Annotated in this window: 68 protein-coding genes and 1 other annotated feature (1 of these 69 running past the window's edge); of the genes, 47 read left to right on the forward strand and 21 right to left on the reverse strand. The window is 43.8% G+C overall.

Annotation, left to right across the window (positions count from 1 at the left end; genetic code table 11):
• Positions 1-29, forward strand: partial view of a hypothetical protein gene (locus BLS23_RS02010; RefSeq protein ID WP_089650856.1) — the 3' portion only. Its footprint begins 256 nt before the window's first position; only the last 29 of its 285 coding nucleotides appear in the window; its start codon lies off the left edge, out of view; it ends in the stop codon at positions 27-29.
• Here the strand turns inward: BLS23_RS02010 and BLS23_RS02015 are convergent.
• Positions 26-691 carry a potassium channel family protein gene (locus BLS23_RS02015; protein ID WP_089650857.1) on the reverse strand — a complete coding sequence of 222 codons (666 nt, stop codon included), beginning with the start codon at positions 689-691 and terminating at the stop codon, positions 26-28. The genes BLS23_RS02010 and BLS23_RS02015 overlap by 4 nt on opposite strands.
• Positions 692-707: 16 nt before the next feature.
• Complete coding sequence (locus tag BLS23_RS02020) at positions 708-2,075, reverse strand: TrkH family potassium uptake protein (protein ID WP_089650858.1); 1,368 nt, start codon at positions 2,073-2,075, stop codon at positions 708-710.
• A 178-nt stretch (positions 2,076-2,253) separates the two neighbouring features.
• On the opposite strand from BLS23_RS02020, the gene BLS23_RS02025 reads away from it, so the two are divergent.
• From BLS23_RS02025 to BLS23_RS02035, 3 genes are all read left to right on the forward strand, one after another.
• Positions 2,254-2,835, forward strand: coding sequence for a hypothetical protein (locus BLS23_RS02025; protein ID WP_089650859.1), 582 nt, complete (start codon positions 2,254-2,256; stop codon positions 2,833-2,835).
• Positions 2,836-2,838: 3 nt separating this feature from the next.
• Complete coding sequence (locus BLS23_RS02030) at positions 2,839-3,450, forward strand: hypothetical protein (RefSeq protein ID WP_089650860.1); 612 nt, start codon at positions 2,839-2,841, stop codon at positions 3,448-3,450.
• Positions 3,451-3,517: 67 nt separating this feature from the next.
• Positions 3,518-3,946 carry a VOC family protein gene (locus BLS23_RS02035; RefSeq protein ID WP_089650861.1) on the forward strand — a complete coding sequence of 143 codons (429 nt, stop codon included), beginning with the start codon at positions 3,518-3,520 and terminating at the stop codon, positions 3,944-3,946.
• Positions 3,947-4,003: 57 nt separating this feature from the next.
• On the opposite strand, the gene BLS23_RS02040 is transcribed toward BLS23_RS02035, so the two are convergent.
• A complete protein-coding gene (locus tag BLS23_RS02040) occupies positions 4,004-4,399 on the reverse strand; it encodes a hypothetical protein (protein ID WP_089650862.1) in 396 nt (131 codons plus the stop codon).
• A 123-nt stretch (positions 4,400-4,522) separates the two neighbouring features.
• On the opposite strand from BLS23_RS02040, the gene BLS23_RS21630 reads away from it, so the two are divergent.
• Together BLS23_RS21630 and BLS23_RS02045 are read left to right on the forward strand one after the other, a co-directional pair.
• Positions 4,523-4,675, forward strand: a complete 153-nt coding sequence (locus BLS23_RS21630) for a hypothetical protein (RefSeq protein WP_167355977.1) — start codon at positions 4,523-4,525, stop codon at positions 4,673-4,675.
• A 196-nt stretch (positions 4,676-4,871) separates the two neighbouring features.
• Positions 4,872-5,315 (forward strand): hypothetical protein, encoded by a 444-nt coding sequence (locus tag BLS23_RS02045; protein ID WP_089650863.1) that lies wholly within the window; start codon positions 4,872-4,874, stop codon positions 5,313-5,315.
• A 28-nt stretch (positions 5,316-5,343) separates the two neighbouring features.
• On the opposite strand, the gene BLS23_RS02050 is transcribed toward BLS23_RS02045, so the two are convergent.
• Both BLS23_RS02050 and BLS23_RS02055 read right to left on the reverse strand, forming a co-directional pair.
• Positions 5,344-6,756, reverse strand: coding sequence for a glycoside hydrolase family 18 protein (locus BLS23_RS02050; protein ID WP_089650864.1), 1,413 nt, complete (start codon positions 6,754-6,756; stop codon positions 5,344-5,346).
• 588 nt (positions 6,757-7,344) lie between these two features.
• Positions 7,345-8,247 (reverse strand): DMT family transporter, encoded by a 903-nt coding sequence (locus tag BLS23_RS02055; RefSeq protein ID WP_089650865.1) that lies wholly within the window; start codon positions 8,245-8,247, stop codon positions 7,345-7,347.
• Positions 8,248-8,839: 592 nt separating this feature from the next.
• Between BLS23_RS02055 and BLS23_RS02060 the strand changes: the two genes are divergently transcribed.
• The gene (locus BLS23_RS02060; protein ID WP_244157032.1) at positions 8,840-10,042 is read left to right on the forward strand and encodes an MFS transporter; all 1,203 of its coding nucleotides are present in this window, start codon (positions 8,840-8,842) and stop codon (positions 10,040-10,042) included.
• A 79-nt stretch (positions 10,043-10,121) separates the two neighbouring features.
• On the opposite strand, the gene arr is transcribed toward BLS23_RS02060, so the two are convergent.
• Positions 10,122-10,538 (reverse strand): NAD(+)--rifampin ADP-ribosyltransferase, encoded by a 417-nt coding sequence (gene arr / locus BLS23_RS02065; RefSeq protein ID WP_089650867.1) that lies wholly within the window; start codon positions 10,536-10,538, stop codon positions 10,122-10,124.
• A gap of 492 nt (positions 10,539-11,030) precedes the next feature.
• Positions 11,031-11,168 (reverse strand): hypothetical protein, encoded by a 138-nt coding sequence (locus BLS23_RS21635; RefSeq protein ID WP_167355978.1) that lies wholly within the window; start codon positions 11,166-11,168, stop codon positions 11,031-11,033.
• 155 nt (positions 11,169-11,323) lie between these two features.
• Between BLS23_RS21635 and BLS23_RS02075 the strand changes: the two genes are divergently transcribed.
• Positions 11,324-11,827: a GNAT family N-acetyltransferase gene (locus BLS23_RS02075; RefSeq protein ID WP_244157033.1), complete on the forward strand. Its 504-nt coding sequence runs from the start codon at positions 11,324-11,326 to the stop codon at positions 11,825-11,827.
• Positions 11,828-11,848: 21 nt separating this feature from the next.
• Positions 11,849-12,064: a hypothetical protein gene (locus tag BLS23_RS02080; RefSeq protein ID WP_089650870.1), complete on the forward strand. Its 216-nt coding sequence runs from the start codon at positions 11,849-11,851 to the stop codon at positions 12,062-12,064.
• Positions 12,065-12,098: 34 nt separating this feature from the next.
• Here BLS23_RS02080 and BLS23_RS02085 read toward each other — a convergent pair whose 3' ends face one another.
• Together BLS23_RS02085 and BLS23_RS02090 are read right to left on the reverse strand one after the other, a co-directional pair.
• Entirely contained in the window at positions 12,099-12,923 is an 825-nt protein-coding gene (locus BLS23_RS02085) for an alpha/beta fold hydrolase (protein WP_167355979.1), read from the reverse strand.
• Positions 12,924-13,016: 93 nt separating this feature from the next.
• Positions 13,017-13,895: an alpha/beta hydrolase gene (locus tag BLS23_RS02090; protein ID WP_089650872.1), complete on the reverse strand. Its 879-nt coding sequence runs from the start codon at positions 13,893-13,895 to the stop codon at positions 13,017-13,019.
• Between the two features lie 101 nt (positions 13,896-13,996).
• On the opposite strand from BLS23_RS02090, the gene BLS23_RS02095 reads away from it, so the two are divergent.
• The 4 genes from BLS23_RS02095 to BLS23_RS02110 all read left to right on the forward strand — a co-directional run bounded on the left by BLS23_RS02095 (position 13,997) and on the right by BLS23_RS02110 (position 17,324).
• Entirely contained in the window at positions 13,997-15,070 is a 1,074-nt protein-coding gene (locus BLS23_RS02095) for a glycosyltransferase family 2 protein (protein ID WP_089650873.1), read from the forward strand.
• The gene (locus BLS23_RS02100) at positions 15,070-15,516 is read left to right on the forward strand and encodes a glycosyl-4,4'-diaponeurosporenoate acyltransferase CrtO family protein (RefSeq protein ID WP_089650874.1); all 447 of its coding nucleotides are present in this window, start codon (positions 15,070-15,072) and stop codon (positions 15,514-15,516) included. The genes BLS23_RS02095 and BLS23_RS02100 overlap by 1 nt, the downstream gene beginning before the upstream one ends.
• A 158-nt stretch (positions 15,517-15,674) precedes the next feature.
• A complete protein-coding gene (locus BLS23_RS02105) occupies positions 15,675-16,541 on the forward strand; it encodes a DUF4097 family beta strand repeat-containing protein (protein WP_089650875.1) in 867 nt (288 codons plus the stop codon).
• Positions 16,542-16,775: 234 nt separating this feature from the next.
• The gene (locus tag BLS23_RS02110) at positions 16,776-17,324 is read left to right on the forward strand and encodes a 2'-5' RNA ligase family protein (RefSeq protein ID WP_089650876.1); all 549 of its coding nucleotides are present in this window, start codon (positions 16,776-16,778) and stop codon (positions 17,322-17,324) included.
• Between the two features lie 209 nt (positions 17,325-17,533).
• Here BLS23_RS02110 and BLS23_RS02115 read toward each other — a convergent pair whose 3' ends face one another.
• Complete coding sequence (locus tag BLS23_RS02115; RefSeq protein ID WP_167355980.1) at positions 17,534-17,977, reverse strand: PH domain-containing protein; 444 nt, start codon at positions 17,975-17,977, stop codon at positions 17,534-17,536.
• Positions 17,978-18,231: 254 nt separating this feature from the next.
• On the opposite strand from BLS23_RS02115, the gene BLS23_RS02120 reads away from it, so the two are divergent.
• The 5 genes from BLS23_RS02120 to BLS23_RS02140 all read left to right on the forward strand — a co-directional run bounded on the left by BLS23_RS02120 (position 18,232) and on the right by BLS23_RS02140 (position 22,369).
• Positions 18,232-18,909 carry a VOC family protein gene (locus BLS23_RS02120; RefSeq protein WP_089650878.1) on the forward strand — a complete coding sequence of 226 codons (678 nt, stop codon included), beginning with the start codon at positions 18,232-18,234 and terminating at the stop codon, positions 18,907-18,909.
• 17 nt (positions 18,910-18,926) lie between these two features.
• Positions 18,927-19,187: a hypothetical protein gene (locus tag BLS23_RS02125; RefSeq protein ID WP_089650879.1), complete on the forward strand. Its 261-nt coding sequence runs from the start codon at positions 18,927-18,929 to the stop codon at positions 19,185-19,187.
• Positions 19,188-19,201: 14 nt separating this feature from the next.
• Positions 19,202-19,669, forward strand: coding sequence for an NUDIX hydrolase (locus BLS23_RS02130; RefSeq protein WP_089650880.1), 468 nt, complete (start codon positions 19,202-19,204; stop codon positions 19,667-19,669).
• A 127-nt stretch (positions 19,670-19,796) separates the two neighbouring features.
• A complete protein-coding gene (dnaN, locus tag BLS23_RS02135; RefSeq protein ID WP_167355981.1) occupies positions 19,797-20,921 on the forward strand; it encodes a DNA polymerase III subunit beta in 1,125 nt (374 codons plus the stop codon).
• Between the two features lie 119 nt (positions 20,922-21,040).
• Positions 21,041-22,369: a TrkH family potassium uptake protein gene (locus BLS23_RS02140; RefSeq protein ID WP_089650882.1), complete on the forward strand. Its 1,329-nt coding sequence runs from the start codon at positions 21,041-21,043 to the stop codon at positions 22,367-22,369.
• 95 nt (positions 22,370-22,464) lie between these two features.
• Here BLS23_RS02140 and BLS23_RS02145 read toward each other — a convergent pair whose 3' ends face one another.
• Both BLS23_RS02145 and BLS23_RS02150 read right to left on the reverse strand, forming a co-directional pair.
• Positions 22,465-22,905: a hypothetical protein gene (locus BLS23_RS02145; RefSeq protein WP_089650883.1), complete on the reverse strand. Its 441-nt coding sequence runs from the start codon at positions 22,903-22,905 to the stop codon at positions 22,465-22,467.
• Positions 22,906-23,038: 133 nt separating this feature from the next.
• Positions 23,039-23,971, reverse strand: coding sequence for an oxidoreductase (locus tag BLS23_RS02150; RefSeq protein WP_089650884.1), 933 nt, complete (start codon positions 23,969-23,971; stop codon positions 23,039-23,041).
• 144 nt (positions 23,972-24,115) lie between these two features.
• Here BLS23_RS02150 and BLS23_RS02155 point away from each other — a divergent pair, with 144 nt between their 5' ends.
• From BLS23_RS02155 to BLS23_RS02170, 4 genes are all read left to right on the forward strand, one after another.
• Positions 24,116-24,655, forward strand: coding sequence for a sigma-70 family RNA polymerase sigma factor (locus tag BLS23_RS02155; RefSeq protein ID WP_089650885.1), 540 nt, complete (start codon positions 24,116-24,118; stop codon positions 24,653-24,655).
• Positions 24,648-25,685 carry a DUF4179 domain-containing protein gene (locus BLS23_RS02160; protein WP_089650886.1) on the forward strand — a complete coding sequence of 346 codons (1,038 nt, stop codon included), beginning with the start codon at positions 24,648-24,650 and terminating at the stop codon, positions 25,683-25,685. Before BLS23_RS02155 ends, BLS23_RS02160 begins: the two co-directional genes overlap by 8 nt.
• Before the next feature lie 111 nt (positions 25,686-25,796).
• Positions 25,797-25,991, forward strand: a complete 195-nt coding sequence (locus BLS23_RS02165; protein ID WP_089650887.1) for a hypothetical protein — start codon at positions 25,797-25,799, stop codon at positions 25,989-25,991.
• The gene (locus tag BLS23_RS02170) at positions 25,988-26,530 is read left to right on the forward strand and encodes a GNAT family N-acetyltransferase (RefSeq protein WP_089650888.1); all 543 of its coding nucleotides are present in this window, start codon (positions 25,988-25,990) and stop codon (positions 26,528-26,530) included. The genes BLS23_RS02165 and BLS23_RS02170 overlap by 4 nt, the downstream gene beginning before the upstream one ends.
• A gap of 34 nt (positions 26,531-26,564) precedes the next feature.
• On the opposite strand, the gene BLS23_RS02175 is transcribed toward BLS23_RS02170, so the two are convergent.
• Positions 26,565-26,990: an RDD family protein gene (locus BLS23_RS02175; protein ID WP_089650889.1), complete on the reverse strand. Its 426-nt coding sequence runs from the start codon at positions 26,988-26,990 to the stop codon at positions 26,565-26,567.
• Positions 26,991-27,122: 132 nt separating this feature from the next.
• Here BLS23_RS02175 and BLS23_RS02180 point away from each other — a divergent pair, with 132 nt between their 5' ends.
• The 6 genes from BLS23_RS02180 to BLS23_RS02205 all read left to right on the forward strand — a co-directional run bounded on the left by BLS23_RS02180 (position 27,123) and on the right by BLS23_RS02205 (position 31,568).
• On the forward strand, positions 27,123-27,350 hold the full coding sequence (locus BLS23_RS02180) for a hypothetical protein (protein WP_089650890.1): 228 nt from the start codon (positions 27,123-27,125) through the stop codon (positions 27,348-27,350).
• A gap of 413 nt (positions 27,351-27,763) precedes the next feature.
• Positions 27,764-28,333, forward strand: a complete 570-nt coding sequence (locus BLS23_RS02185; protein WP_089650891.1) for a muramidase family protein — start codon at positions 27,764-27,766, stop codon at positions 28,331-28,333.
• Positions 28,334-28,369: 36 nt separating this feature from the next.
• Positions 28,370-28,750: a hypothetical protein gene (locus tag BLS23_RS02190; protein WP_143015208.1), complete on the forward strand. Its 381-nt coding sequence runs from the start codon at positions 28,370-28,372 to the stop codon at positions 28,748-28,750.
• A 61-nt stretch (positions 28,751-28,811) separates the two neighbouring features.
• Positions 28,812-29,037 (forward strand) — a binding site (T-box leader).
• 44 nt (positions 29,038-29,081) lie between these two features.
• A complete protein-coding gene (gene tyrS, locus BLS23_RS02195; protein WP_244157036.1) occupies positions 29,082-30,323 on the forward strand; it encodes a tyrosine--tRNA ligase in 1,242 nt (413 codons plus the stop codon).
• 27 nt (positions 30,324-30,350) lie between these two features.
• Positions 30,351-30,971, forward strand: a complete 621-nt coding sequence (locus BLS23_RS02200; protein WP_143015209.1) for a nucleotidyltransferase domain-containing protein — start codon at positions 30,351-30,353, stop codon at positions 30,969-30,971.
• 126 nt (positions 30,972-31,097) lie between these two features.
• Positions 31,098-31,568, forward strand: a complete 471-nt coding sequence (locus BLS23_RS02205) for a tetratricopeptide repeat protein (RefSeq protein WP_167355982.1) — start codon at positions 31,098-31,100, stop codon at positions 31,566-31,568.
• A 10-nt stretch (positions 31,569-31,578) separates the two neighbouring features.
• On the opposite strand, the gene BLS23_RS02210 is transcribed toward BLS23_RS02205, so the two are convergent.
• The 3 genes from BLS23_RS02210 to BLS23_RS02220 all read right to left on the reverse strand — a co-directional run bounded on the left by BLS23_RS02210 (position 31,579) and on the right by BLS23_RS02220 (position 33,329).
• Positions 31,579-32,370 carry a cytochrome c oxidase assembly protein gene (locus BLS23_RS02210; RefSeq protein ID WP_089650896.1) on the reverse strand — a complete coding sequence of 264 codons (792 nt, stop codon included), beginning with the start codon at positions 32,368-32,370 and terminating at the stop codon, positions 31,579-31,581.
• Complete coding sequence (locus tag BLS23_RS02215; protein ID WP_089650897.1) at positions 32,363-32,842, reverse strand: DUF2243 domain-containing protein; 480 nt, start codon at positions 32,840-32,842, stop codon at positions 32,363-32,365. The genes BLS23_RS02210 and BLS23_RS02215 overlap by 8 nt, the downstream gene beginning before the upstream one ends.
• 109 nt (positions 32,843-32,951) lie before the next feature.
• Positions 32,952-33,329, reverse strand: coding sequence for a nuclear transport factor 2 family protein (locus BLS23_RS02220; protein ID WP_406945907.1), 378 nt, complete (start codon positions 33,327-33,329; stop codon positions 32,952-32,954).
• A 124-nt stretch (positions 33,330-33,453) separates the two neighbouring features.
• Here BLS23_RS02220 and BLS23_RS02225 point away from each other — a divergent pair, with 124 nt between their 5' ends.
• Positions 33,454-33,981 carry a nucleoside/nucleotide kinase family protein gene (locus tag BLS23_RS02225; RefSeq protein ID WP_089650899.1) on the forward strand — a complete coding sequence of 176 codons (528 nt, stop codon included), beginning with the start codon at positions 33,454-33,456 and terminating at the stop codon, positions 33,979-33,981.
• Here the strand turns inward: BLS23_RS02225 and BLS23_RS02230 are convergent.
• A complete protein-coding gene (locus tag BLS23_RS02230) occupies positions 33,953-34,591 on the reverse strand; it encodes a phosphatase PAP2 family protein (protein ID WP_089650900.1) in 639 nt (212 codons plus the stop codon). The two genes, BLS23_RS02225 and BLS23_RS02230, sit on opposite strands and share 29 nt — an antisense overlap.
• 73 nt (positions 34,592-34,664) lie before the next feature.
• Between BLS23_RS02230 and BLS23_RS21640 the strand changes: the two genes are divergently transcribed.
• The 6 genes from BLS23_RS21640 to BLS23_RS02255 all read left to right on the forward strand — a co-directional run bounded on the left by BLS23_RS21640 (position 34,665) and on the right by BLS23_RS02255 (position 39,772).
• On the forward strand, positions 34,665-34,826 hold the full coding sequence (locus BLS23_RS21640; RefSeq protein WP_167355983.1) for a hypothetical protein: 162 nt from the start codon (positions 34,665-34,667) through the stop codon (positions 34,824-34,826).
• Positions 34,827-34,843: 17 nt separating this feature from the next.
• Positions 34,844-35,719 carry an aminoglycoside 6-adenylyltransferase gene (locus BLS23_RS02235; protein ID WP_089650901.1) on the forward strand — a complete coding sequence of 292 codons (876 nt, stop codon included), beginning with the start codon at positions 34,844-34,846 and terminating at the stop codon, positions 35,717-35,719.
• A gap of 50 nt (positions 35,720-35,769) precedes the next feature.
• Positions 35,770-36,153 carry a hypothetical protein gene (locus BLS23_RS02240; RefSeq protein WP_089650902.1) on the forward strand — a complete coding sequence of 128 codons (384 nt, stop codon included), beginning with the start codon at positions 35,770-35,772 and terminating at the stop codon, positions 36,151-36,153.
• The gene (locus tag BLS23_RS02245; RefSeq protein ID WP_143015210.1) at positions 36,131-36,364 is read left to right on the forward strand and encodes a hypothetical protein; all 234 of its coding nucleotides are present in this window, start codon (positions 36,131-36,133) and stop codon (positions 36,362-36,364) included. Before BLS23_RS02240 ends, BLS23_RS02245 begins: the two co-directional genes overlap by 23 nt.
• Before the next feature lie 699 nt (positions 36,365-37,063).
• Positions 37,064-38,344, forward strand: a complete 1,281-nt coding sequence (locus tag BLS23_RS02250) for a glycoside hydrolase family 68 protein (RefSeq protein WP_089650904.1) — start codon at positions 37,064-37,066, stop codon at positions 38,342-38,344.
• Between the two features lie 93 nt (positions 38,345-38,437).
• A complete protein-coding gene (locus BLS23_RS02255; RefSeq protein WP_089650905.1) occupies positions 38,438-39,772 on the forward strand; it encodes a glycoside hydrolase family 68 protein in 1,335 nt (444 codons plus the stop codon).
• Between the two features lie 250 nt (positions 39,773-40,022).
• Here BLS23_RS02255 and BLS23_RS02260 read toward each other — a convergent pair whose 3' ends face one another.
• The gene (locus BLS23_RS02260) at positions 40,023-40,700 is read right to left on the reverse strand and encodes an HAD hydrolase-like protein (RefSeq protein WP_341845028.1); all 678 of its coding nucleotides are present in this window, start codon (positions 40,698-40,700) and stop codon (positions 40,023-40,025) included.
• A 120-nt stretch (positions 40,701-40,820) separates the two neighbouring features.
• Between BLS23_RS02260 and dcuS the strand changes: the two genes are divergently transcribed.
• The 12 genes from dcuS (at position 40,821) to BLS23_RS02320 (ending at position 53,065) form a co-directional block, all read left to right on the forward strand.
• On the forward strand, positions 40,821-42,425 hold the full coding sequence (dcuS, locus tag BLS23_RS02265) for a DcuS/MalK family sensor histidine kinase (protein ID WP_089650907.1): 1,605 nt from the start codon (positions 40,821-40,823) through the stop codon (positions 42,423-42,425).
• Positions 42,422-43,129 (forward strand): response regulator, encoded by a 708-nt coding sequence (locus tag BLS23_RS02270; RefSeq protein ID WP_089650908.1) that lies wholly within the window; start codon positions 42,422-42,424, stop codon positions 43,127-43,129. Before dcuS ends, BLS23_RS02270 begins: the two co-directional genes overlap by 4 nt.
• Positions 43,130-43,265: 136 nt before the next feature.
• Entirely contained in the window at positions 43,266-44,453 is a 1,188-nt protein-coding gene (locus BLS23_RS02275; RefSeq protein WP_089650909.1) for an NAD(P)-dependent malic enzyme, read from the forward strand.
• Between the two features lie 34 nt (positions 44,454-44,487).
• A complete protein-coding gene (locus BLS23_RS02280) occupies positions 44,488-45,819 on the forward strand; it encodes a 2-hydroxycarboxylate transporter family protein (RefSeq protein ID WP_089650910.1) in 1,332 nt (443 codons plus the stop codon).
• 188 nt (positions 45,820-46,007) lie between these two features.
• A complete protein-coding gene (locus BLS23_RS02285; RefSeq protein WP_089650911.1) occupies positions 46,008-46,985 on the forward strand; it encodes a LacI family DNA-binding transcriptional regulator in 978 nt (325 codons plus the stop codon).
• Between the two features lie 5 nt (positions 46,986-46,990).
• Positions 46,991-47,881 carry a ribokinase gene (gene rbsK / locus BLS23_RS02290; protein ID WP_089650912.1) on the forward strand — a complete coding sequence of 297 codons (891 nt, stop codon included), beginning with the start codon at positions 46,991-46,993 and terminating at the stop codon, positions 47,879-47,881.
• Positions 47,878-48,264 (forward strand): D-ribose pyranase, encoded by a 387-nt coding sequence (rbsD, locus tag BLS23_RS02295; protein WP_089650913.1) that lies wholly within the window; start codon positions 47,878-47,880, stop codon positions 48,262-48,264. The genes rbsK and rbsD overlap by 4 nt, the downstream gene beginning before the upstream one ends.
• Positions 48,265-48,278: 14 nt before the next feature.
• Positions 48,279-49,769, forward strand: coding sequence for a sugar ABC transporter ATP-binding protein (locus tag BLS23_RS02300; RefSeq protein ID WP_089650914.1), 1,491 nt, complete (start codon positions 48,279-48,281; stop codon positions 49,767-49,769).
• Positions 49,762-50,718, forward strand: a complete 957-nt coding sequence (gene rbsC / locus BLS23_RS02305; protein ID WP_089650915.1) for a ribose ABC transporter permease RbsC — start codon at positions 49,762-49,764, stop codon at positions 50,716-50,718. Before BLS23_RS02300 ends, rbsC begins: the two co-directional genes overlap by 8 nt.
• Positions 50,719-50,728: 10 nt before the next feature.
• Entirely contained in the window at positions 50,729-51,667 is a 939-nt protein-coding gene (gene rbsB / locus BLS23_RS02310) for a ribose ABC transporter substrate-binding protein RbsB (RefSeq protein WP_089650916.1), read from the forward strand.
• Positions 51,668-51,816: 149 nt separating this feature from the next.
• Positions 51,817-52,635, forward strand: coding sequence for an MBL fold metallo-hydrolase (locus tag BLS23_RS02315; protein WP_089650917.1), 819 nt, complete (start codon positions 51,817-51,819; stop codon positions 52,633-52,635).
• Between the two features lie 46 nt (positions 52,636-52,681).
• Positions 52,682-53,065, forward strand: coding sequence for a VOC family protein (locus BLS23_RS02320; RefSeq protein WP_089650918.1), 384 nt, complete (start codon positions 52,682-52,684; stop codon positions 53,063-53,065).
• A gap of 140 nt (positions 53,066-53,205) precedes the next feature.
• Here BLS23_RS02320 and BLS23_RS02325 read toward each other — a convergent pair whose 3' ends face one another.
• From BLS23_RS02325 to cidR, 3 genes are all read right to left on the reverse strand, one after another.
• The gene (locus tag BLS23_RS02325; protein ID WP_089650919.1) at positions 53,206-53,577 is read right to left on the reverse strand and encodes a hypothetical protein; all 372 of its coding nucleotides are present in this window, start codon (positions 53,575-53,577) and stop codon (positions 53,206-53,208) included.
• On the reverse strand, positions 53,552-54,106 hold the full coding sequence (locus tag BLS23_RS02330) for an acyl-CoA thioesterase (RefSeq protein WP_089650920.1): 555 nt from the start codon (positions 54,104-54,106) through the stop codon (positions 53,552-53,554). The genes BLS23_RS02325 and BLS23_RS02330 overlap by 26 nt, the downstream gene beginning before the upstream one ends.
• A gap of 210 nt (positions 54,107-54,316) precedes the next feature.
• Entirely contained in the window at positions 54,317-55,201 is an 885-nt protein-coding gene (gene cidR / locus BLS23_RS02335) for a cidABC operon transcriptional activator CidR (protein ID WP_089650921.1), read from the reverse strand.
• Positions 55,202-55,384 lie beyond the last annotated feature (183 nt).

Here is a 55,384-nt window from a genome sequence, read left to right on the forward strand (position 1 = left end):
AGCTGTCAGACAGCTGCTGCTTTTATTAATCCTCGACGACGAGGTTTTTTTCGAAACGGTTGACGTCTTTATCGGCTCCGATGACAATCAGAATGTCGCTGGCATTCACTTGTTCGGTAGCCATTGGGGAGACGATGACATCTTTTCCGCGTTTGATCGCTACGATGTTACACCCGTACTGGGCGCGGATATCTAAATCGATCAACGTCTTTCCACTCATCTTCCTTCCTGCTTTTACCTCGACGACGCTGTGGTCATCCGATAGCTCGATATAATCAAGAATATTATCAGATATGATGTGATGAGCGATACGTTTTCCCATATCTCTTTCTGGGTGGACGACTTGGTCGGCCCCGATTTTGTTCAATATTTTTTCGTGGTAATCGTTCTGGGCTTTGACGGTGATCATGCTTATGCCCATCTCTTTTAAAATTAATGTCGTCAGCATGCTTGCTTGGATGTTATCACCGATCGCTACGATGACGTGATCAATATTCCTGAACCCCAACTCTTTGAGTACGAGTTCATCGGTAGAATCAGCCATGACAGCGTGAGAGACGATGTCCCGGTATTCATTGACTTTGTTTTCATCAAGGTCTAAAGCAAGCACTTCCATGCCTTCGCGGCTCAGTTCCCTGCAAATACTCCCGCCGAAACGGCCGAGTCCTACAACAGCAAATGTTTTCTTCATCGTTGGTTTCCTCCTGTTAGCCGATAATCATCGGTTCTTTCGGATAATGATATTTGTCTTTGATGCCTTTCCCTCTAATGATGAACAAGAAGGAAAAAATGCCGATCCTTCCGATAAACATGAGAGTGATGATAATGATTTTACCGGCTGTATGCAAGTCAGGGGTGATGCCCATCGACAGCCCGGTCGTACCAAATGCCGAACACGCTTCAAATAAAATCTGCATCAAAGAAAACTGCGGTTCGAAATAATTCAATAAAATCACCGCGATGCCTGTAATCGCAATGGCTGTATTAATGACGATGAACGAACGGAAGATATCATCCGGATCGATTTCACGCCTGAATACACGCACATGACTTTTCCCTCGAGCGTATGAGATGACGCTTAACAAACTAATCGCAAAGGTTGTCGTCCTAATTCCTCCTCCTACACTACTTGGAGACGCGCCTATGAACATGAGGATACAAATGACGAGCAAAGTCGGTACGCTGAATTCCGCCACATCCATAGTCGCAAGTCCACCGTTCCGTGTGGTTACGGATTGGAAGAGGGAGAAAAAAAGAGCCTCATGCCAGGACTTGTCTGCGAAAAAATGATTTCTGTCCAATATATAAATAAGAACCGTCCCCACCACCACAAGGGCCCCAAATGTGACGGATGTCAATTTAGCAAACAGTGAAAAGTGGATGACGTTTTTCTGTTGATGAGTGAGGTAATCTTTAATTTCAATAAGAACAGGAAAACCAATCGCACCAAGAGTCAATAAAAGCATGTTAATGAATTGGACGAAATAATCATTTTCAAACATCACGAGAGAAACACCAGTGATATCAAAGCCTGCATTTGTAGTTGCACTGACGGAGGCGAACATTCCTTGGACAACAGCTTCCCCTATTGTAGGGAAGTATTGAGTAAAGTAAATGCTTAAAATGATTGCACCTACTATTTCAATCAAAAGAATAATCAATAGGATTTGCTTGATCAGTTTGACCATTCCTGCAAACGTAGAGCGGTTCTGGTCTGTTTTAATGAGTTGTCTTCTTTTCAAACCAATTTTTTTTCCGAGCATCAGCCAGATGAACGTTCCCAGCGTCATAACGCCGATGCCTCCGAACTGGAGGATAAACATGAGGACAAAATATCCCGGTGTATTGAACGTGTCAGCAGTTGATACAACAGTAAGCCCTGTCACGCTGACGGCACTTACAGCAGTGAACAAAGAATCAATAAAACTGAGTTCTACTCCTTCTTTATGTAGAAATGGAAGGCTTACGAGAATCGTTGAAACGATAACAGCGGAAGCGTAGAACAATACGATCACCTGAAAAGGAGTCAAACGGTCAAAGTATTGATTGAATTTAGTTTTTAGGGTCTTGATCATATATAAATACTCCTTCAGGTAAGGATATCAATTTATATATGGATTTTATATCTTCTTTCTTCATTTTACAACTCCTTTCACCATTTATAGGATAATAAAAGGATTGGATATAATTTACATAAAATAAAGAAAGTGGGACAATGAATATAACAGTTTTTAACTGGAAGGGGGGAGCCTTTTGGAAAGCCGGTCTTTTCATCCACTGCTGTTGTTTTGTATGATTCTTATTTTAATGCCCGATACAGCTTATGGCGCGATGGATCCTGAAGAAGTGGAAGGGATTAAGAGGGAAGCTCCTCTGCATGTCATCGGAAGTGTGGAGAGCGATGTACTCGTGAAAGACTTATCTACAGATAACTCTCCTAAGCAATTAAGAAAAATGCGCTTGAGCGTGCAGGAATATAGGAAGGCTCCCGGTACAATAAATCGCGAGCGTTCCATAGAAGTGTTTTACACGTACATTCCCTCATGGGTCGCCATGGCAGGCGGAAGTAAGATGGATATATATGAAGGAGACGAAATTGAACTCTGGTTGGATAAAGGGGAATACGGGTGGGAGCCTGCAGCGGCAGGAAATACGGTTGAGCATTTGAGTTATGTGGAAGATCGTAAAGAGCCGATCCCAGAACCTAAGACGCATGCAGCCAAAGAGACGTTCAATGAAAACTTAGGGGTGTTGGTCATGGGTGGATTTGTGATCGCACTTCTCTTTTTTATATTCCTGAGTCGTCGCTGGGTCACCCCTAAAGAAAGGAGGTGAAGCATGAAAAAGGTCTTTATCCTTGTCGTTTTGTTCATCTTATCCGGCTGTGCGGTGGCCGGGGGAACGGATCCCTCTATTAAAGCGAATCCTGAATCGGATTATGAAAAGACCTACAAGGATCTAGGAATAGGTCAAATCCACGATTTTGAATTCACGCTCCCAAAAGCAGGTGAACGATGGGTAAGAGTCTGGGTGGAAGGCTATCACGATGGTAAGAAAATAGAAGAACCATTAGTTGAAATTTCCTATGGGAAAAATCCAGATCAAACTGAAAAAGGGCAGATGGGAATCGGAATCATTAGAGACGGGGGAGATGGGGCGTTGCTGCACTTGTATGCTCCAGGTGTATCTTTAATGCCAAGGGAGAGTCCGCTTCCTCTGAATGACCCGGGAATCAGTACATGGGAATATGCCATTGGGGAAGAAGGAATAAAGCTTGCATTAGGCGAAGAAGTCTTATTGGGAGCTTATCGTCAGTCATCTTCAGGTACGATGGAAGCTTTTGATTTGCAGAATGCGGCACAAGTAAAGCGTATGATCAAGCAAGATACGACGGTGCTTTTACTGAAAATCAAGGTTGGAAATGATCAAGAGCAGCAGGGAAATACATAAGGACGTTTGCTTCGTCTGAGGTTTACTGTATGTGGTTTTATGTGTGAAAAAAAAGGAGGAGTTAAGCATGTTTCAATTGGGGAGTGTGTTTGTCCCGGTGACAAACCTTGAGAAATCGAAAAGATGGTATGAGGAACACTTGGATGTACAGGAAATCGACTCATGGGAAGGGGGCGCGGGGTTTTTCTTTCCTCAAGGCTCCGTGCAGTTCGGACTGATTGAAGTTTCCCATCCACAGCCTACAGAATTCGAAATAAACAAGAGCGAAAAGAATAGTTATTTCAATTTTGTTGTCAATGATATCAAAGCCGCTTTCAAGAGGTTGAATGATGCAGGGGTTGAGACGACGGACATTCAAGAGTTTGGTGGGATGAAGCATTTTGACTTTTTTGATCCCGATCAAAATGTGTTCAGTGTAGTGGATGAGGACTTGAATTCTCCTTTTCACAAAGAGAATGTTAGGAAAGAGCAGGAGACTTTACGAAATAAGGAATAATGAGATTCTGAATCTGAAGCAACTGAAGAAACGTCTAGAGAAAACTCTCTAGACGTTTTATTTGGACAACACGAGTTTTTCCTGTTTATCTTCCCATTGTAAGGTGATCGTCATATCACTTTTGAGTGCGATGCGACAATCATTACATTTCGACTCCAGGTATAGTTGTTGGCCGGATAGCCGCTTCGTTCCTTTCCAGTGGATCTCTTTCCCTCCCCACGTGGATTCTGTGTCCACTGTGTAGGTAACAGGGAGGTCGTCAATATCCGAATCACCCGTGTATGTAAGGATGAGTTCTCTGAACATGGTTCCGTTTTCTTCATCACCTACATATTGACCTGACCAACTTTTGGACTGTCCTGTGAGTGATTTCGCTCCCGAGCTGTACCATATAAACAGGCCGGCAAAGGAAAGTAGAATCAAGGAAATGACGAGTCCTTCTTTTTTATTCATGAGATCCTCCTGGTTTTTGTATGGCTATTATTTTACTATAATCCCTTGATGGGAAAAAGGCCTCCTTTTTTATGAAACTTATAAAATTCCGCACCGTAAAAGAATGAGAAGGAGGGTGAACAAGTGGCTGTTTTCATAAGTTTGATCATCATTCTTTCCTTGTGGTCAATCACAAAAACGTTGGAAAGAATGACGAAGCGGATAACAGATAAGCAAGATGAGCAAATTGTACATTTACAAGAAATCAAGGAATTGCTCGCTGAGAAGAAAGAGTAAGGAGGTTCATTTTGAATAAGACGTGGCGATTCCGCTTGGCTTTTTTATTTCTACTATGTTTGTTCATTAAGTGGGAGAAAAAATAATAACGAACAATTCAACGTTGCTTGCGCAAGAAGATAGTCTCTAAATAAGGCCAGGAGGTCGTGGTAAAAAAGCTGGGTGGCGGAAACAGGGAGAAGGGAGGGATAGACCATTGAAAAGATCCAATAGAATCGCAAAGCTATTGACTTATTGTGCGTTTGGGATCATGGGCCTTGGAGTGATTGCGTTCTTTGTCATTATTCTAGACCACAGGTTTGGGACAGGGGTTCAGGGGATTAGTGTTTTAACCAGAAGCCTCGTGATGGGGGTTCTGTTTTTAGGTTTTGCGGAAGCTGTCCATTTATTGCAGGGGATTCATGATCAAGGTACGGATCATGAAGCTGAAGAGTATAATTTTACATATGAAAAGGAAGTGGATGACATTTCTAAGGTAGACCCTGAGGACGAACGTGAAATCCACGCATTTTTCAAAGAACGAGATCAAAAGGTGGGGGAGATCCATCCCACGGATGAGCCGTTCATTTATATCGTAGATGTGGACGGGAGAAAGAGAAAAGTAGAAGCGGGTGGATTTACTTTGAAAATACTAGAGTAAAAAGAAGGCCTCCATAAGAAAGGAGGCTTCACATTTTTTTCACTTTAAAATTGCGCTGAAGGACCGGCCAATTTTGTGGGAAGGGGCTCCCTAGAACCCAGTAGCTTGCGCCTCTCAGACCGTACTCTTCGAGCGTATCATATTTAGCCTGCACACTCCTTGCGTCTTCAAACCAAACTTCATGCTCCTGCCCACTTTCATCGGTATATCGGAAAAAAGGCGATTGATATTCTTCATTGTATTGGATGGGAACCCCGTATTTTGCAGCGAGTTGGATCGCTTCCTGTGGGTTGACCGTTCGGGCGTATGTGCCCTGCACCCATGGGATTTCCCATTCACGTCCATACAAAGGCATTCCCATCAGAATTTTATCACGAGGAATGACGGTGACGGCGTAATCGAGCACTTCACGGACCTTGTTGATTGGTGCGATGGCCCACGGTCTTCCTCCTGACCAGCCCCATTCATATGTCATGAGCACAACGAAATCAACAATGTCCCCATGGGCTTCATAATCATGGGCCTCATAGAGCAGTCCTTGCTGATCTTCGCGTACTTTTGGCGCGAGGGCGGTGGAGACGCTGAAACCTTCCGGACGCAAACGGCCGACGACTTTTCTAAGGAAAGCATTGTAATTTTCTTTATCTTCCGGATACACATATTCAAAGTCGAAGTTTACTCCTGAATAGCCTTTCGCACGCATCTGTTCCAATAGGTTTTCGATAAAGGTATCCTGAATCCCAGGGTTTCGTAAAAAAGTGGCTGCAAGATCTGAATCGAAGCTGCCTCCGACGAAATTAGTGACCACCAGCAACGGGGATATGTTTTGGGCAGCGGCCGCCTGTAAAACCGCTGCGTCATCCAAATCTGTCAGGTTTCCATCTGTCTGGATGGTGCGTGTGAAAGGAGAGAGATAGGTGAAATGGCTGCCGAGAGTGTTTACTTCCCTTGCTCCTTCTGCATTCGTTCTCGTGATGTAAGCGTTGATTTCTTTCACAGGACGAAGAGGGGAAGGGATGGCGAGTGTCATACCGACAGAAATGAGCGATGGGTTCTCAATGCCATTTGCTTCCGCAATCTCAGAAACAGATACGCCAAACTGGTTGGCGATTTTCCAGAGGCTGTCGCCTGCCTGTACCGTATAGTTCGTAAAAGGAAGAAGGAGCATTTGCCCGACAAAAATGAGCGCTGGATTCGCGATGTTGTTTTTCTCAGCAAGGTCCTGTACACGAACACCGTAGCGGTTCGCAATGTTCCATAGATTGTCTCCTGGCTGGACGACATATTCTTTATTCGGCTCGGGGATGACGAGCGCCTGACCGATCACGACCACATCTGGATTGTTCAGTTGGTTCAAAAGTATGATTTGATTGATATCGGCTCCATATCGCTGGGCGATTTTCCATAGGGTGTCACCATTTTCTACAGCGTGTATGATCATTTCGCCCCTCCTTTTTGTGCTTTTTTATGAAGATATGCAAGGGGCGCTTGTCCGTATGTATAAGCACTCACAGGTGGAGAGCTGGTTTCAGTGGTCTTCTGACATTGAATCATATTTCTTAGGAGAGGTTTTCTTTTGCGAAGGATAAGTGGGTAGTTAATCGGATTTATTTCGAAATTGAGTTTTTAAGAATCGGGCAGTATTCTGGAAGACTCAGTTTCGAGAAAATAGATAGTATTGAAGCTGAATTGGGTGATGATATAGCCCATAAACAAAATATCGAAGGTTATCCTAAAACTAGCAGAGGGAAATTGCCATTACCAACAGGTTAAAAAAAGTTATAGCGTACAAATACTAATGGCATTTGTTACGGTTATTTACATCTCTATCATTGTTTTATTCCTTGGTACACTGAGTGTAGAAATTAGGTTCACATTGCTGGGTATGGGTATGATATCGATATTGGCAAACATGAAAAAGGCTATATCTATTTACATACATACTGAATCTTCAAGATAAGGCGCGCTAGTTGTACGGTAGCTACCGCTTATTGAGCTAACGGATCAGGGATGTGGAAGAACGTGTATATTATACCGCTTTCGTTTCCCTTTCCCTTTGAGGGTGAGGAGGCTTCTTCACGCTAAGTACGATAACCGTAAACAGGATGAGCACCATTCCAATAAGTTGAATGAGGGTCAAGTGGTCTCCGATTAGCAGAAAGCCAAATAATGAAGCGGTAACAGGCTCAACCATAGCGACCATTGAAGCTGTCGTTGGAGCCGTCCACTGAATGCCGATTACATAGAAGATGAACGAAATCCCAGCACCCAATATCCCCAATAAAAGAAACCAGCCTATGTCGTTTGAGGTCATCACTCTAGCGACTTCACCCATGTCCGCGATAAGCAAAAGGATAAGACAGAATGAGAAGAATGCGGTGGTTAAAGTGGTTTGTGGCTTGCCGATGGAAGAGGCGTTTTTAAATCCGAAGATAAATAATGCATAGGAAAGGCCAGCAGCAAGCCCGAATGCCACCCCTAGAATACCCACGGATATCGAATCGGTGTTGTAAGCACCTGTAAGCAGAATAATCCCCATAAGCACTCCTAATATGCATCCCCATTTAAACCAAGTCGAACGTTCAATTCGTAATAAAAAAGAGATGACAAGGACGAAAACCGGTGCTGTGTACATTAAAGTAGAAGCAACAGCCACACTTGAAGCCTGGATGGTAAGAAAATAAAAAGTGAAATTCCCGGCCACACCTACGCCAGCCAATAAGGACCATATGTATATTGGAGTGGAGGAGCTCCAGTTTTGTTTAATGCTTAAAAGAAACCATACAAAAAAACATACAAAGCCAACAGCCCCACGATAGAGTGAGATCACAATAGGATCCCACCCCTTATTCATTAAGATATCTGCAATTCCTCCACTAACTCCCCAGCATATAGCTGCAAGAATAACTAAGCTTACACCTACAGATCTCATCTTTTGTATGCCTCCTTAAAATAGTGATGATGCAACTTTTAATCCCTTGGTTAAAATTTAAAAGGGCTTAATAATGACGGAAGTTCAAGAGCCGAAACATTTTCTGTTCGTTGCTAATCAAATATATTTATAAAGAGGCATAAAAGAGTTCCTATAGATTTAACGTTCAACATCAATGGGAAATGATAGTTTCATAGAATACGGAGCTTTGCGTGCAGAGGTTCATGATAAAACCATAAAAGATGAGACTGATAGAAGTATAACGAGAAGACTGCTTCCTTTTAGAAAGATCAATCCATACTAGCATCCTCATACACTTTTGTTTGGTAATCATTAACAAATGTTCCCTAATTTTAGCAGGTCATTTACCTGTTATACAAGTGGAAAAATAAAAAATATACAATTTTTCAGGAGATTCATCTTCAGACCAGGAGTACGGAAGCTTGCTGAACGGAGGTGTACTTTTTTTAGTTATGAAGGTTTTGTGACAACTATTCATATCCGCAGGTTATTTCCAATTTTTGTAGAAGGAATTCTTAAGCGGGGTGTTATTATTAGTCAACCAAGCTTCTCCCAAAAGAAGAATTCGTTTTTGCTACTGTTTGGATTGGGCATATCTACTCTAGGGGACTTTATTTATCTCGTTGCCATAAATGTTTTAGTTTTAAAACTAACAGGGTCAGCTGCTGCAGTAGCTGGATTATGGATTATCGGACCGATCGCTTCGATGGTCACGAAATTTTGGTCTGGAAGTATGATCGATCGTTTGAACATTCGAAGAATAATGATTGGCACAGACCTCATTCGTGCAGTTTTAGTTGCGATCATTCCTTTCTTCAACTTGATTTGGCCGATCTATGTGTGCCTATTTTTCCTCTCCATTTCAAAAGCGTTCTTTGAACCGGCAGCCATTACCTATATTACAAATGTTGTTCCTGAGAAGGGGCGGAAACAATTCAATTCTTTTAGAAGTTTGATTACTTCAAGTGCCTTTTTGATCGGCCCGGCTGTCTCTGGAGCACTACTGCTCATAACCACTGTACATATATCCATTTGGCTGAATGCTTTTTCTTTTGTTGTTTCTGGTATTATGATGTATTTATTACCAAACGTGAAGACGGAGGATGAACAAACTGTACATAAATTTAGTTTGACCATGTTGAGAAGCGATTGGAAAGAAGTGTTTAGCTTCAGTCAGAGCAACCTCTTTGTTGTAAAAGTGTACTTCTTAGCTCAACTATTTATGATTGTTGCCCTTGGCATGGATGCTCAAGAGGTGGTCTTTACTCAACAGGTATTACACCTATCTGAAACAGACTACGGCTTGCTCATAAGTCTTACAGGAGTAGGTTCTATTTTAGGAGCGGCCACTGTTTCGCTTGTGGCTGAAAAATTGTCTATAAAAGCTCTAATGACAAGCGGGTATTTGCTGGTATCGGTTGGCTATTTAGTCTATGCTTTTTCCGTATCATTCTGGACCGTAGCCATTGGATTTATGGTGTTAGGATTTTTCAACTCCTTTTCTGGTACTGGGTTTATGACTTTTTATCAAAATAACGTTCCGGTGAAAATGATGGGGAGGATCTCCAGCATATACGGAATCTTTCAAAGTGTCCTTCAAGTCATCTTTATTTTATTGATTGGTTTTACAGGTGATATCATTCCAGTTCGGTACAGTATTGTTGCTGCTTCGATGTTATTGCTGGTGCTGAGCTTTTGGCAGATCAAGTTGGTTCTTATGCCAAGCAAAGCCGGGTACTTCGAAGAGGAGGAAGAATTCAGAAGTACCTCTTAGGAAGGTAAGAGAGGAAATCGGGGAAGGTGGGGGCAGTCATTTCAGCAGTAGGTCTCCCCCGGAATTATAAAGATCAATATTAATCGTAGATCACATCTTCTCCTTGTTCACGTAACTTTTGTAAGAAGGTAAGCATTTGATTTATTTCATCATCGGAATGTCGTTCCCATGATTTCAACTCAGCTGTTATTTTCAAAGATGATTTTGATCGATAAGAACGTGTTGGGTTTCCGGGGAATTTTTTATCCGTCAGGTTCGGATCATTTTCAAACTCCCCTAATGGTTCTACAATGTAAATTCGCTCTTTAGAGGGAGACTGCGCTAATTCAGCCCCCCATTTAGCCGCATCCAATGTAGCTGTGAAGTATATATAGTTGGATTTTTTGTCTTGATAATTGGATAAGTGCTGTGGCTTTAATAGGTCTCCTATTTTCAGTTCCGCTTTAGTACCATGAAAGAAAGGACCACGATCGATGACCTCTTGTTTATCATTCATTCAGAAACACCTCTTATTCAGATTTTGTATATAACAGTATAGGAGATGAAAGGCAGAAAGAGTAGTCTATAAATCTTTTTTTATTGGCTGTATAATGGAAGTAGAGGGTGTAGTTGGATCGACAGTCATCATATTTTGAGGATTAATTTAAGACTAGCTTGTGGCTGTATATCCTACCATTAATGCAGAATTTAAACGAACGGAAGCTCGATAGCTCAATTTTTTTGAGATATTGGGCTTTTATTCATTACATAATTATCATGCAGAGGAAACGCCATTTTTTCTGGGTGATTGGCTTTGTATGGAACTTAACCCCCACCATAATCGTATCCAATAATAAGAGACATAAAAGTTGTGGGGGAATGTTTTGAATAGGCCTCGATGGAGGGCCATTGGTATTTTTATTTTCGCATTTGGTGTCACAGATGTAATAAATCTAGTGGATTATAATCTTGCTTATTTAAGGTGGACACTGCCTTATTAGGTCTTGCCTTAATCATTGGCAGTAACTTTATGAAAATATTCATAGAGAAATTGTTCATCATACCTACTAAAGGGGGAATATATGAAGGTTTCACTACTTACAGGTTTGGTTACTTTTGCTTTGTGTTTCATTGTTTTCTTAGCCATCGACTCTCCCTCTCCATATTTGAGAAGTCTTGTTGTAGCTTTTATCATATTTGAAATAAGTTTTTACCATTTATTCGGAAAGGTAATGTTCAATACAGAGCAATGGATGAGTGAACGATTCTGCTATTCATTAAATAGAAAGGAGATAGAATATCATGAGAATCTTAAAAGCCGAACAGGCGCATGTTGAAGGAATCGTTCGTGTCTGTTCAGAAGGCAACCGAACCACATACGCGGATTTATACCCCGCCGATTACATAGAGCAGATCATCCAACAGTTTTACACAAAGGAAAGGATTCTGGGTGAGGTCACACATACAGGGAAAGAATGGGGCGGATATATCGTCGCCGTTGACGGTGATGAGGTTGTCGGAGCGTGTGGGGGCGGGATGATTGCAGAAGATGCCTCTGAGCTTTACGTCATGTATTTGGATCCAGTCAGAAAAAATGAAGGGATCGGGACTAAACTTCTGGAAGCTTTTACAAAGCAACAAGTAGAGTATGGAGCAAAGAAGCTGTGGGTTTCTGTTCAGGAAGGAAACCATGAGGGTATTCCTTTTTATGAAGCCAAAGGGTTCGCTTTTTCTCATAAACAAAAAGGCTATGGAAGTGAAGAAGCAGAAAAATACACGTCGCTAAGATATTGGAAGAATATTTAACTAGGAAAGAGGTGGGAGTTGATGCAAATAGGGAGCAAGAGAATAGAGTGGAAAGATATAATCATTGGTCTGGCTTTCATAGTCGTCCTTTATTTTACGCTCCCGCAATTTGGAGTGAACCCTTATTTTGTTTTGCTCACCTTGATGACGATTGTGGAATGGGTAACAAAGTTCATCCTTCCCTGGATTGTTTTGTACTGGGCGATTCGATGGGTCAAGCATTTAGAGTCCAAATAAAAGAAAAGCGCCAGGCGTGATGCCGGCGCTTTTCTTAGTGATTGGAGTTTATGACTTCTTCCGTTACGTCCGTCAGATCCATCTGACCTTCCGACTGAATGAAGGAAATGGCCAGTTTGTTGAAGGACTCGGTTTTATCTAAGTTCACGACGTGTCCGCTCTCAGATAAAAGGAGGAAGGATGTGTTCGGCATGTGCCGTGTATCTTTCATCACATCATCTCTGAACATGTGGTCGCCTTCCCCTGTAATATACAATTTCGGGACGGAGGCGGCGTTCTCATTCACGTGTGTAAACGTGTCCGGAACCGAATAAACGATGTTGTACCACCCTAAGAAATCTTCCCTTTTCATTTGGGAGGCTTCATGGATAAAGGCGTCTCTTGACTCTTTATGGTTCTTTCTCGGCATTAAAATGCGTGCGCACAACGAATACAAATACAAGTGTGGCGTGACATTTTTCAGCATCGTCCCCAATACAAGAAGGAATTTCGCTAAAAGGTTGATTCTTGTGATCGCTCCGCCTAACACAGCGGTCTGGACGCGGTGAGGGGCGGTGGACAAGACGTGCTGAATGACGACGGAACCTAGAGAAATCCCTACGAAATGTGCCTTTTCCACTCCAAGGTCATCTAGGACACCAAGAACTTCGTCTGTCACGGTTTTAAAGGAAAACGTCTCTTTGTAACTGGACACGCTTGGTGAATTTTTGTGACCGGGTAGATTGACAACGATGATATTGAAAGACTTTCGGAATGCTTTCATTTGTGGGAAAAAGATGTTGACGCTTCCACCGATGCCATGGAGGAAGATGACATACTCCTTGGACGGGTCGGAGCCTAACACTTTATATTCTAACAATGGATCACCTGCTTTAATAAAACTCAATACGACACTAACCGTCATTATAAGTCAAAAAGCAGGGGGTGGCAAAGGATAATCGGTCTGGTTTTGTTACGATTCTGTGACCTGGCTTATTGTTTTAGCAATCATACGCCAGGCTTCCTCTGCTTGATCCCGCGGCCCCTGGTGGGTGAATGCGTGGGAGCAGCCTTCAAATACATGTACGTCTACATCGACACCCGCTTGTTTCAACTTTTCCGCGTAGGCTTTTCCTTCCATTGTAAAAGCATCATATTCAGGGATGATGAAAAGCGCTCGAGCCAGACCACCAACCTTTTCTGCTTTTACAGGGGATGCGAGCGGGTGCTCCGCTTGATTTTTTTCTGGGACATAACAATAGTTGAGAAAATGGGCGGCCTCCGGGTACTTCGCCCGCCATTTATCCGGTTCTGGTTTATCGCCGTGCGGTGTGACGAAGTCGAGCATCGGATAGGACAGGACTTGCAGAAGCGGCTGTCGTTCGGAGCGCTCTTTCAATAGAAGGCAAAGGGCAGCGGCCATATTCCCGCCTGAACTTTGCCCGCCGACCATCATTTGGCCGTGATCAAGATGGAGCTCTTCTGCATGGGCTTTGAGCCATTGGTAAATCTCGTAACACTGCTCGACAGGTTTTGGAAAAGGATACTCGGGCGCTTTTGCATAATCTACATTGACGATGACGCACCCCGTTTCATTCGCAAGAAAACGGCAGTAAGGGTCGTCCATTCTTTTTTCATTCATAATGAAGGCACCGCCGTGCATGTTCATATAAACGGGGAATCGCTTCCCATCAGGTGCAGCAGGATAGTACAAGCTGATAGGCGTCGGTTTCACCCCGGTATCGACAATCAAGTCTACTTTCTTATGTACATATTGAAACGGGACCATCAGGTTTCTTTCCGCCTGATTGGGGAAAAGTCGCAGTAATCGTGCCATCCATAATTTAAGCATCATTGAACCCTCTTTTTTTAATAACCATTGTACCCGCTCTTGTCCTTGTATAATCAAGAGTTCATGAGGTGACAATGGAAGTACATCGGGAGGTGGTCGGAATGTGGGTGATGATCCTGGCAGTTTTATCAACCCTGCTCCTTTTTTGGCATAAATTATCGTTTCCTAAAGGAAAACGTAAGAATACAGAGATGTACACATTGATTATTCCAGCCCGTAATGAAGCGGAAAACTTGAAACGTCTGCTGCCGAGTTTAGTGTCTGCAGATCCACAACGGGAAATCATTGTCGTCGACGATGATTCAGAGGATGAGACGAGAAATGTCGCTGAAATTTTTGGCGTAAAAGTGGTGGACAATCCCCCTTTACCTTCCGGGTGGATGGGGAAATCATGGGCCTGCTATAACGGAGCGAAAGTGGCGAAAGGAAAGACGCTTGTGTTCTTGGATGCAGATACATGGTTTTCTGATGGAGGGGCGGATCGTTTGGTGAATGCTTTTGAAGGAGAAGGTGCCGTCCTGACCGTTCATCCCTATCATGAAATGCGCTCGTTTTGGGAAAAGTTATCCGGTGTTTTTCATTTGGTCGTTATAGCATCCTCTGGTTTGACGACGGTGTTTAAAGATAAACTCGGGACCCAGGGCGGTTTCGGTCCCTGTCTCGTCATAGCTGCTGATACTTATTGGAAGCTTGGAGGTCATGATGCGATACGAGGAGAGATCGTTGAACACCTGGCATTTACCAGATTAGCAGCTTCCAAGGGGATAGAAGCGAAAGCTTATAGTGGGCGTGGTGTTTTGAAGATGCGGATGTATGATGCGGATCTGAAACAAGTGATTGAGGGCTGGGCGAAAAGTTTTTCGACAGGGGCAAAAACAGCGTCACCGATTATGACGATGGCGAACGTCGTGTGGCTCACCGCCGTTTTATCTTTTTTGGTAAACCTTACTGCTCTCGGGTGGTGGGGGGCTGCAGGGTATCTGGCCTTAGTTGTCCTGTTGCATAGAACTTGGGGCGGGATTGGCAACTTCAAGTGGTATGATGCCCTGTTGTTTCCGCTACACTTCTTCTTTTTTGTATTCGTTTTTGCTTACTCGTTGTGGAAGACCTTTTTCATGAAGGAAACGACATGGAAAGGCCGAGCGATCGTTGATAAGAAAAGGAGTTCCTCTTAATGGTCGTCAATATAGTCGCCTGGCTGTGCATCCATCTTGGTGTCAGCGGTTTTGTGTCTGTTGCTCCGGAGGCTTTGGTGAATGCCTTCGCAGGAATATATCGTGTTCGAAGGTGGGAAACGCAGGCGAAGGTTTATGAGCGTCTGGGTGTGAAAAAGTGGAAAGATCGGCTTCCTGAAGCGCGGAAGTGGTTTCGAAGAGGGAAAACAGCAGCACATTTGCGCAACCCTTCGCAATGGGATCGTTTTGAAAAGCAGACGAATCGTTCGGAGCTGTCTCATTGGGTCCAGATGCTCGCTGCCCCTTTTTTCTTTTTGTTCAACCCGCCGTGGGCTGGATGGATCATGGTTGTTTATGCGATTTTGTTCAACCTTCCTTTTATAATCGTGCAAAGGTATAACCGCGTCCGGATGATGAGGGTGAAAAATCGTGTGTTTATGCGTTAGAGCACGTTGAAACAACACACGGAAGCAGAATCATAGAATATGAATCCCTGGTTGTTATGGACCAGGGATTTTTACTGGAGTTGGGAGGGAATTGGAAAGTTTTGTCGAATTTTTAGGAGGGGGTAGGAGTCAATCTAATAGATAAAGGAGTCATTTTTATGGAATTTCTACTTATTTTAATTATTGCCATTGTTGGTGTAGCGCTTCTCTACCAGCGCTCGAATGGAGGGAAGACCTACCAGATACATAAACAGGAAAGGTTTTCTGGAGGTATTAAGAATCTTCAGGTGGAATCGACGTCTGTGGACGTGGAAGTCGTGAAAGTGGACCGTGAGGAGTGGAGTGTCATATTATCTGGTTCCGTTTTTGAAAAGGACAAAGAGCACTTCACCCTTTCCCATGATCAACAAGGGGAGAACTTGACCGTAAAGTTAATGGAAGAAAAAACGCGGCTCGGCATTCAAATGCGGAAAGATATGAAACTTTTAATAGAAGTTCCAGTGGAGACCATAGGATCTTTAATGGTAGAAACGTCTTCCGGTGACATCGACATCAAAGGCATAGCAATCAATCATTCCACGCTTACCGCGAGTTCCGGGGATGTGACGATTGCAGATGTGGTTCACGAGAATTTGAAAATTCAAACGTCCAGTGGTGATGTTTTACTGAAAAAGGTCCGTAGCGGGAACACGGAAATCCATACAAGCAGTGGGGAAATGTTTGGGGAGAAGTTTGATTACGGCACAGGTGTGTTTGGTTCCTCGTCGGGGGAAATCCGCATCCAAGCAACAAAAATGCTTGGAGATGTGAAAGCTTCTACTTCAAGCGGGGACATCCGCTTTTTCTATGAGGAAGAACCGGTCTCTTGTAAACTTCTTTACCAATCGAATTCGGGGGAAGCGCAGATTAATTGGACGGGCCTTGTTTATGAAGTGAAAAAGGAAAATGAAGTGCGGGGGACGAAAGCAGAAGGTGAGTTCCATTTAACGGCTGAGACGAGCTCAGGCGATTTGAAAGTAGGATAGGAATGTATGAATACCCTTTATAAACGGATGGGAAATGGGAGTGAAAAGCAGAGGAGGACCTTTGGAGATATTGAGGATTTTAAACACATGGGGTATTCTCCATAAGTTTACTTGTTTTTAATTGGTGAAACTTTGTAGGTCACTCCATCGTAATCATAGGGGTACGGGAAAGTGCTAGGAATAACCGTTTGTTGCATAAAATAAGTATGTACCTGATTAGGGGGGGGATCGGAAATGCAGCACATCATCGGTTTGGTACCACCGGAAGATTTTAAAGAAAAGGTCATCCACTTTCAAAAGAGGTGGACCGGAAATACGATCACAGAAGTGGTTGAACCTCATATCACCTTGAAGGCTCAAGGAGGCTTAACTCGAGACCGGAAATGGCTGGATCATGTGAGAGAAACGTGTCGGAGAACGAAACCTTTCCGGATTCAATTAGGCGCACCCGCTTTTTTTGGTGAAGAGGTGCTTTATTTGAGTGTGCGCTCGGACAAACTTTATGGTCTACATAAACAAATGGTACGAGTCGCTGCCCCGACACAGGAGCAAATCGACGCTTATTTTGAGTTGAATCATTTCGTCCCTCATATGACACTGGCGAAGACGAGCCATGGTTTGTCTAAACAAGATCTGATCGATATGGCGCCGGCTGCGGATAAGGAATTTCGTCCTTTTCCAGCGTTTGAGGTCAATCGGGTTAGAGTTTATGAGGAAAGGAGTCCGAATACATATACGAAGCTGGAAGACCTTTCGCTAGGAAGCATATCGCGTATGCGATGATGCTGTTTTATTGGTTGAATCGACTATGGACATATATCGAATTATCCATCTTGCAGGAATCGAGCGGAAAGATGGTCATCCGGTAAGGGGGGCTCTGTGCTTCTCTCGTTTATCACGGCAAAGCTTTTAGGGCCTAGAAAATTAAGTTTCTTTGTATGAAGATTTTCTTGGAACATTCCTATCCATATGAAAAGAAGAAAAAGGTGACTTCATTTTTTTAGTGTACAATCAATTTCTAATTGATGATTCTCTTTTGATAAAACCTCAACAAACTTTTGTTCATTCTGTGGTGAAATTAAGGTGGATTTATAATTTCCGTGAAAGATTTCGAGTTTATCTAAAGATAAGGATGGCGCAGACATCGGACTTTTGGTTGGTTTGATTTTGGTGATGTCCTCGATTTTAATACGCTTTCTTAAGGGGCCGGAGTGGATGAAAAGGCACCCATCTTTCACTTTGTATCCTGTATGGAACCAGATCCACAATAAAACACCAATGGTCAGCCCTGCCAATACATAACCTAAAGGATCACGGTAAGAAACGAGTTGAAAACCGATGGGCTCTTCTCCGAAGACGTAGATGAAAACAATAAAAAGGACGACGCCCCAGATGGTGATGGTGTAAAAGACATCTTTTTTTGATGGGAAATACATCCTGATTCCCTCCTCTCTTTTATAGTTACGGACACAGATGGAATGAAGTTTCAAGAAATAGCGGCATCGAACTGCTTCTTCTCCTGAAAGTTTTTGAATTGAGTCATACTGGCCATCACTGGACCCCATGTGTACCTGGACAATTCTACCAGAGGAACTTTTATCCATCTGAAGTCGTAGATGAAATCATTCTGCTACCTGAGGTGATTTTTGCGAAGAATCGCTATCCTTGATGTATAAGGAAGGTGAGCGATGTGGAGATCGAATCTGTAATACTGAAAGCGAGAGATATAGATTCAATGAGACGTTTCTATATTGACCTTTTAAATTTCACAGAAATCGAACGACAAGAAGGATGTTTATCTATCAAGGTTGGCCATAGTGTCCTTCAGTTCTTGGAAGAAAAAGAAGCGCGTAAGCCTTTTTATCACTTTGCATTCAATATTCCTTCCAACCAGTTTAAAGAAGCAAAGGACTGGGTGAGGGATAAAGTATGCCTGAATACGGAAGGCGATAAGGATGAAATCGTATTTGAGAGGCTTGGTGGCCGTTCTTTTTATTTTAATGACCCAGGGGGGAACATTGTGGAGTTCATTTCCAGAGAGCAATCCCCTCTTCACTCAGGTCCATTTTGTACAGAAACGCTTTTGAACATTAGTGAAATGAGTTTGACGGTGAGCCATGTTTTAAAAGCTAGTGAAGAATTGCAGCGCATCGGTTTAACATCCAGAGACAACGATCCGATAAACAGGGCATATCTGAATTTTATGGGAGATGATGGAAGTGATTCTTATCTCCTTCTCGTTGAACCAGAAAGACGGTGGATTTTTTCTACTCAAGTTTCTGAGGTTCATCCCCTTGAAGTGGTCGTTAAAAACATAGGAACCATCACAGTTGATAAACATGGTCGGTTAACAGTCGTTCAAGCTTAAATAAGGGGGCGGAAATGATGAAGGATATATTAGCGATGTGGTTAGATGAAAAAGGCATGCTTGGCGTCATTGAACGGAAAGACGAACGGTTTGGGTCTTCCTATCATCCCATTCAGGCGGATGAGAAAAGAAAAGAAATGGTCATCATTAACAATCTCTGGTACACCACTTATACTGGTGCCCGCCATTATTTCCGCTTAAATACGAATGATTATCGTGTATCCGGACGGATGCAGAAGGTCGATGTGGTGCATAGGGCATTAAGAGAATCTTCATAAAAAAGGAGAAAGCTATGAATTATATTCGTCATTTGCGCTCCATGGTCGGCCATGAGAAGGTGCTGATGGTCGTCGCAGGCGCGCTTGTTTTTAACGAAAAGAACCAATTATTGCTGCAATTGCGGACAGATTCAGAAAGCTGGGGAGTGCCTGGCGGTTTTATGGAACTGGATGAGTCGGTTCAGGATACAGCACGGCGAGAGGTTTTTGAAGAAACAGGATTGATTTTAAAGGAAATGGAACTATTCGGCATCTACTCTGGTCCTCAAAAGCATAAAGTCTTTGGAAATGGAGACCAGGCCGCGGTTGTAGAAATTTGTTTTAGTTGTCAGTCTTATGAAGGGGAATTGGTTAATGAGAATGAAGAATCTCTGAGTAATCGTTTTTTTGATCTCGATGATCTCCCTGATTACATATTTCAAGATCATCAGCAGGTTATCGACGATGTAAAGAATCAACGAGAAACGCCTGTTGTAGGATAGTGATTCAAGTAAAAAAACGGGATTCAGAAGAACTTTCTATACAAAATAGAGAGTTCTTTTTTTGTGAAGGAGGACAAACGTGTGTTCGTGTCGAACTAACAGAGTAGAAAAAAAGGAGGTTCATTCCGTGGAATTACGAATACATAAAGGGAGTTTGGAAGAAGCTGTGTCTGAAGCAGCCTCTGTTCTTGGCAAAAAGACGCTGCTTCCGGTCCTGAATGGAATAAAGATGGAAGTGAGGGAACAGGGGCTTGTCCTGGTGGGAAGTGATGGGGAGCTCATGACAAAGAAAGTCATACCTGTCCAACAAGGTGGGTTCGAATCGATGGAAACAGGTGCTTGTGTACTGCCAGCAGCTTTTCTTCATGATTTAGTAAAGAAAATGCCTGGACCCATCCACATGATGAAAGATGGAAGCCGTATGCTGATCGAATCCGGTGAAGTGAAAAGTTCCTTATCCGCGCTTTCAACCGATGAATATCCGCGGATCCCGGATATTGAATCGAATGGATCTATTTTAATGGATAGTAAGGACTTGGTGGAGTTGGTACGCCAAACACTTTTCGCTGCAGCAAAAGAAGGAAGTCGGCCCGTGTTAACAGGTGTTCACTTCGAATTTTCAGAGGACGATGTGCAAGCTGTGGCTACGGACTCCCACCGCTTAGCTTTCGTGAGGAAAAGGTTAAGGAGTGGGAAGAATCATTCCTGTACGGTGCCAATGAAAACGTTGAGTAAGCTGATAAAACTTTTTAAGAATGTAAAGGGTCCTTTGAGGATATCTATGACCGACCAACTATTCAAAGTAGAATCGAGTGAATCAACATTGGTTTCCAAGTTGCTTGAAGGAGTATTTCCCAAAATGGAAGCTCTCTTACCAAAATCATCAAAGGCAGAATTGCTCATAGATAAAAAGCGTTTGATAAATAGTGTAGACAGAGCTGGTTTGTTTGCGAAAGATACCAGCAATCATCAAGTGAAGTTACGTTTTTCGGAAGAAAAGAAACTAAACATATCTTCTTTTTCACAACAAGTAGGAACGATTGAAGAAAATATCCCTCTAGAAGGAGTAGAAAGAGTGTCAGGTGAGGGATCGATGGATGTCTATGTTGATAGTCAGTTTCTGTCAGAAGCATTAAAAGCGACACAGGGAAATCATATTCATCTTTTCTATAATGGAAAGATGAGTCCGCTGGTTATTCGGAGTGCGGAAAGTGATGATCAGGTCCATGTGATTTCACCCGTTCGAGCCTAGAAACAAAGGAATGAAGGGCTTATATCGTCGATTCTAAAGAGAGTGGATTGTAAAACTTGCAAGAAAAGTGTTTAAAAAACAAGGGACCCGCTATACAATAAGTATCATCTATAAAAGAAATGGCGGTCGGAAAAATGAAACGTGATTCATGGAGCCCACCACAAATTTTAATTGTGACGTTTGTCACCCTTATTTTATTAGGAGCGGGGTTACTTATGCTCCCCGTCGCAACAACAGGTGGCATAAGCTTTGTTGATGCGCTTTTCACATCCACTTCTGCAATGACAGTGACCGGTCTGATCGTAGTCGATACGGCGACAGCATTCACGCTTTTTGGACAGGTTGTCATCATGCTTCTCATCCAGCTAGGAGGACTTGGCATTATGACATTCGCCGTTCTCATCTATATCACGGTCGGTAAGAAAATTGGATTAAAGCATCGCCTGATTATTAAACAAGCATTAAATCAATCGGCAATTGGTGGAGTGGTGAGGCTGGCGAAGCGGCTGCTGGTTTTTTCATTGATAGTAGAATTCATAGCTGTTGTGTTCCTGTCCGTAAGATGGGTTCCCGAGTACGGATGGTTTCAAGGCATTTATGCTAGTGTCTTTCATTCCATTTCTGCCTTTAATAATGCCGGTTTTTCCATCTGGTCAGACAGCTTATCTGCCCATGTCATCGATCCTGCTGTCAATATAATCATTACGTTTTTGTTTATTGTAGGCGGAATTGGGTTCACTGTTGTTTTTGATATGTGGAGGACGAAAGAGTTCAATCGCTTGGCTTTACAGACCAAGTTAATGATAGTCGGTACGTTGATTCTGAACACTGTTAGTTTCCTTGTGATTCTTGTTCTGGAATTTAATAATCCGGCAACCATTGCAGACTTTTCGACATTCGGAAAGCTTCAAGCCGCTTATTTTCAAGCAGTGACTCCTAGAACGGCAGGGTTCAACACACTGGATATAGGGCAGATGGAAGAATCTTCTTTGTTTTATATGATTACCCTGATGTTCATTGGGGGAGGAAGTGCCTCAACTGCTGGAGGAATCAAGCTTACGACAGCTTTGGCGATTTTACTCGCCACGTTCTCCTTCTTTAAAGGAAGAGAGCAAACGTCCATTTATAACAGAAGTCTTTCCGCCCACATTATTCTTAAAGCACTGGCACTGACGATTGCAGGAATATGTGTGGTTATTTTTACGACATTTCTTTTGAATTTAACGGAGGAAGCTCCGTTTTTAATGATCTTGTTTGAGAGTGTTTCTGCCTTTGGAACCGTCGGTCTTTCTATGGGGCTTACAGGGGATTTGAGTCTTATTGGGAAAATAACTATTATAGGCACCATGCTGATCGGTAAGCTCGGGCCGCTGACGTTTGCCTTTGCCTTTGCTAAACAATCGCCTGATCTTGTGAAACATCCGGAGGAAGATATTCTGACGGGTTAAACAGGAAAGAACGGAAGACTTATATAAGTTCTTCCGTTTTTTTTTAATATTAAAATCAACGATCGAACAGTCATCTTACGCCCTTCACAGGTGATTCAAAATAAAACTTGATGATAAGCTTCGTTCACGAGTTCGATATACCGGTTCCACACAAGAACTGCCACTGCAATGACCACTCCATTCGCCGAGAGTGTCCAAGAAAGGTACTTCTTTTTCTTCGGGTGGTTCCCCATCCATTTTTCACTGAACAGCAGATAATAAGAGGCGATGAAAAACGGGGCGATCAGTATTCCTGCAAGAAACCAACGATTAAATTGACTCATATAGGAACCTAAAACAGACAGGCTTTCCTGTTCCTCGCTTACATCAGAGTTGATGATCGGATTTGGTCCGTTTAAGCCATCGTACATAACCAATTGATTCTTTTCATTGACTTCATATTTCAAAAATTCGAAGTCCATCGCCAGTCCATAGATGGCAAGCATGGATAGGAGACTAATAGAAAAAGCGAGACCCCAAACCTTTTTCTTAGCCATGCTGATGCTCCTCTCCGTGGATTTATATACCTTTTATTATTCCAAATATAGGAAGAGTGTTCAACTGAAAGTCTGTATTTTTAACAAATAAAAAGCTGAAGAGTACGGCCTCTTCAGCTTTGAACATCTATGATTATTTATTAAGAGGGTAGGTAACTCCGGTAAGCTCTTCGGATATTTTCCACAATTGATCGGCGTCCATGACATCGTAGGACTTCGTAATTGGAGAGACGGCGACAGGACTACCTTTCATTTCCCATCTGCCTCCTGGGCCGAAGTATTCTCCCCCTTTTACATCAGCGTCTGTTGCCGCTCTTAACCCGGGAAGTGCTCCGTTTGTTGCCTCCTGCGTCATCGGTGCAAGCAAACGTCCCAGGATTTTGTAAAGGAATTTATCTTCAATGTGCCTCATGAGATTGGTGCTTGCAATACCGGGATGGGCGGCCGTTACGGTCATGTCTAAACCGTTCTCATCGATTTTCCGCTGCAGTTCTTGAGTGAATAATAGATTGGCAAGCTTAGACTGGGCATAAGCCTTCATTGGTGTGTAGCCTTTTCCACCTTCAAACATGAGGTTATCGAAATTCACTTTTCCAGATTTATGGGCATTGCTTGAGATATTGACGATTCTAGCGTTCGGCGTTTTCTTTAACGTCTCGAACAGCTGCCCTGTCAGTGCGAAATGCCCGAGGTGATTGATGCCCAGCTGCTGTTCAAAACCATCTTTTGTTTTTCCATAAGGGGTGGTCATCACACCAGCATTGTTAAGCAGAAGATCCAGTCTGTCATACTTTTCTTTAAAGGCATCTGTAAATGTCTTTATTGATTGTAAATCGCTTAAGTCTAGTGCCATGACGTCAATATCTGCGTTCGGGTTTTCTTTTTGAATGGACAGATAGGCTTCCTGTCCACGCTCCATCGACCTTGAGCCAAGAATGACGGTCGCTCCCCGTTTGGAAAGAACTTTCACTGACTCATATCCTAAACCGCTGTTCCCTCCAGTTACAATCACCGTTTGACCTTTCAAAGAAGGAATGTCTTCTTTACTCCACGCTTGTTCTTTCATCCTTATCACTCCTTATGACTTTCATAGTAAGAAATTTCCGCATGTATGTAAAAAGAATAACCTTCAGATGAGCACATAATAATTTTATGGAACCTCGTAACGTCCGATTTCGTCAAAGGTAATGAAAAAGGGGGGAGAACGTTTATGAATGAGGAACACATGAAGCGAAGAACAGATAAAGAGATGTTAGCCGACTTAATGGAATCCTATGGGGACATGGTCGTGAGAATTGCTTTTACATATGTGAAGGAGAAGCAACTAGCAGAGGATTTGGCGCAGGAAGTATTTATCCGCTGCTATCAACATTTACATACATTTGAACATCGATCGAGCTACAAGACTTGGGTGTATCGCATAACGGTCAATCATTGCAAAGACCACGTCAGAAGCTGGTCGTTTCGGAACCTGATTCCATTTGAACCGATGAAGATGGAAAAAGGAGAGGAAGCTAACAGTATTATTGAACAAGTGTTAAAAGAAGAGGAAAATGAGGTTCTTTTTCAAAAAGTGTTGAAACTTACCGTGAAGTTGAGAGAAGTCATCATCTTTTATTATTACGAAGAGTTATCGGTGGAGGAAGTCGCTGAGTTGTTAGAAATCAATGTGAATACAGTCAAAACAAGGCTGCACAGGGCGCGGAACAGTTTGAAAAGAATGTTGAAAGGAGGAGAGGCATTTGAGTAACCGATGGAAGTATCCTGAAAAGGTCCAGCAGATGAAGTTCAAAGAAGAGCATCAGAGCCAGGTGTTCCACCATTTGCAGAGTTCTACACCCCAACAGAAGAGAACAATCGGGCGTTTGTGGATGGCGGCTGCTGTCGTTGTTCTTTTGTTAGGTGGATTGTTGTTCACACCTGCGATGGAACACGTCGTTGCTAAAATTCCTTACATCAGTCAGTTTATCGAGCAGGAAGAAGATCGAATGGAACAGATGGAGACGTTTTTCAGTGAAGCCACTCAAACGGTTGAAAAAGAAGGATATCAGATCGGGAACATGCAGGTCAGCAGGGATGACAAGGAAGTGATTGTTGAACTGATCGAGATGGAGGATGGGAAACAGAAGGTCCAAACCATTGTTGAAGAACATTTAGAAAAGAACGGCTTTCATGACTATGAGGTCTCCGTGCAGCCTTTTGAAGAAAGAGTCCAGCAGTCGGATGTGACCGAAGAGGAAATGGAACAGTACTATAAAAATACGAAAGAGCTGGAAGAGAAGCTAACAACACGATTGAAAGAGGAAAATTTTGAGCTCATGTTCCCTGTCCAAGTCCAGATGAACCCGACTCGGGGAGTGTATATCAATGTGATCGTTCCAAAAACAGAAACGCGATTAAGCCTATTGGAAGAAATCATGTTGGAAGAAGGGCATGTATATAACGAAGAACCTGAACTTGATATTCGGCAAGTAGAAAAGAAAGCAAGGGAACAGGAAATTCGTTGGGGAGAAACGGGAGCTATCCATGATATTGCCCAGGCAATGATGGAGTCTGAACAATATCCAGTCACAGGCTTTGCTTTTTCTTTCCATCCGTATCCGCTGCAAATCAAAATTAAAACTTCCCTTGATCGTTCTGATAAAAGCTCGAAGGAGATTGCTGAAGAAATTAGAGAAGAGATTGACCTCTTTATTCAAACCGGAGAGAAAACCGCTCCGATTAGAGAAGATGAATATGAGGTTTATGTTCTTAGTAAGGACAAGAAGAACATCCAATGATACAGGCGTCACCATGATGGTGGCGTCTAATTATTGAAGGGATGGATACGTTTTGAAATAATAGAAAAAGGTAGTATTTTCCTAAGATCAGAACAAGAAAGGAGAGGTTCCATGCTTGCGAACATTTTATGGGGATTGTTTCTTGTTTTGTTCATTGCTTTTATGGTTTACATGGACCGGAGAAAGAGAAAAAAACGCAAAGGGCAGCCTCCCGTGCAAAAGACGGAACAGGAAAAAGAAGTGGAGCGCGCGGTGGCACGGGAAAAAGGCTGGCGTGGCGGACCAGGGGGAGGAGAAGGCATGTGATGATCGGAACGTCTATTTATATTAAAACAGTAGCAAATCTCGATGCCCGAGATTTGCTACTTTTTGAAGAGAAGAACCGCTCATTTTTTGAACAGTATTCTATGGGAAGGGCGGATGGCTTTTATACGGTGGAAGGACAGAGGGAGCGTATGGAAACCTTTAAAAAAGGAGCTGTCGAGGACACGGAGTACTTTTTCGGTATTTTTCATAAAGACACAGATGAGCTTATTGGAACAGTCCATCTGTTCCAAGTCCTCCGTGGTTCATTGCAAAGTGCGTTCATCGGTTATTTTCTCGATAAAGACTACAATGGAAGAGGCTTTACGACAGAGGCGGTAAGGCTTCTCGTTAATCATGCCTTTGTTGGTCTCCATTTACATAGGATTGAAGCAGGAGTCATGCCTCATAATAAAGCATCCATCCGTGTGTTAGAAAAAGCAGGTTTTCATAAAGAAGGAATGGCGAGAAAGAATGTGAAAATCAATGGAAAGTGGGAGGATCATCAAGTTCTTGCAATCATTAATCCGGATGATGAATAGAAAAAAGCCCTCATAATAAGGAGGGCTTTGGACATTAGGCCTGTTCCGGTTTATTTTCGGTTACATAGGTACCAGCAAGGAAGTCGTGTATCGCTCGCTTATCCTTGCGTGCCCCGACCATAACGGCACTGACGACCAAGGCGATGCCAAACGTGAAGGAATAGATCATGCCTCCGACGACTTCTCTCAGAAGCATAGTTCCGATATGTACGTTTTTACTAGCATCCACACGGACAATCCGATTGTCGGCCGCCCGTTTTCCAAGGGTATATCCGGACCATAGGACAGGTAAGCCTACAACGTAAGCAATGCCAACGATATCCACCCATGTTAATCCTTGATAGAAGAAATCTCCATAAAAGAGATAGAAAAGAATACCTAAAGTTACGGTGATGAGAATTCCGTCAATGACTCTTGCAAAAACACGGACCCATAGACCTGCAGGGTTCTGAATGTTCATTCCTAAACCTCCTAACAAAACGACATGCCCTCCCACTGTAACATAGGCTGAAGCTACGGCTCTAGAAGAATTATGAAACTTATCCTGATGGCTTTACGTACATGTAATAAGACGAAAAGGAGGGTTTCGCACATGTGGTTTTTTCTCGGCCTTGTCGGTTTGTTGGTTGTGCCACTATTGTACGGATTTTTGCGCGATGCTTTCGGATGGAACAGGAACAAATTTTACGGAGATGAAATGAATAAACAAAAGCGTACTTCTGTTGAAAAACGGTATGATAAAGCAGAAATTCGGAAGGGAAAAGTTCATCAGCAAGCTAGAAATCAGGGTAACCACGGAGGGTTCGGAGGGTTTCATTAAAAAAATCGAAACCTTGCTGAAAGATGAAGGTTATAAGAAGCCAGCAGGAGTGCTGGCTTTTTTCATGGTAATGATTGTTTTTTCTAAACTTGGAAGATTGTATTTGTATGGATAGGAAGGGGAAGAAATAGAAAAAGAGAGTTGGCTTCGGTGCACTATGGAACTGAAGTAAAGAGAGTAAATCAACGAGTATCACGGGGTTGGAAGCGATCACCAGGCTCAGCAAAAATCAACCACAACAATGATTTTCTCCTTCAACAATATAACGTACTTTTTTTTACAGGTTCTTGTTTTGTCCTACATAGTTCAAGGGAGCATTGGAAACTATATTTTTCAAAATATTACGTTTAGATGACAAGCGAAACCGAAACACAAATACTGAAAGCATTTTTAACCTTAAGGAGGGTCCATGGATGAACAAAAAGAAGATTTTGGCACCTGTACTCGCTTTAGGGATGACGCTTGGGGCTGGAGCTTATAGTGTTTCGGCGGAAACTTATCAAGTGACCTTCGAAAAAGGGGACACGCTTTGGAGCCTGGCAGAACAATATGATGATGTGACCGTTGATGATTTATACAAATGGAATCCAGGGATTGATGCAGACATCATTCAACCAGGGTCTCGAATTACAGTGAAAACAGAGGAAACATTTGATGAAGATGATTATCCGAATGAAGAATTTCATACCGTTACACCGGGAAGTACGTTGTACAGCATCGCAAATCTTCATGAAGGGGTGACACTCACAGAACTGTTTGAATTAAATCCAGGCATCGACCCATGGAACTTGCAACCAGGTCAGGAAGTCCGGGTTTCACCGGCTGAAGATGTGAATGTCCACTACCATACGATCGCTCCTTACGATACTCTATATGGAATAGCTGGTATCCACCAGGGCGTAACCGTGGAGGATTTGTACGAATTGAATCCTGGAATTGATGCGAGAAATCTCCAAATCGGTTCAACCATCCGTGTGAAATAAAGGAGAAAGCCCGGGACTTCCGTGGGAGCCCCGGGTTTGGTACTTAAAGGAAAGGTCGGAGAGGAAATTACAGCCGGAATCGATCGGTTTGATGTCAGTTGGGCGAAAGATTTTCAAGAGAAAGGCGGCAGGTTCATGCTTCTTTTGGAAAATATCCCGGAGACTGATTTCCTAACACCAGTGGTGGCTGCAAATGGGATGGTCCAATTAATGGGTGACTCGGTTCAAGATGAGGGTGAAGACAAAACTTTCTATACTGAATTTATGAAGGAACATCCATCTAAAGAAAAGAGAACTCCCGTGTCTGAAGACTCTACTTCTTCTACAAGCATCCTTTTCCTCGTAGGTGCGGTCAATCTTGGAGGTGTGTTTTTCCTCCAAAGAAGAAACGTAGGGAGTGTGTTTCATAAGAAATAAAATATTCAGAAAAACGTTGACATCTTCTTCCTTTCCGCGTAACATAATCCTAACTTTAATACCTACGGCAATGACAGAAACCCAGTAGTGAAGAGATCCCTGTCGTCAGAGAGTCGACGGTTGCTGCGAGTCGATACACACCTCTTCATGAATTACCTTCTGGAGCTTCTTTTACGAAAACTCATGTGAGTAGTGGAAGACGGTAAATCCGTTATCTTTTTGAGGGGAGGATGAAGACATTCATCTTCAACTTGGGTGGTAACGCGTGTAGAAGACACGTCCCATGATGGGGCGTGTCTTTTTTATATTCTAAAAAATGGAGGGCTGTAAGATGATCGAACAATTGAATGATGTGCAAAAAAGAGAACTGGAAAAGCAATGGGAGGTTCTATCTTATGGTGTCTCCTCGATCATTCCGGAAGATGAGTTCAAAGAGAAAATTGCGAAGTCGATTAAAAATGAGAAGCCACTGAAAGTGAAGTTGGGGCTCGATCCGACTGCTCCTGATGTCCACCTCGGCCATACGGTTGTGTTGAATAAATTGAAACAGTTTCAGGAATTCGGGCACACAGTTCAGCTGATCATCGGCGATTTCACAGGGAAGATTGGTGATCCGACGGGTAAGTCAATCGCCCGTACCGCTTTGACGGATGAAGAAGTGGAGCACAATGCAAAAACTTACTTTGAACAGTTCGGCAAAGTGATCGACATGGAAAAAGTAGAGCTCCATTACAACTCGAAATGGCTTTCCAAAGTTGGGTTCTCAGAAGTGTTGAAACTGGCGAGTACGGTGACGGTGGCAAGGATGCTCGAGCGCAATGACTTTCATAACCGGTACGAAGCGAATAAGCCGATCTACCTTCATGAGTTTTTCTACCCCGTCATGCAAGGATATGATTCGTATGCTTTGGAGTCAGACATCGAACTCGGAGGGACCGATCAAGAATTCAATGTATTGTTCGGAAGGCAAGTTCAGGAGCACTACGGCAGGGAAAAGCAAGTCGTCCTGCTGATGCCTTTGATTGAAGGGCTTGACGGTGTGGAGAAAATGTCGAAGTCGAAAGGCAATTACATCGGTGTGGATGAGCGGCCGCAGGACATTTTTGGAAAAACGATGTCGATTCCTGATGCGTTGCTCATGAAATATTTTGAACTCGTATCTCCGTTATCCATAGAAGAAGTGCAGGAAGTGAAACGGAAGCTTGATGAAGGTACGCTTCACCCGCGGGATGCCAAAATGAAGCTTGCCGCTTCTTTTGTCGAAATGCTTCATGGAAAAGAGGCAGCTCGTCAAAGCCGAGAACAGTTCATCAATGTTTTTCAGAAAAAAGCGATGCCGGATGAGATTCCTGAAGTGATGTGGAAAGGAGAAGAGGAGCTTCTCATTGTCGACCTCGTCAAGGAACTCGGACTTTTACCTTCCAAGAGTGAAGGGAGAAGGATGATCAAAAATGGCGGGGTCCGGATCGACCAGGAGAAAGTGACGGATGTCAATCAAACGGTGCAAGTGACAGACGGGGTAGTGGTTCAAGTCGGGAAACGGAAGTTTGTACGGCTAAGAAGTTCATCCTGATTGGAGAAGAAAAGGGGAAATGAAGCGATGGAAAGAGAAGCATTTATAGAAAAAGCAACCGAACATATGAGAGAGACCTATAAGTGTCATACCGTATTCTTGTACGGTTCCTATCAAACCGGGGACTCTACGAATGAAAGTGATGTCGATTTGATTGGTTTTTCCGATGAGCTGGAAACACAGAATAAAGTGGAAACGTTCAGTGGCAAGCTTTTGGATGTGTGGGTCCACAAGACGGATGATATGAAAGAGCCGGCCAACTTTTTGAAAGTCCATCGTGCCGAGGTCCTCGTCGATGATCATGACCTTGCCCAAAAATGGATGACAGAGATTGATTCTATTTTCAACGAGGGACCGTCGTCTTTGCAGCCGAAGGAGAAGCAGTTTTTGAAAGATTGGCTGATTAAGATGAAAATACGCTCGAGAAAAGGGGATATGGAGGGCCGCTATCGCTTTCACTGGCTAGTGAAGGAAAGTCTTGAAATTTATTTTGAGATGATCGGACGCTGGTACCTCGGTCCGAAAAAGTCGCTGAACTGGTTACGTGAGCACGATGTGGAAGGGTACCGGATTTACGATAAGCTGCTGGAAGGGCCGGGGGATCGCAGACGGCTGGATGCCTGGATTGATCATTTGCAGAAGCTTTAAGTCAATCGTTGGAATATCGGCCAAAATGAAATTTTATCGGCTGAATTGAAAATATATCAATTAAAATCTAAAGATATCAACCAAATGAAGAATATATCAATTAATCAAGGGAGGAAGGGGGATTTTATGAATCAAATCCAGTTCTTGTTGGATGAAGGAGAGAGCGAGAAAGCTAGAGTTGAAGCATTGAACCACTTGAAACGGGACGAGGAAAACGCAGATTTGAATTATTTGTGTGCGGTATCGCATGATGCGCAAGGGATGGAGCGGGAAGCCATCCCCTTTTATGAAAAAGCCATTGACCATGGAATACAAGGCGACCGTAGAACTCAGACCTATATTCAGTGGGGAAGCAGTCTAAGGTGCATCGGGAAGTATCATGAAGCGAGGGAGGTCCTGGAAAAGGGAGCGCAGGAATTTCCAGGGAATCCCGCGATTCAGGTGTTTCACGCGATGACCTTATACAACTTGAAGCAGTCCCCCCAAGCGGTGGAACAATTGCTGGCGGTGCTGGGTTCTCATGCAGACAGTCCCTGGATTGAAAAGTATAAAAAAGCCATTTCCTTTTATGCGGCTCAACTAGATCAAACTTGGTAGGGGTTTCTTTTCATGGACTTGCTGCCAGCCTCTTATTTGGTTGAGTAGCTTTGTACCACTGCCAACAAAGGATGAAAATAAGAATGGCATCGATCGCATCGCCCCCGTAGTACATAAGCATGGATCCTGCCTCTGCCTGGCTTTGACTGACTCCTTCTGGCGGGGAGGCATACAAGTATTTCGACAGGATTCCGTGTCCTGCAAGAGCGAAGATGAATACGATTGCCCGATACAAATAACTGTAGCGGTGAGCGACAGGGTCAATGTAAATCATAGCCATTGTAAAAAGGTAACCGGCCAGGAAGACGTGCAGATGGACGAGAATGTGAATCCATAGGTTGTCGTGCATCATGTGATATAAATCTGTTGTGTAAAGCACCCACAACCCACCGATGTTGAGAATGGAAGCTGTGATCGGATGACTGATGACACGCACATAAGAACTTCTCAGGAGAGAAGATATCTTTTTGGCAGCAGAAACGGGAAGTGTTCTTAACAACAGGGTCATCGGTGCAGCAAGAACGAGCAGGAGTGGGGCGAGCATGCCTAAAAGCAGATGCCCCATCATATGGGCGCGAAAGTCGATGCGCGCTTGGTCTGCTAGCGGGCCGATGACAGCTATACCTGCACATAACACTCCGATAAACCAAAGAACATAACGCCAAACCGGCCATTTCTGCAGATGACGGGAACGATTAGAAACGATGCCTGCTCCTATGTACAAAAGGATGGCCACTAGAAAAGGGAACGACAGGATCACGTCAAAAAGGAGTCCGCCCCCATTTGCATGTTGCTCATGCATGGGAAGGAGCTCCTTTTTTGCTGGTACGTTTAAGAAGGAGTAGACCTGCAGCAATCATAAGCACAGCGGATATGTTCCACACAAGGTCGTAAGGGATCACATTTTCCACATAACGGATCTGGTGCAGGCGCATCAGTTTATGTTGAATGATTCCGTCATACAACTGGAAAGACCCTGCTCCAAGCAGAACGCCGCCCCACCAACGTTTCAGTGATAAGCCATTCCTCCGTTTTAGATCGGCAAAAAGAAACAGACCGCCAATGGTTGCGAACCAACTGAACGCGTGGAACAATCCGTCTGAAATCAGTCCGATGTCTGTAGTGGATTGATCATAAAAATGGTGCCATCTAAGCAGTTGGTGGAAAATCGTTTCGTCTATAAATGCAGCAAGGCCGATTCCGAACAAGACTCCGGACCATAGGTTCCGTTTTGAGTGATGATTACGTTCAGAATGAAGGGACTTTGAACCCATAGAGAAACCTCCCATTCTTCAAAATTCTTCCTATGTTGTACCCACCACTAAAAAAATACAAACGTTTCTGGCTTTAAAAAGGACTTTTGACGGGATGGTGATGACAAGATCAAAGTCCGCGCATTTCTTTATACTCATCCTTTAGTAAATCCGTCATGGTTCCTTGATGAAAATACAATTGCCAGCGCTCATCGATCTTTTTCCAAATGGAGCTGCGGAGTGTGTTTCTGTTTCTTGTTGTGTCCGTGACATAATACGTTGCGAGGACCGTATCCTCTGATAAAGGCTGAATTTCATAATGATCGAGAGCCATCTCAGTCAGGAGGACGCCCTGCTCCAGGCAGAACTTTTTATCATAAGGAACGCCGGAACTTCCGATCTCCCAGAAGTCATCGGCCAATATGTAATCCAGCCCTTCTGTGGATTTGCGAGTGCTTAACTGTAGGTGGTGGGTTTCCAGTGCTTTCAATTTTTCCTTCAGCGACATATGTATTCTCCTTTGTGTTAAAATTTTCTATGGGAATATTATACTTTGATTCTACCATGAGGAGATGAAGCGATGTCGGTCCATGTGAAAAGAAACGACTAGTGAAATTAAGGAAGAGGGACCAATGACATATCCAACGGTTATTGCAGTAGCTGCCGTTTCGGGTGGCGGGAAGACGACGATTACGAAAAAGCTTCGGGAGCGCTTGTCTGGATCTGAAGCGCTTTTCTTTGATGCGTATGAATTTGAGGGTGCACCGGAATACATCACCGAGTGGGTGGAAGTTGGACCGGACTATCAACAATGGGAACTGGATCCGCTGATTGAGGATATTCAATCAGCACAAAATGCTTCTTTTCTCATCCTCGATTACCCATTTTCTTATAAGCATGAGAAAGTGAAGCCTTGGATTGACTATTCGGTTTATATTGATACACCTCTGGATATCGCTATGGCAAGGCGTTTGCTTCGTGATGAGGTAGGGCCAGGCGTAAAGGAAGAGTTGACTCATTATTTGCATGCTGGAAGAAATGCTTATTTAGAAATGCTCCAGTCCATTAAACCCGATGCCGATCTTGTCGTCGATGGAACGCTGAGCGTGGAGAACATCGTGGAGCATATTATCAAGAATCTTTCCTCCGAACATCATTAGAGATTTTCTTTTGTGATAGAAGATCCATCACCAGAAGCCACACGAATCCGATGAAAAACCCACCGAGCACATCGCTTATATAATGAGCGCCGAGATGGACGCGGGACCACCCAACCATTCCAACCACAAGAAAGCCACCTAACATAAAAATCCCCCGTCCTGTACGTTTCAAGTAAACGGAGAAGAGGATAAAAAGGGATCCTGTCAGGAAGACCGCATAGATCATATGAGCACTCGGGAAAGCACCCCCATTGACTGATACAAAAGAATCGACAAGAGGGCGCTCTCGACTGAAGAAATCTTTCAAACCTGCACTGATGAACTTGCTACATGCGGCTCCTAAAAGGATGAAAAAGCTGGTTCGGTATTTGTTCAAATAAATAAAAATAAAAGAAACGATAAAGCCTGTAGTGAGGCAAACCTTGTAGCTGGTTACTGTAGAGAAGAAACGAGCGATTTGGATGGTGGTTTGGTCGTCTGAGTCTGCTGTAGTCTTCATTCCCCATTCATCCATAGTTGTGAGGAAGGGGGGTGTTGTCATCACTCCCAAGCTGAACAATACGAAAAGGAAAAGGTTCAAAGCCAATAGCCATTGGAGACGTCTGTGCATTTCGGAACCTCCTTTTCTTTTTATTATTGAGAAGGTGGAAAAAAACTATGCTCTTGTATATGGAGGGAAGCAAGTGAAGGAAAAGGTCATCCAGCAGGAAAATCCATTTTTCATATATTTGTTCTTCTTCGTTTTATCATGGATGAGTCTGAAGAAAAGTGTATGTATAGAAATGAAAAGACGAGAGTGGAAGGAACGATACGAAGTTTATTCAGATCATAAAGATGGACTGTAAAGGGGAGGGAGCAAAGAATGCGATCAGATAAGGAAATGATGGATCTGATTTTGACTGTCGCCGAGAAGGATGAGCGGATCCGTGCGGCGTACATGAACGGGTCACGAACGAATCCCACATTAAAAGAAGATCTTTTTCAGGATTATGACATCGTCTACGTTGTGACGGAAACAGCTTCTTTTTTGGAAGATAAGCAATGGGTGGATGTGTTCGGTGAAAGGCTGATGATGCAGGAACCGGATAAAAATGATCAGGGCAAAGATGGCGAGTTTGCGGACTTTTATGGCTATTTGATGCTATTTACGGATGGTAACCGGATCGATTTACATATAGAAACCATTCCGCATATGCAGGAACACTACGGGGACGACAAGCTGACCGTCCCTTTGATGGACAAGGATGACTGTCTGCCTGAAATTCCTGATGCGACAGATGAAGATTATCATGTGCAAAAGCCGAAGGAAGAGGAGTATCTCGCTCGCTGCAACAACTTCTGGTGGTGTCAGCAGAACGTTGCGAAAAGCTTGTGGCGCGATGAAGTGCCGTATGCGCAGTTCATGCTGGAATGTGTGATTCGTAGAGACTTAGATCAGATGGTTTCCTGGTGGATTGGCACAAAGACGGATTTTCAAGTTTCGACAGGGAAGATCGGGAATTATTTTAAAAAGTTTCTGCCGGATGAGTATTGGACGATGTATGAAGCGACCTATGCGGACGGTGACGCGGAACATATTTGGGATGCACTGTTTGTTGCCGGTGATTTGTTCCGGACACTGGCTGGACATGTAGCGGATGAATTCTCTTTTACATATCAATGGGATGAGGATGAAAACATGACGTTTTATTTGAGACAGGTGAGGAAGTTATCTTCATCGGCCGACCGTATTTTTTAATGGGATTGTGTCCTTGATGCATGTAAACAATGGAGAAAGGAGCCCATGTTATGAAGTATCCTAAGGTTATTTTGTTTTTGTTGACCGCTTTGATATTGACAGGGTGTTTTGGGCAGAAGACCTTGCACTTTCAAGAAGAAAGCGAAGAATGGCAGGTCGAATATATCGCGGATGTAAAATCAGAAGACAGTGAATCGACAAGTCTTCATATCACCTATGTAGGTGAAGAGAAAGCTCCGGAACATATCAATTACATCCTGGACAGTCCTACCGGCAGTGGAGAGGGAGACTACGTTCTGTTGAATGATGGGATGGTCCAACAAATGGGGAACTTCTGCTCCGGCTGCGCGGTGACAAAGGAAAATCATGAGATCCAGGTGACCATTGAATGGGGCGAAAGGGAAGAAACGTTTGACTTGGAGTACGTTAAATAATGGTAGAAGAACGAAAGAGGGGAGTTCTGAAGTGGAGAGTGCAGGCAGTTTCATTATCGGTGATATGATCGCTCAACTTTTATTTTTTGTATTGTTAATCGGAGTGATTATAGGAACGGTATCGATCATCATTTCGGTAAAAAGAAAGAAGAGTCAGCTGGACAGAGTGGAAGCGAAAGTGGATCGAATTCTTGAACGGGAGAAGAGGTGATGTGTGATTTTATGATTTTAGAGAAGGGACCTTTACGGTTGTCCTTCTCTTTTTTAATTTCTTAGTGAAAAATTAACCTCCTCAGGAGAGAGGAGGGACTCACGAAAGATGACTGTCGAATTTCAAAGAAAAGTCTACAAGGATACAAAGTTCAAGGCATGACTTTACTGATTTCAACTAGGACGTAGGGTAAGAGGTGCATCTATTCACTTATTATGACTCAAATTTAATGAAGAAAAATTTAGGAAACCGATTGATTCAATTTTTCTACCATTTTAACTAGTTGTAAATGTCATCTCAATGATTGTAAAACAATGTTTAACCATTGATAGATCAACATTTTTGAAATCGGATACATGAAAAATGAGGGAGTGTGATCTTTCCTTATGAACGGGGAGAATAGATCCCTATAAATTTTTAAACTCCTTCATATGGCCAGTTTTAAACCAAACCCTAAGCTTCATTTATATGGGTTAATTTTACATTGTATCTATGTATTTCCTCTCATTTTGGAAAACATTGTAACCCTTTCCAACTTTAAAGTGAAACGTTACCAATGTATACTTCATAAGCTATTTGTGACTTTTTACCCTTAAAGAGATGACGGGAAATCTTCCGTTGACCAGTGCTTTCAGCTTCCTTAGAGTTAAGGTGTGTTCCGGAGCACACCCCAACTACAAATTATCGGGAGGTTAAGTAATGAAGACTAAGCAATCATCTATTTTATCCAAACTAGCCCTAACAGCACTTGTAGTGTCCAGTGCTTTCACAGCATTTCCTGTAGCTTCTTCAGCACAAGCAGCGGAGGATACTCCAACGTGGTCCCGTGAGGATGCTTCAAACTTTACGTTGACAGACGAAAACACGGCACCGAACATCGATTCTTTCACAGATGTGGCCCCGGATTACTGGGTATGGGACACATGGCCGCTTCGTGATCGCGATGGTTCTCTGGCTAAGATCAATGGCCGTTATGTCCAGTTCGCTCTTACTGCAAGCAAAGAGTACACATGGGCCGGCCGTCATGACCATGCCGTTATCCGTACTTTCTATTCTAAGAATGGTAAAGATTGGGAAATGGGAACGGTTCCTTATGATGAAGATAAAGCACTTGGTTTCCGCCAATGGGCTGGATCTGCGATGATCGACGAAAATGATAAAATCCACTTGTTCTATACAGCGGCCGGTCGGAAGGATGAGGGTCCTACATTCGAACAGCGTCTAGCGAAAACGACATTCGAAATGGATTATGACAACAAAGAAGGATTCCAAGTAAAGAACAATGGAGAGCACCAAATCCTTGCAGAAGCTGATGGCGTTTATTACGAAACACAAGCACAGAAAACGGGAGATATCATTTATTCCTTCCGTGATCCTTGGTTCTTCCAGCACCCGGAAACAGGCGAGGAATACTTAATCTTTGAAGGTAATACTGGCGGCACAGATAAGACACTGGAGGCCGATAACATAGGTAACGTTGATGGTCCAATTCCAGCTGGTGCAGAAGATTACAACGGAAACGTTGGTATTGCGAAAGCAGAAAACGATGATCTGACAGAGTTTGAACTTATGCCACCACTTCTTGAAGCTGACGGTGTAAACCAACAGCTTGAACGTCCGCACGTTGTGCAGAAAGGTGACGACTATTATTTGTTCACCATTTCTCACCAGTTCACGTTCGCTCCCGGCCTGGAAGGTCCAGACGGGCTTTATGGCTTCCATGCCAACTCTCTATTCGGTGATTATGAGCCGATGAACGGTACAGGTCTTGTGGTTGCGAACCCTGAAGAAGATCCATTCCAGGCATACTCTTGGGCGGTTCTTCCACATGGACAAGTCATCAGTTTTGTCAACGAATTTTATGACGAAAATGGCGACTTCCAGTTTGGCGGATCTTTTGCGCCGACGTTGAAGCTGAAGCTTAAAGATGACACTTCTGAAATCAAGGGTGTTATGGGTGAAGGCGAAATTCACGGATAATGTTGGAATAAGAAGCTAGCTGTGATCGGCTAGCTTCTCTTTCTTAACAAGCATCTATTGTAATCTTTTTGTAATAAAAAGGAGGAAGAACAGATGAACACTAAGAAATTTATGGCCCGCAATGTATTGCTGACAACTGCGATTGTATCGACGTTATCCTTCGGGTTTTCTTCAGCTGCATCTGCTGAAACAGCCGGTACATCCAACTGGACGATTGAAGATGCATCCAAGATCGAACGTACGGATGATACAACAGCTCCCTATATTGAACCAGATTTTGAAAAAATGGCACCTGAACTGCACGTATGGGACACATGGCCGCTTCGCGAAAAAGATGGTTCTATCGCTAAAGTAAATGGCTATTATGTGATTTTCTCATTAACGGCCGACTCTGACTTGCTTCCTGGTAAGCGTCACGACGTAGCGACAATTCGTTACTTCTACTCGAAAGACGGCAAGAGCTGGGAGCTTGGCGGTAAAGCTTTTGATACAAAGCAGGCTTATGGTTCCAGACAGTGGGCTGGTTCTGCAATGATTGAAGACGGGAAGCTGAACCTTTTCTATACAGCAACTGGACGTAAAGGAGAGGAAAGCGTCACCTACGAACAGCGCTTAGCGCTTGCAACAGGCGACGTGGAAGCGAATGGGAAAGGAATCTCTTTCTCTAACTTCGACCACTCGATCATCCTTGAACCGGAAGGTAAGTACTATCAGACCGAAGAGCAGGCGGAAGCCGGAGACATCGCCTACACGTTCCGTGACCCTTGGTTCTTCGAAGATCCGAAAACAGGAAAAGACTACATTTTATTTGAAGGAAACTCTGCAGGTACACCATCAGAACGAACGCTCGACCGAGCTTATATCGGCAGCGAAGACTTCCAAAGCTCCTTCGATTTTGTAAATGAAGACTTTGCAAAACTGTTCAACGGCGCGATTGGAATCGCAGAAGCGACCAATGACAGCTACACAGAATTTGAAGCAATGGAGCCCCTTCTTGAAGCGAACTACGTGAACCAGGAGCTTGAGCGTCCACATATCGTGACCAAAGGCAACCAGTACTACTTGTTCACAAACACCCACGAGCACAAATTCGGTCCTGACTTGTCTGCTCCGGATGGGTTGTACGGCTTTTCATCTGATCAGCTTACATCAGGCTATGAGCCACTGAACGACAGCGGCCTTGTCCTTGCCAACCCAGAAAACCATGCCTACCAAGCGTATTCCTGGATGGTGCTTCCGAACGGGAAAGTAATCAGTTTCTATAATTTCCATGACTTAGATGGCAAGAACATTGCTGATCTCGGTGGTACATCTCCAGAGTACCAAATGTCTCATTTTGGCGGTACTTTAGCGCCAACGTTGAAAATTGCTCTTCAAAATGACCGCACGAAAGTGGTTAACGAACAAGCTCCAGGCAAAATTAAATAAACGATTAAAACCTGAATCCTGCCTCGGATTCAGGTTTTTTTGGGGTGGAAATAAAAAAGGCTGAAAGGATCCATCATACTTGGCTAAGGAAGAATCCCGAATTAGAAGAAGTCCTGTCCTCTCTATTCCTTCTTGAGTATTATTGAATAACGAACATATGAGAACCTTGATTACTTGAACGGTCTATTTAAAAGTATCCAATAAAAAATCAGCTTCCCTCGTTAAGGAAAGCTGATTTTTTATATCTTCGTCAAACGTACATCTTTTCTATTTCTCGTATCACTTGGTTTAGTGCAGAGAAGTCATCAATGACATGATCCGCTTTGGCGAGCTCGTCTTCTTGAGCAAAATCAAACCGGCAGCCTACAGAAGTCAAACCATTTTTCTTAGCGGCATGAATGTCGGATAAGCGGTCTCCGACGACAATTCCCTGCTCAAAGTTGTATTTTTCCTTAATGGCCGCCACCAAATCTGTTTTGTCCAACGAGTCGATCTGCTCGATACTGAACGTTTCTGTCACCCATCGGTCCAGACGATAGTATTCGACGATGGCACGTAAATAATCAATCAGACCGTTGCTTGCTATGTATAGAGAGTGGCCTTCTTTATGCAAAGCTTCCAGGACTTCTTCCACCTGTGGGTAGAGCGCGCCTTTCCCTTTTTGAATATTGATGATGAGTTTTTCTAAGAAATATGCATCGATTTCTTTCCTTTGATGATCCGAGTGGTTAGGGAGTAACGTTTTCCACACCGTTGGCAGCGGTACCCCCATGATTTCTCTGTATTTTTGCAGCGGGGTCTCTTCGTGCCATTCGCCTCTGTCTTTCAGGTGGTTGAAGGTCTCTTCTAAAGAAACCTCAAGAATTCGTTCGGTTTGGAACAGTGTTCCGTCCATATCGAAGATCAGTCCTTTTGACAATGGACTCACTCCTTCCTTCAATTTGTATCTGACATTTGTTATTATACTAAAAATTGATACAATTTTGAAAAGCGGTTATTGTTTAATGACACATGTACGATTAATCACTTCCTATTTAGGAGAATGGACATGAAACAACCACGATATAAATTGAGCACCATCATTATCTTCTTCGTTCTACTTGTTGTGTTTTTTTCTTTGTTAATCACAGATTTGTTGATTACAGAAAATACGAGTGATGAGATTCGTGGACAGCTGGAAGAGAAAGCATTGATTATTTCACGGACGGTCGCTGAATCACAAATTGTTCAACAAGAGTTGGAAAGTGAAGAAATTCAAGGGACGATCCAGGACTATGCCATGAGTATTCAAGAGGCGAGTGACGTCCTGTTCGTCGTCGTTATGAATATGGAGGGAATCCGTCAATCCCATCCAGACCCCGGGCGGATTGGTCAAGCATTTGTAGGGGGAGATGAAAAACGAGTGCTGAACGGCGAAGAGTATATTTCCATTTCGGAAGGAACGCTTGGACATTCTGTGCGTGCGTTCACCCCGATCTATGGAAGGGATGGGGAGCAAATGGGAGCGGTCGCTACAGGGCTTTCCTTAGATGCCGTGGAAGCTGCATTGGAGAAGAACCATCAAAACATTTTAATCGGATCCTTGATCGGAAGCCTCGTAGGTGTCATTGGTGCGTTTCTTCTGGCCCGCTACATCAAGAAGAGCCTGTTTGGGCTGGAGCCGGCAGCGATTGCGAAGATTTATGAGGAACGAAACCGGATGTTTCATTCGGTGAGAGAAGGGGTCATTGCGGTAGATGAGGAGGCTCGCATTACATTTATCAACCATTCAGCCAAGGAAATCTTTCAAAAAGCAGGCATCTATGAAAAGGAACCGGTGGGACTTGCGATTGCTGAATATCTTCCTGATTCGAAGCTCGATCGTGTCTTACAAACGGGGGAGGCTGAAGTGGATGAAGAGCAGAACATTCAAGGGTCTTCCATTATCGTGAACCGGGTTCCTTTGATTGTGAATGGAGCTGTTGTAGGGGCGATTTCGACTTTCCGGGATAAGACAGAGGTGAATCGACTGGCTGAACAGCTGACCGGTGTACGTTTGTATGCGGAATCTCTTCGGGCCCAGTCTCATGAGTTCAAGAACAAACTGCATGTGCTGCTTGGTATGATTGAAATGAAATCTTATCAGGAGGTCCATACATACATTAAACAATTAGTCGACCATCAAGTTCGTGAGACCACTTCGTTGACGGATAAAATTAAAGATCCTGCTTTGGCTGGATTTATGATTGGGAAGCGCAGTTATGCAAGGGAACAACAAGTCGATTTGACCGTTCAATGTGAGACGATCATTCCCCCGGCAAAGGATCCAAACGTAACCCATGAACTGATTACCATTATAGGAAATCTAGTAAATAATGCGATTGAGAGTTTCCATACGGAAGAAGGAAAAAAAGTTTCTGTTGACCTATCATATGTGGATGATTTGTTAAGCATGGACATAAGCGATAACGGGAGTGGGATTGAAGAGCGATTTAAAGAAGAAATGTTCAGGAAGGGGGTTTCAACGAAAGGTGACAATCGTGGGTATGGTTTACATTTGGTGAAAACGAGTGTGGAGGCATTGGAAGGTTCATTGGAGATCGAGTCGAATGGGCAGAATGGAACCTCTGTGAGTGTCATCATCCCATTTGAATTGAAGGAGGATGTGGAATGATTCGCGTACTAATCGTAGAAGACGACCCCATGGTGGCTGAATTGAATCGCAAATATTTGAATCAGCTTCAGGGGTTTCAGTTGATCGCAACAGCCGCTAACACGGAGGAAGCTCATGACTGGCTGAACCGGGCTGCCATTGATCTCGTGTTATTGGATGTTTATATGCCTGGGGAAAATGGTTTGCAATGGTTGAAAGAGCTTAGAAATAGGGAAGATGATTTGGATGTGATCTTGATTACGGCCGCTTCTGAGAAGGAGAAGATCCAACAATCCCTTCGTCTCGGGGTGGTGGATTATTTGGTCAAACCCTTTGAATTCAATCGCTTTCAAGACGCTTTACTTTACTATCAAAAAAATACTTCTATATTAAAAGATAAGCAGAAAGTGAACCAAGGGGAGCTTGATCAGATTTTCCGTAAGAATGAATATCCAAAGGATAAAAACATTCCATTACCGAAAGGATTAACGAAAAATACTTTGGAGCATATTATTGAGGTCATTAAGAAGAAAGAGGGGACGGCATTTTCTACAGATGACATCGCTCAAGAAACGGGGATATCCAGGGTGTCGGTGAGGAAATATTTAAAGTTTTTAACATCCGAGGACATCCTTGAAGAAACGCTGATCTATGGAGTAGGGCGCCCTGTCTATCAATATCATATCAATGGATCGAGAGCCCTTCATTCCACATTCTATCTATGAAAAAAAGCAGTCTTCTCAGGCTGCTTTTTTTAATTACAATAAAATCATTATTTTCATATGGTAGGCATGGTCTTTGATTATTCCTATGATGGAACCATCATTTGAAAGCGATTTCTCGTAAATGGAGGGAATGAATATGCACAAAGATAATAGAAAGAGAGAAACACTAGATTTGCACCGAGCTTATCGTGGGAAAATCGAAATCAGCAGCAAGTTACCGGTGGATTCAGAAGAAGAGTTAAGTCTTGTCTATACACCGGGGGTGGCTGAGATCAGTAAAGCCATTGAAGAAAATCCGGATGTAGCAGATGAGTTGACGTCCAAAGGGAACATGGTGGCGATTGTGACAGATGGAACGGCTGTATTAGGACTGGGAAATGTAGGCCCTAAAGCTGCTCTCCCCGTCATGGAAGGTAAAAGTTTGTTGTTCAAAAAATTCGCGGGCATTGATGCATTTCCTATATGCCTGAATACACAAGACCCTGAAGAAATCATTTCAATCGTCAAAGCTCTGGCTCCTACTTTCTCTGGCATAAATCTTGAAGATATTTCAGCTCCAAGATGCTTTGAGATCGAAGCAAGGTTGAAAGAAGAGTTGGATATTCCTGTTTTTCATGATGATCAGCATGGGACGGCCATTGTCGTCTTAGCGGCATTGCTAAATGCATTGAAAGTGGTTAAGAAAACGAAACAAAAAGCGAGAGTCGTCATCAATGGAGCAGGTGCTGCAGGCATTGCCATCGCTGAATTGCTTTTATATGCCGGTTTTTCTGATATCACCCTTGTCAGCCTTGAAGGTACTTTAAGAAAAGGAGAAGCATGGATGAATGCGAAGCAGAAAAACCTTGCTGAGCGCACGAATCATGACATGCGTTCAGGTGGATTGGAAGAGGCCATTGAAGGGGCTGATATCTTCATCGGAGTCTCGGCTCCTGGAGTCATGAACAAAGAACATGTTCAAAAGATGAACAAGGACCCGATCATCTTCGCTTTAGCTAACCCTATCCCTGAAATTTATCCAGAAGAAGCTTGGAAAGCAGGAGCGAAAGTTGTAGGAACCGGAAGATCGGATTACCCGAACCAGATCAATAATCTGCTGGCGTTTCCCGGAATATTTAAAGGAGCACTGAGCAAGAAGGTCAGAAACATCACCCCTGAGATGAAAATCGCTGCAGCAGAAGGGATTGCGGCGGTCATTTCTGAGAACGAGCTTAGTCCGGGATATGTGATTCCAAGTGCCTTGAATGAAAAAGTGGCCCGCGCAGTCGCCCGTGCTGTTGAAGAGTCTGTAGAAGATAGAGTTGAACGCTTAGCCACCTGCTAAGCGTTCACCAATTAAAAGAAAAGGAGAGGATTACATGTCGAGTTCAGCGGAAAAGATTCATAGGAATCCGTCCAAAGAGGCAAACGTCACCCCTTTTGTACATGAAAAAAAGAAAGCGATTACAATATTTGGTCTTCCTCTACATTGGTTTGGTGTCATTACTGCAGTGACGTTGGTCAGTATGTACACAGGAAACCTGCCGGGAGGAATGCTCGGAAGCCTTCTCGTTATGATGGTGCTTGGTGAGCTCTTCGGTTGGCTTGGAGACCATACCCCAATCGTTAAAACCTATTTAGGTGGCGGGGCGATCATCGCGATCTTTGGAGCGGCCTATATGGTGTATGGGGGATGGATTCCTGAATCAACGGTAACGATGATCACGGATTTCATGAAAAGCGGAGGGTTCCTGAATTTCTATATTGCTGCTTTAATCACGGGAAGTATTCTTGGTATGGATAAAAGCATTCTCATAAAAGTCGGCCTCAAATATTTCCTTCCGATCTTCGGAGCCGTGATCGGAGCTATGGCTGTAGCTGGTCTGCTCGGATCTCTTGTAGGGTTTTCTCTAAGGGATGCAGTCCTTGTCATTACGATGCCGATCATGGGAGGAGGAATGGGGGCTGGAGCCGTTCCGATGAGCCAGATTTATAGTGAATTGATGGGGAACGATCCCAGCTACTATATCTCCATGCTTGTTCCAGCACTTGCTCTCGGAAATGTGTTTGCCATTATTCTAGCAAGTATTCTCGATATCATTGGCAAGAAAAATCCTTCGTTAACAGGGAACGGGCAATTGTTGAAAGGTTTCCAATTCAAAGAAAAGCCATCATCCTTTGACGTGCAGAAGATGGGTGTAGGATTGATGACCGCCATTCTCTTCTTTACGGTCGGGACGTTATTGGCTGGTTTTATACCTCTTCACGCCTATGCTTTGATGATCATCATTGTAGCTGTTGTGAAAATCGCAGGGATTCTGCCCCAAAGCGTACTTGATGGCGCGAATCAATGGTATAAATTTGTCGCTAAAAACTGGACGCTGGCGCTGTTGTTTGGAATCGGAATCGCTTATACAGACTTGAACACGGTCCTTGAAGCCTTGACGCTTCAGTACATCCTTACGGTTCTTGGTGTCATTATAGGAGCGGTCCTTGGAGCAGGGTTGCTTGGGAAGCTGGTTGGTTTCTACCCGATCGAGTCCGCGATTACGGCAGGTTTATGTATGGCAAATATGGGTGGAACAGGGGATGTGGCTGTTTTATCTGCATCGAAAAGGATGGAACTGATGCCTTTTGCTCAAATTTCTTCCCGCTTGGGTGGTGCTCTCATATTGTTGCTTGCTGGATTGATTATTCCTTTACTTATGTAGTGAAGTAAAAAAGCTTTTCCTGAATTCTACTCAGGAAAAGCTTTTTATTGTTATTATCTTCATCATGTTTAATCATTAAAAACAGCCAATTAAATTCAAATTGTATCTGTTCTTATCAAAAAGTTCTTGCAAACGATTACAAAGGTGTGGTACTTTATCTGTAACCGGTTACACACAGAGGTGAACGTATGGTAACAATCAAAGATGTTGCACGTGAAGCAGGTGTTTCAGTAGCCACCGTTTCACGCGTGTTGAATGATAACGGCTATGTTGGAGCAGATACTAGAAAAAAAGTGATGGAAGCCATTGCTGAATTGAACTACAGTCCGAACGAAGTGGCACGTTCCCTTTACAAAAGGGAGTCCCGTTTAATAGGTCTGCTTTTACCTGATATTACGAACCCGTTCTTTCCCCAGCTTGCGAGAGGGGTGGAAGATGAACTGAGCCAGGCAGGTTATAGACTTCTGCTCGGGAACAGTGATGAAAATATACAAAAGGAATTGGATTATATACAAACGTTCGTTCAGAATAATGTGGTCGGAATCATTACGGCAACCAATCACGTCGATTATAAAATCTATGAGGCTCTGGATTTGCCACTCGTACTTTTGGACAGGGCGTCGGAAAACTATCCAGCTGTTTTTGCAGATGGTAGAGAGGGTGGCCGCCTTGCAGCAAAGACCCTCATTGAAAAGGGATCAAAAAGAATTACGCTCGTGAAAGGACCGGCCAATATAAAGCCTGCCCAGGATCGTTTCCAAGGAGCTATCGAAGAGCTGAGCCAGGCAGATGTTGATTTCTCTGTCCTGTCCACGACCTCCTACTCTTTTGAAGAAGCGCAGGGCTGGGCGGAAGAATTGTTTGATAAGTTCTCAGATACAGATGGAGTCATTGCGAGTAATGACATTGTCGGGATCGCGATCGTTCATGAGGCCCTGGAACGTGGAAAGCGTATTCCGGATGATGTACAAATTATCGGTTATGACGATATTCCACAAAGCCGCCTGTCCTACCCGACCCTTTCCACGATTCGCCAGCCGGCCTATGAAATGGGCAGAGAAGCGGCAAAACTTTTAATCCGAACGATAAAAAAAGAACCAGGTGTGGAACAAACCATTCAAATGCCTGTGGAATTAGTAGAAAGAAAGACGACACGAAAGGATTGAAACCTATGAAGAAACCTAAAATAGCTGTCATCGGCAGCTCTTCCATGGATTTAGTTGTTACATCCAAACGGCGGCCGGGAGCTGGTGAAACGGTTCTTGGCGAATCTTTTGAAACCGTACCTGGAGGCAAAGGAGCGAACCAGGCTGTTGCTGCTGCACGTTTGGGAGCAGATGTGTATATGATCGGCCGTGTAGGTGAAGACGCCTATGGGGTGGACATCTTAAGTAATTTTAAATCGAATGGCGTTCATACGGATTATGTGGAACCGGTTACACACGAAAAAAGTGGGACAGCTCACATCATATTAGCTGAAGGAGATAACAGCATTGTAGTTGTAAAAGGAGCCAACGATCACGTTACGCCTGAGTATGTGAAGGATAAAAGAGACTTCATTAAGACGTGTGACCTTGTGATGATTCAGCAGGAAGTCCCCGAAGTAACCGTGACTGAAACGGCCCGACTGTGTCAGGAGCTTGGTGTGCCCTTGTTATTGAACCCGGCACCAGCAAGGGAAATTCCTGATAGAGTGGTGGAACAAGTGAGCTATCTTACGCCGAATGAACATGAAGCTGCCCTCCTTTTTCAAGGAGAAGAACTTGCAAAAGCATTAAAGAAATATCCGAATAAACTGTTCATTACAGAAGGAGCGGCGGGCGTCCGCTACTTTGATGGAAAAGAAGAAGTGCTCGTTCCGTCTTATCCTGTGAAACCTATAGACACCACGGGCGCGGGCGATACGTTTAATGCGGCCTTCGGAACAGCTATTGCAGAAGGGATGGACTTGAAAGACAGTCTGCGCTTCGCGAATCGAGCGGCATCTCTTTCAGTTACAGGGTTCGGAGCTCAAGGCGGCATGCCGACGAGGAAAGAAGTAGAAGGAGGACTCTTGGAATGAAACGACACGGCCTTTTGAACAGCCATCTATCCAAAGTTTTTGCAGACCTCGGTCACACCGATACCATCGTTGTTGCTGATGCGGGACTTCCCGTGCCGGACGGAGTGAGAAAGATCGACCTCTCTTTAAAGGAGGGGGTTCCTTCTTTTCTTGACGTCGTAGAGGTATTGAAAGAAGAAATGGTTGTCGAACGTGTGACGATAGCAGAGGAAATGGATCAGAACCCCTCTGTTCATAAAGGGATGAAAGAATGGTTTGGGGAAGTCGATTATCTCTCTCATGAAGCATTGAAAGATCATTTAAAACAGGCGAAAGCAGTGGTGAGGACAGGGGAAGTCAGCCCATATGCGAACTGTATTCTTCACGCTGGAGTAACTTTTTAAAGAGGTGAGCGATCATGGAAATCCGGATGAACCAGATTCATAAAGCTTTCGGAAAGAACAAAGTCCTTGAAGGCGTTGATATTCATATTAAAGACGGAGAAGTTCATGCATTGATGGGTGAGAATGGCGCTGGGAAATCTACGCTTATGAATATCCTGACAGGGCTGCATAAAAAGGACCAAGGTACAATTGAAATTGATGGAAGGGAAAAAACATTTGCTAATCCGAAGGAAGCGGAAGAATACGGCATTGCCTTTATTCATCAAGAGTTGAATGTTTGGCCGGAAATGACGGTGCTGGAAAACTTGTTTATTAATAAGGAACCGGTTACACATTTTGGGCTTATTCATACAAGTAAAATGAAAGCGGTTGCTAATGATCAGTTTGAGAAGCTTTCCATTTCTATTCCACTTCATAAAGAAGCCGGTCAGTGTTCGGTTGGTGAGCAACAAATGATCGAGATTGCTAAAGCCCTCATGACGGATGCCAAAGTGATCATTATGGACGAGCCGACAGCTGCTTTGACAGACAAAGAAATAGAGAAGCTTTTCGACGTCATTCGGTCATTGAAAAAATCTGGCGTATCCATCGTTTATATCTCCCACCGGATGGAGGAGATCTTTACGATTTGCGATACGATCACGGTCATGCGTGATGGGCAGACGGTGGATACGAAGCCGATTCCTGAAACGAATTTTGATGACGTGGTCCGGAAGATGGTCGGACGTGAACTGACCGATCGTTTTCCTGCGAGAGAAGCGAAGCCTGGAGAAACTATGCTGGAAGTGAAAAACCTTACCAAAAAAGGCCTCTTCGAGAATGTGAACTTTCGTGCCAGGTCAGGTGAAATCGTCGGCGTCGCCGGATTGATGGGCGCTGGGCGTACGGAAATCATGCGCACGATTTTTGGTTTGGATGGGAAGTACCAGGGCGACATTTTCATCAATGGAGAAAAAGTGACAGTGAAAAGCCCGAGCTATGCGGTCAAGCTCGGCCTTGGTTTCATTACGGAAGATCGAAAAGAAGAAGGGCTCGTTCTCGATTTCCCGATTCAGGACAACATCGCCCTCCCGAGTTTGTACAGTTTTACAGATAAAGGACTTATCGGAGAAAAGCGCGAGCGAGAATTTGTCGATTTGCTCATCAAAAGGCTGACGATTAAAACTGAATCAGCCAAAACGGAAGCAAAGAATTTGTCAGGTGGAAACCAACAAAAGGTCGTCATTGCAAAATGGATCGGGATCGGTCCAAAAGTTCTCATCTTGGATGAGCCGACCCGGGGTGTCGATGTTGGTGCCAAACGGGAGATTTATCAATTGATGAATGAGCTGACCGACAGAGGAGTAGCGATCATCATGGTTTCTTCAGAACTTCCGGAAGTATTGGGGATGAGTGATCGTGTGCTCGTGGTCCATGAAGGAACCATAGCTGGAGAACTTTCCAAAGCGGAAGCTGATCAGGAAAAAATTATGACACTGGCAACAGGAGGTAAAGTCAATGATTAATGCAATCAAAAAATCAAATCATGTAGGAAACGTGATGCAGAAATTAGGACCATTCGTTGGTTTACTTGTATTGATGGCGACAGTTTCCATTATTAACCCTAATTTTCTTGAACCCTTGAACTTATTGAATCTATTGAGGCAAGTCGCAATTAATGCTCTGATTGCCTATGGGATGACATTCGTAATCTTAACTGGAGGCATCGATTTATCCGTCGGATCGATTCTTGCCTTATCCAGTGCCTTGATGGCCGGGATGATGGTCTCAGGTGTGGACCCGATTTTAGCAATTTTAATTGGGTGTTTGCTTGGTGCATTGATGGGAACGGTCAACGGTCTGCTTATTACAAAAGGGAAGATGGCTCCGTTCATCGCGACCCTTGCAACGATGACGATGTTCCGCGGACTGACGCTCGTTTATACCGACGGAAACCCGATTACAGGTCTTGGCGACAGTTATGCTTTTCAACTGTTCGAAAGAGGATATTTCCTGGGGATTCCAGTTCCAGCGATTACGATGCTGCTTGCTTTTGCTGTCTTGTGGGTGATTTTGCATAAAACTCCATTCGGTCGTAAAACGTATGCCATCGGCGGCAACGAGAAGGCTGCACTCATTTCAGGTATCAAAGTTTCTCGGATTAAAGTGATGGTCTACTCACTCGCTGGACTGCTTTCAGCGCTTGCCGGGGCTATTCTTACATCGAGATTGAACTCGGCACAGCCGACAGCAGGTACGTCATACGAACTTGATGCGATCGCTGCTGTTGTTCTTGGCGGGACGAGCCTTTCCGGCGGACGTGGTTTGATTATTGGGACGTTGATTGGAGCTCTGATTATCGGAACGTTGAATAATGGTTTGAATCTTCTCGGCGTATCATCCTTTTTCCAAATGGTGGTCAAAGGTGTCGTCATCATCATTGCCGTACTAATCGATCGAAAGAAAGCAGCATAGGAGGGGTAACATGAAGAAGCTAGTCGTATTACTGATGAGTTTATCCCTGGTGTTCCTTGGTGCTTGCTCGCTGCAGCCACCGGAATGGGCCAAACCCAAAGGGGATAAAAATCCGGATGATATCAAAATTGGTTTATCTGTATCCACGCTGAACAATCCATTCTTCGTCTCTATGAAGGAAGGGGTAGAAAATGAGGCTGCGGCTCAAGGGATGGAAGTCGTTGTCGTAGATGCGCAAAATGATGCAGCTAAACAAATCAATGACGTGGAGGATCTGATCCAGCAAGGCGTCGATGTATTGCTGATCAACCCTACTGATTCTTCCGCCATCTCGACTGCCGTTCAGTCAGCCAACAGCTTGGGCATACCGGTCGTAACGCTTGACCGTTCTGCAGAAAAAGGAGAAGTCGCGACATTGGTCAGCTCGGATAACGAAAAAGGTGGAGAAATGGCAGGGGAGTATTTGGTTGAGCAGCTTGGTGAAGGTGCCAAAGTAGCTGAACTTGAAGGTGTCCCCAGCGCGTCCGCAACACGTGAACGCGGCGCTGGTTTCCACAATATCGCAGATGAAAAACTGGATGTCGTAGCTAAACAAACGGCGAATCTTGATCGGACGGAAGGCTTGAATACGATGGAAAACATCATTCAAGGGAATCCAGACATCGAAGCTGTTTTCGCTCACAATGATGAAATGGCGCTGGGAGCCTACCAGGCTATCCAAAGTTCCGGTCGGGATGTTCTTGTCGTCGGATTTGACGGGAATGATGATGCCATTACTAGTATTAAAAATGGAAACCTTTCCGCTACCGTTGCTCAGCAGCCAGAGGAAATTGGGAAGCTTGCTGTACAGGCAGGGGCAGATGTACTGCAAGGGAAGGAAGTCGAAGATACGATTCCGGTGCCTTTGAAACTCGTGACGCAGGAATCAAATTTGGAAACAGAAGAATAATGATCAGAAAAGAGGCTCTTCACGAGTCTCTTTTTTTATACATCCAAAGTTGTAGAAAGCTTTCCAACCATCGCAGGTGCTCCCTTTTTCATTTTCCAGCTAAGCTGAAGATAGAACAAAAGCGGAACAATCAAAGGGGAGGAAGATCGATGGGAAAGTATATTTGCGAGACATGTGGCGTTCAGTATTCGGAAAGAAAAGAAGCACCAAATAATTGTGAGATATGCAGCGAAGAAAGGCAGTATGTAAACCCGGAGGGGCAGACATGGACGACACATAAAGAACTTGTTCAGACAGAACGATATAAAAACATCATTAAGGAAGAGGAAAAAGGGTTGTACAGCATTACGACAACTCCTAAATTCGGGATTGGGCAGACGGCGTACTTGGTTCAAAAAAATGGCATGAATGTTCTGTGGGACTGCATTACTTATCTCGATCAAGAGACGGTGGATGTGATTCTTGATCTCGGAGGCGTTGATGCGATTGCCATTTCCCATCCGCATTATTATTCCCGTATGACCGGTTGGGCCGAAGCATTCGATGCGCCCGTTTATCTTCATCAGGATGACAGAGAGTGGGTCATGGAAGAGAGCGCATACCTTCACTTCTGGGAGGGGGAATCTATGGAACTCTCAGAAAATCTATCCCTTCAACGTCTGGGAGGACATTTCAAAGGGGGTGCGGTCCTGCACATGGAAAGTGATGCAGAGGGCTTGCTGATGACTGGAGATATTATTCAGGTTGTTGCAGATAACCGGTGGGTGAGCTTCATGTACAGTTATCCGAACTTGATTCCTCTGCCGGCATCAAAAGTTGCAGAGATTGCAGAGAAGGTGAATGGACTTGCTTTCGATCGTATTTATAATGCTTTTCACAACGTTGTAAATACGAAGGCAGATGACGTTGTGCAAAAGTCGGCGGAACGTTACATACGTGCCATTAATGGAACATTATTTGCAACGTAAGTGAACGTTTTTATAGCAAGAATCTTACGTATGGGGGATTGGTAGGATGAATGTTGATGAATTTGGTTTGATTCTGTTTGTCGAGCGTTTTGAACAGTGCGTTAGTTTCTATCAGAATCTATTACAACTACCTGTAAGAAGGAGTCAGGACATGCTCGTCTGTTTCGACCTTTCCATTGGTTATCTTATGGTTGAAAAAGGCGGGGTGGCTCAAACGAGAGAGAAAACGAGGGCCCAGAACCCGGCCGTTCTTCGTTTTGATGTGGAAGACCTCAGCAAGGAAGTCCATAACCTGAAGGAACGTGGCATACACTTTTTACAAGAGAGGTGTGTGTTTGAATGGGGGAAGATTGCGGTCTTTCTGGACCCGGATGGAAATCGTATTGAATTGGGGGAAATCCATACGACCAGTGCATCCTATCGTACATAACAAACAGGATAATAGGATTGGGGCGTTCCACATAGCCGGGGCCTTGAGTGTCTCCTTTTTTCGATAAAGGTAAGGGCCTTTGCCCCATTCAGTTGCTCCTTCATCTGAACGAGGCAGAAGGCCGAGGAGATCCGCATGGCCTATTTAATGAACGTGGACCCTTTTAGCAGTTCCGGTTTAGCTCCTAGTATTAATAGAAAGAGTTTAGCATCTCCCACTTCTCTGTATTGATTTAAAAGATCTTTGACGACAGGGAAATCCTCGTGTTTTTTCAGCTTTTCCACTTCTTTTTTGTAAAGAGAGAGAATTGAACCTTTGATGAATGCTGGATACGTTGTAGTCAATTCTTCTTCCATCAGCATGGCTCCCATATATCCATATTTGATTTGAAGCTGCCGGGTGAAGCTGACCACATGAGTCAACACTTCATAGACATCCGGATAGCGGCGGCTGACTTCTTCCAACCCTTTTTTTGCTTCGTATAATTCATCCAAGCTGGCTAACTTCAACATGTTGATCCTCTCCTTTTTCCCATGGTTTTCCAAGTCCAATGATTTCGGTGAGCTGAGCGCTGTGTTCCCGGCGAATTCGTCTTGTTTTGGCTCGCTCTTCACCAGATTGATAGAGAAATTTCTCCTCCTCTGTCTCAGGAATCACCCTCGGAACTTTGATCGCTTTTTTATTTTCATCGAGAGCGACAAAGGTTAAGAATGCAGTAGCGGCCATTCGACGGTGACCGGTAATCATGTCTTCGGCAATGACTTTACAAAAGATCTCCATCGATTTGTTTCCGGTATAGGAGACGAAGGATTCCACACAAACCGAGTCTGTTTGATGAATCGGATGCAGGAAGTCGATGGAGTCGGTCGAAGCGGTGACGCATTCTTTCACACGTGCATGGCGCCTCGCAGATAATGTGGCATTGTTGTCGAGTTTCTTCATGAGGACCCCGCCGAACAATGTGTTGTAATTGTTTAAATCGTTGATCATCACTTGATCTGTATTGATGACTAAACTTTCTTTCGTGCGTTTCGCTTCCATGAGTGTGCCTCCTGTTTGGTTCGATTTATTATTTCTTTTCAACATCAAGACATGTCTTTGTGTTCGTTGATAATTTCAGTGTACGAGCGATGTCTTCATAAGTGAAATAGCGAATCGTCATAGGTTGTATAGCTTTTATCAATGGAAGTGTTTTCAAGTATTGATTTTGGGCATGAAAAAGACCAGCCCTTCGTGGGAGCTGGTCGATCTTTAATCCATACTCAATCGATCTTGTGTATAAGCGAGCCATTCTTTAGTAGCATACGATATGTATTGGTTTTTCGGCCAAATGATAGCGAGTTCCCAGGCGATGGTCGGCTGAATGACCTTTAGTCGCTTTACGTCTTGTGTAAGCAGACGGGCAACGCTTTTGGGGAGGATGGAAATCCCGAGGTTGGAAGCGATCATTTTGCCGATAAAGTCCCACTGTGAGCTTTCGGAAATGACTTTCGGTATAAAGCCGGCCTCTTTGCAGGAGGAGATGATCCGGTCGTTTAAAACGAAGTCTTTACTGAAGAGGATGAACGAATCGTCTTTGAGCTCTTCCAGTCGAATCTGCTTTCGTCCGGCTAACGGGTGGGCAGGAGGAAGAATGACCTCAAGCTCCTCACTTAAAAGAAAGAAATGGTCAAATTTATCCTCTTGCGTTGGTAACACGGTAATGCCGACGTCCAGTTCCTCCTGAAGGATATTCTCCTCGATTCTTTTCGCCCCATCCTCTATGAGTTGATAGGTAATGTGAGGGTGTTTCGCATGAAAGCCTCCGATAATGTTAATGATCTCCTCGGCGTCCATAATCGGTGGGAGTCCGACTCGTATGTGGCCTTTTTTAAGTCCAAGCAAATCATTGAGCTGGGTATTGAGGTTTTCGAATGCTTTATCAATGGTTTTCGCCTGCATAAGAATCAGCCGTCCCGCATCGGTGAGGATGACCTTTTTTCGTGTGCGTTCAAACAATTCCACACCGAGGTCTTCTTCCAGGTTTTTAATCATTTTGCTGATGGTTGGTTGTGAGATGAATAAATGCTCAGCTGCTTTAGTGAAGCTCTGGAAGCGCGCGACTTCAATGAAATATTGCAAATGGCGGATGTCCATGGTTTTGTACTCCTTTGTTTTTGAATCTTCGGGTTATGTACCATCATAAAGAGAGCGATGCATCTTATCAATGGGGATTTTCTTGGAAGGGGAGCATGGTATGACTTAAGGGAGAAGATTGTCAGCGAAAGAGAGGGACTGCTGGGAAGAGAGTATGACCTGCCCTGCTTACTTTTTGAGTCC

This window comes from Halobacillus aidingensis, from assembly GCF_900104185.1.
Lineage (GTDB): Bacteria > Bacillota > Bacilli > Bacillales > Halobacillaceae > Halobacillus > Halobacillus aidingensis.

Coding starts and splice junctions, on each gene's coding strand:
- BLS23_RS02030 (WP_089650860.1), top strand. CDS start 2,839: ATGAAAAAGGTCTTTATCCTTGTCGTTTTGTTCATCTTATCCGGCTGT.
- BLS23_RS02330 (WP_089650920.1), bottom strand. CDS start 54,106: ATGGAAGCGAAACGCACGAAAGAAAGTTTAGTCATCAATACAGATCAA.
- BLS23_RS02235 (WP_089650901.1), top strand. CDS start 34,844: ATGCGATCAGATAAGGAAATGATGGATCTGATTTTGACTGTCGCCGAG.
- BLS23_RS02230 (WP_089650900.1), bottom strand. CDS start 34,591: ATGCACAGACGTCTCCAATGGCTATTGGCTTTGAACCTTTTCCTTTTC.
- BLS23_RS02165 (WP_089650887.1), top strand. CDS start 25,797: ATGCTTGCGAACATTTTATGGGGATTGTTTCTTGTTTTGTTCATTGCT.
- rbsD (WP_089650913.1), top strand. CDS start 47,878: ATGAAACGACACGGCCTTTTGAACAGCCATCTATCCAAAGTTTTTGCA.
- BLS23_RS02270 (WP_089650908.1), top strand. CDS start 42,422: ATGATTCGCGTACTAATCGTAGAAGACGACCCCATGGTGGCTGAATTG.
- BLS23_RS02250 (WP_089650904.1), top strand. CDS start 37,064: ATGAAGACTAAGCAATCATCTATTTTATCCAAACTAGCCCTAACAGCA.
- BLS23_RS02205 (WP_167355982.1), top strand. CDS start 31,098: ATGAATCAAATCCAGTTCTTGTTGGATGAAGGAGAGAGCGAGAAAGCT.
- BLS23_RS21635 (WP_167355978.1), bottom strand. CDS start 11,168: ATGGCTAAGAAAACAATGAAACACAAAGCAAAAGTAACCAAACCTGTA.
- BLS23_RS02275 (WP_089650909.1), top strand. CDS start 43,266: ATGCACAAAGATAATAGAAAGAGAGAAACACTAGATTTGCACCGAGCT.
- BLS23_RS02075 (WP_244157033.1), top strand. CDS start 11,324: ATGAGAATCTTAAAAGCCGAACAGGCGCATGTTGAAGGAATCGTTCGT.
- BLS23_RS02280 (WP_089650910.1), top strand. CDS start 44,488: ATGTCGAGTTCAGCGGAAAAGATTCATAGGAATCCGTCCAAAGAGGCA.
- BLS23_RS02090 (WP_089650872.1), bottom strand. CDS start 13,895: ATGCTTAAATTATGGATGGCACGATTACTGCGACTTTTCCCCAATCAG.
- BLS23_RS02020 (WP_089650858.1), bottom strand. CDS start 2,075: ATGATCAAGACCCTAAAAACTAAATTCAATCAATACTTTGACCGTTTG.
- BLS23_RS02055 (WP_089650865.1), bottom strand. CDS start 8,247: ATGAGATCTGTAGGTGTAAGCTTAGTTATTCTTGCAGCTATATGCTGG.
- rbsK (WP_089650912.1), top strand. CDS start 46,991: ATGAAGAAACCTAAAATAGCTGTCATCGGCAGCTCTTCCATGGATTTA.
- BLS23_RS02180 (WP_089650890.1), top strand. CDS start 27,123: ATGTGGTTTTTTCTCGGCCTTGTCGGTTTGTTGGTTGTGCCACTATTG.
- arr (WP_089650867.1), bottom strand. CDS start 10,538: ATGAATGATAAACAAGAGGTCATCGATCGTGGTCCTTTCTTTCATGGT.
- BLS23_RS02220 (WP_406945907.1), bottom strand. CDS start 33,329: ATGTCGCTGAAGGAAAAATTGAAAGCACTGGAAACCCACCACCTACAG.
- BLS23_RS02300 (WP_089650914.1), top strand. CDS start 48,279: ATGGAAATCCGGATGAACCAGATTCATAAAGCTTTCGGAAAGAACAAA.
- BLS23_RS02130 (WP_089650880.1), top strand. CDS start 19,202: ATGAATTATATTCGTCATTTGCGCTCCATGGTCGGCCATGAGAAGGTG.
- BLS23_RS02240 (WP_089650902.1), top strand. CDS start 35,770: ATGAAGTATCCTAAGGTTATTTTGTTTTTGTTGACCGCTTTGATATTG.
- BLS23_RS02325 (WP_089650919.1), bottom strand. CDS start 53,577: ATGTTGAAGTTAGCCAGCTTGGATGAATTATACGAAGCAAAAAAAGGG.
- BLS23_RS02175 (WP_089650889.1), bottom strand. CDS start 26,990: ATGAACATTCAGAACCCTGCAGGTCTATGGGTCCGTGTTTTTGCAAGA.
- BLS23_RS02105 (WP_089650875.1), top strand. CDS start 15,675: ATGGAATTTCTACTTATTTTAATTATTGCCATTGTTGGTGTAGCGCTT.
- BLS23_RS02100 (WP_089650874.1), top strand. CDS start 15,070: ATGGTCGTCAATATAGTCGCCTGGCTGTGCATCCATCTTGGTGTCAGC.
- BLS23_RS02315 (WP_089650917.1), top strand. CDS start 51,817: ATGGGAAAGTATATTTGCGAGACATGTGGCGTTCAGTATTCGGAAAGA.
- BLS23_RS02285 (WP_089650911.1), top strand. CDS start 46,008: ATGGTAACAATCAAAGATGTTGCACGTGAAGCAGGTGTTTCAGTAGCC.
- rbsC (WP_089650915.1), top strand. CDS start 49,762: ATGATTAATGCAATCAAAAAATCAAATCATGTAGGAAACGTGATGCAG.
- BLS23_RS02140 (WP_089650882.1), top strand. CDS start 21,041: ATGGCGGTCGGAAAAATGAAACGTGATTCATGGAGCCCACCACAAATT.
- BLS23_RS02255 (WP_089650905.1), top strand. CDS start 38,438: ATGAACACTAAGAAATTTATGGCCCGCAATGTATTGCTGACAACTGCG.
- cidR (WP_089650921.1), bottom strand. CDS start 55,201: ATGGACATCCGCCATTTGCAATATTTCATTGAAGTCGCGCGCTTCCAG.
- BLS23_RS02320 (WP_089650918.1), top strand. CDS start 52,682: ATGAATGTTGATGAATTTGGTTTGATTCTGTTTGTCGAGCGTTTTGAA.
- BLS23_RS02200 (WP_143015209.1), top strand. CDS start 30,351: ATGGAAAGAGAAGCATTTATAGAAAAAGCAACCGAACATATGAGAGAG.
- BLS23_RS02015 (WP_089650857.1), bottom strand. CDS start 691: ATGAAGAAAACATTTGCTGTTGTAGGACTCGGCCGTTTCGGCGGGAGT.
- BLS23_RS02155 (WP_089650885.1), top strand. CDS start 24,116: ATGAATGAGGAACACATGAAGCGAAGAACAGATAAAGAGATGTTAGCC.
- BLS23_RS02215 (WP_089650897.1), bottom strand. CDS start 32,842: ATGGGTTCAAAGTCCCTTCATTCTGAACGTAATCATCACTCAAAACGG.
- BLS23_RS02040 (WP_089650862.1), bottom strand. CDS start 4,399: ATGAATAAAAAAGAAGGACTCGTCATTTCCTTGATTCTACTTTCCTTT.
- dcuS (WP_089650907.1), top strand. CDS start 40,821: ATGAAACAACCACGATATAAATTGAGCACCATCATTATCTTCTTCGTT.
- BLS23_RS02185 (WP_089650891.1), top strand. CDS start 27,764: ATGAACAAAAAGAAGATTTTGGCACCTGTACTCGCTTTAGGGATGACG.
- BLS23_RS02125 (WP_089650879.1), top strand. CDS start 18,927: ATGAAGGATATATTAGCGATGTGGTTAGATGAAAAAGGCATGCTTGGC.
- BLS23_RS02210 (WP_089650896.1), bottom strand. CDS start 32,370: ATGCATGAGCAACATGCAAATGGGGGCGGACTCCTTTTTGACGTGATC.
- BLS23_RS02110 (WP_089650876.1), top strand. CDS start 16,776: ATGCAGCACATCATCGGTTTGGTACCACCGGAAGATTTTAAAGAAAAG.
- BLS23_RS02050 (WP_089650864.1), bottom strand. CDS start 6,756: ATGATCATACACGCTGTAGAAAATGGTGACACCCTATGGAAAATCGCC.
- BLS23_RS02225 (WP_089650899.1), top strand. CDS start 33,454: ATGACATATCCAACGGTTATTGCAGTAGCTGCCGTTTCGGGTGGCGGG.
- BLS23_RS02145 (WP_089650883.1), bottom strand. CDS start 22,905: ATGGCTAAGAAAAAGGTTTGGGGTCTCGCTTTTTCTATTAGTCTCCTA.
- BLS23_RS02115 (WP_167355980.1), bottom strand. CDS start 17,977: ATGTATTTCCCATCAAAAAAAGATGTCTTTTACACCATCACCATCTGG.
- tyrS (WP_244157036.1), top strand. CDS start 29,082: ATGATCGAACAATTGAATGATGTGCAAAAAAGAGAACTGGAAAAGCAA.
- BLS23_RS02150 (WP_089650884.1), bottom strand. CDS start 23,971: ATGAAAGAACAAGCGTGGAGTAAAGAAGACATTCCTTCTTTGAAAGGT.
- BLS23_RS02080 (WP_089650870.1), top strand. CDS start 11,849: ATGCAAATAGGGAGCAAGAGAATAGAGTGGAAAGATATAATCATTGGT.
- rbsB (WP_089650916.1), top strand. CDS start 50,729: ATGAAGAAGCTAGTCGTATTACTGATGAGTTTATCCCTGGTGTTCCTT.
- BLS23_RS02095 (WP_089650873.1), top strand. CDS start 13,997: ATGTGGGTGATGATCCTGGCAGTTTTATCAACCCTGCTCCTTTTTTGG.
- BLS23_RS02035 (WP_089650861.1), top strand. CDS start 3,518: ATGTTTCAATTGGGGAGTGTGTTTGTCCCGGTGACAAACCTTGAGAAA.